Origin of the sequence: Pseudomonas sp. MWU347 (assembly GCF_017947305.1) — a bacterium.
In the GTDB taxonomy this organism is placed as follows: domain Bacteria; phylum Pseudomonadota; class Gammaproteobacteria; order Pseudomonadales; family Pseudomonadaceae; genus Aquipseudomonas; species Aquipseudomonas putida_A.
This window is the reverse complement of record NZ_JAFGZB010000009.1, coordinates 112,181-167,553: the sequence shown is the minus strand read 5'-3', so window position 1 is coordinate 167,553 and position 55,373 is coordinate 112,181. Positions and strand designations below refer to the sequence as shown.

At 58.7% G+C, this 55,373-nt stretch carries 58 protein-coding genes and 1 pseudogene (2 of these 59 running past the window's edge); 26 read left to right on the top strand and 33 right to left on the bottom strand.

What is annotated here, in order from left to right:
- A protein-coding gene (locus KCG87_RS20030) for a transporter substrate-binding domain-containing protein (RefSeq protein ID WP_210558738.1) crosses the window boundary here: on the top strand, positions 1-535 show its 3' portion. The gene continues 200 nt to the left of window position 1, outside the view; the window shows 535 of its 735 coding nt (coding positions 201-735); the start codon falls outside the window, past its left edge; the stop codon is at positions 533-535.
- Positions 536-668: 133 nt separating this feature from the next.
- Here KCG87_RS20030 and KCG87_RS20025 read toward each other — a convergent pair whose 3' ends face one another.
- Both KCG87_RS20025 and KCG87_RS20020 read right to left on the bottom strand, forming a co-directional pair.
- Positions 669-2,063 carry an FAD/NAD(P)-binding protein gene (locus tag KCG87_RS20025; protein WP_210558737.1) on the bottom strand — a complete coding sequence of 465 codons (1,395 nt, stop codon included), beginning with the start codon at positions 2,061-2,063 and terminating at the stop codon, positions 669-671.
- A complete protein-coding gene (locus tag KCG87_RS20020) occupies positions 2,064-2,627 on the bottom strand; it encodes an XRE family transcriptional regulator (RefSeq protein ID WP_103368869.1) in 564 nt (187 codons plus the stop codon).
- A gap of 85 nt (positions 2,628-2,712) precedes the next feature.
- On the opposite strand from KCG87_RS20020, the gene KCG87_RS20015 reads away from it, so the two are divergent.
- From KCG87_RS20015 to KCG87_RS19985, 7 genes are all read left to right on the top strand, one after another.
- Positions 2,713-3,648, top strand: a complete 936-nt coding sequence (locus KCG87_RS20015) for a DMT family transporter (RefSeq protein ID WP_210558736.1) — start codon at positions 2,713-2,715, stop codon at positions 3,646-3,648.
- Between the two features lie 246 nt (positions 3,649-3,894).
- On the top strand, positions 3,895-6,813 hold the full coding sequence (locus KCG87_RS20010; protein ID WP_210558735.1) for a monovalent cation/H+ antiporter subunit A: 2,919 nt from the start codon (positions 3,895-3,897) through the stop codon (positions 6,811-6,813).
- Positions 6,813-7,157, top strand: a complete 345-nt coding sequence (locus KCG87_RS20005; protein WP_003225953.1) for a Na+/H+ antiporter subunit C — start codon at positions 6,813-6,815, stop codon at positions 7,155-7,157. The genes KCG87_RS20010 and KCG87_RS20005 overlap by 1 nt, the downstream gene beginning before the upstream one ends.
- Entirely contained in the window at positions 7,154-8,833 is a 1,680-nt protein-coding gene (locus tag KCG87_RS20000; protein WP_210558734.1) for a monovalent cation/H+ antiporter subunit D, read from the top strand. Before KCG87_RS20005 ends, KCG87_RS20000 begins: the two co-directional genes overlap by 4 nt.
- On the top strand, positions 8,830-9,318 hold the full coding sequence (locus KCG87_RS19995; protein ID WP_098964384.1) for a Na+/H+ antiporter subunit E: 489 nt from the start codon (positions 8,830-8,832) through the stop codon (positions 9,316-9,318). Before KCG87_RS20000 ends, KCG87_RS19995 begins: the two co-directional genes overlap by 4 nt.
- The gene (locus KCG87_RS19990) at positions 9,315-9,593 is read left to right on the top strand and encodes a K+/H+ antiporter subunit F (RefSeq protein WP_003225959.1); all 279 of its coding nucleotides are present in this window, start codon (positions 9,315-9,317) and stop codon (positions 9,591-9,593) included. The genes KCG87_RS19995 and KCG87_RS19990 overlap by 4 nt, the downstream gene beginning before the upstream one ends.
- A complete protein-coding gene (locus KCG87_RS19985) occupies positions 9,590-9,952 on the top strand; it encodes a Na+/H+ antiporter subunit G (RefSeq protein ID WP_027612967.1) in 363 nt (120 codons plus the stop codon). The genes KCG87_RS19990 and KCG87_RS19985 overlap by 4 nt, the downstream gene beginning before the upstream one ends.
- 127 nt (positions 9,953-10,079) lie before the next feature.
- On the opposite strand, the gene KCG87_RS19980 is transcribed toward KCG87_RS19985, so the two are convergent.
- Entirely contained in the window at positions 10,080-10,520 is a 441-nt protein-coding gene (locus tag KCG87_RS19980; protein WP_210558733.1) for a DUF3995 domain-containing protein, read from the bottom strand.
- A 94-nt stretch (positions 10,521-10,614) separates the two neighbouring features.
- Here KCG87_RS19980 and KCG87_RS19975 point away from each other — a divergent pair, with 94 nt between their 5' ends.
- Both KCG87_RS19975 and KCG87_RS19970 read left to right on the top strand, forming a co-directional pair.
- Positions 10,615-11,004, top strand: coding sequence for a DUF2946 domain-containing protein (locus KCG87_RS19975; RefSeq protein WP_139054731.1), 390 nt, complete (start codon positions 10,615-10,617; stop codon positions 11,002-11,004).
- A gap of 92 nt (positions 11,005-11,096) precedes the next feature.
- Positions 11,097-13,229, top strand: a complete 2,133-nt coding sequence (locus KCG87_RS19970; RefSeq protein WP_210558732.1) for a TonB-dependent receptor — start codon at positions 11,097-11,099, stop codon at positions 13,227-13,229.
- A gap of 157 nt (positions 13,230-13,386) precedes the next feature.
- Here KCG87_RS19970 and KCG87_RS19965 read toward each other — a convergent pair whose 3' ends face one another.
- The 3 genes from KCG87_RS19965 to KCG87_RS19955 all read right to left on the bottom strand — a co-directional run bounded on the left by KCG87_RS19965 (position 13,387) and on the right by KCG87_RS19955 (position 15,207).
- A complete protein-coding gene (locus KCG87_RS19965; RefSeq protein WP_210558731.1) occupies positions 13,387-14,403 on the bottom strand; it encodes an ABC transporter substrate-binding protein in 1,017 nt (338 codons plus the stop codon).
- Between the two features lie 127 nt (positions 14,404-14,530).
- A complete protein-coding gene (locus KCG87_RS19960) occupies positions 14,531-14,728 on the bottom strand; it encodes a hypothetical protein (protein WP_098968428.1) in 198 nt (65 codons plus the stop codon).
- Positions 14,729-14,736: 8 nt separating this feature from the next.
- Positions 14,737-15,207, bottom strand: a complete 471-nt coding sequence (locus KCG87_RS19955; RefSeq protein WP_007966910.1) for a hypothetical protein — start codon at positions 15,205-15,207, stop codon at positions 14,737-14,739.
- A gap of 402 nt (positions 15,208-15,609) precedes the next feature.
- Here KCG87_RS19955 and KCG87_RS19950 point away from each other — a divergent pair, with 402 nt between their 5' ends.
- Entirely contained in the window at positions 15,610-15,885 is a 276-nt protein-coding gene (locus KCG87_RS19950; RefSeq protein WP_027612961.1) for a hypothetical protein, read from the top strand.
- A 46-nt stretch (positions 15,886-15,931) separates the two neighbouring features.
- Positions 15,932-16,168: a DUF2789 family protein gene (locus KCG87_RS19945; RefSeq protein ID WP_210558730.1), complete on the top strand. Its 237-nt coding sequence runs from the start codon at positions 15,932-15,934 to the stop codon at positions 16,166-16,168.
- A 6-nt stretch (positions 16,169-16,174) separates the two neighbouring features.
- On the opposite strand, the gene KCG87_RS19940 is transcribed toward KCG87_RS19945, so the two are convergent.
- The 3 genes from KCG87_RS19940 to KCG87_RS19930 form a co-directional block, all read right to left on the bottom strand.
- Positions 16,175-16,375 (bottom strand): hypothetical protein, encoded by a 201-nt coding sequence (locus tag KCG87_RS19940; protein ID WP_007966907.1) that lies wholly within the window; start codon positions 16,373-16,375, stop codon positions 16,175-16,177.
- 112 nt (positions 16,376-16,487) lie between these two features.
- Complete coding sequence (locus KCG87_RS19935; RefSeq protein WP_134786680.1) at positions 16,488-18,092, bottom strand: methyl-accepting chemotaxis protein; 1,605 nt, start codon at positions 18,090-18,092, stop codon at positions 16,488-16,490.
- 225 nt (positions 18,093-18,317) lie between these two features.
- Positions 18,318-18,722 (bottom strand): TraR/DksA family transcriptional regulator, encoded by a 405-nt coding sequence (locus KCG87_RS19930; protein WP_003225981.1) that lies wholly within the window; start codon positions 18,720-18,722, stop codon positions 18,318-18,320.
- 402 nt (positions 18,723-19,124) lie between these two features.
- On the opposite strand from KCG87_RS19930, the gene KCG87_RS19925 reads away from it, so the two are divergent.
- From KCG87_RS19925 to KCG87_RS19910, 4 genes are all read left to right on the top strand, one after another.
- On the top strand, positions 19,125-20,033 hold the full coding sequence (locus KCG87_RS19925; RefSeq protein WP_007966905.1) for a MurR/RpiR family transcriptional regulator: 909 nt from the start codon (positions 19,125-19,127) through the stop codon (positions 20,031-20,033).
- Positions 20,034-20,094: 61 nt separating this feature from the next.
- Positions 20,095-20,700, top strand: a complete 606-nt coding sequence (locus KCG87_RS19920) for a glutathione S-transferase (protein ID WP_098964391.1) — start codon at positions 20,095-20,097, stop codon at positions 20,698-20,700.
- A gap of 2 nt (positions 20,701-20,702) precedes the next feature.
- A complete protein-coding gene (locus KCG87_RS19915) occupies positions 20,703-21,809 on the top strand; it encodes a DNA alkylation repair protein (protein WP_210558729.1) in 1,107 nt (368 codons plus the stop codon).
- A 356-nt stretch (positions 21,810-22,165) separates the two neighbouring features.
- On the top strand, positions 22,166-23,734 hold the full coding sequence (locus KCG87_RS19910; protein WP_210558728.1) for a DUF262 domain-containing protein: 1,569 nt from the start codon (positions 22,166-22,168) through the stop codon (positions 23,732-23,734).
- A gap of 467 nt (positions 23,735-24,201) precedes the next feature.
- Here KCG87_RS19910 and KCG87_RS19905 read toward each other — a convergent pair whose 3' ends face one another.
- From KCG87_RS19905 to KCG87_RS19860, 10 genes are all read right to left on the bottom strand, one after another.
- Positions 24,202-24,903, bottom strand: coding sequence for an HNH endonuclease (locus KCG87_RS19905; RefSeq protein ID WP_210558727.1), 702 nt, complete (start codon positions 24,901-24,903; stop codon positions 24,202-24,204).
- Positions 24,896-26,005: an AAA family ATPase gene (locus KCG87_RS19900; protein WP_210558726.1), complete on the bottom strand. Its 1,110-nt coding sequence runs from the start codon at positions 26,003-26,005 to the stop codon at positions 24,896-24,898. Before KCG87_RS19900 ends, KCG87_RS19905 begins: the two co-directional genes overlap by 8 nt.
- 1,303 nt (positions 26,006-27,308) lie before the next feature.
- A complete protein-coding gene (locus KCG87_RS19895) occupies positions 27,309-28,004 on the bottom strand; it encodes a hypothetical protein (protein ID WP_210558725.1) in 696 nt (231 codons plus the stop codon).
- A gap of 320 nt (positions 28,005-28,324) precedes the next feature.
- Positions 28,325-29,092 carry a hypothetical protein gene (locus KCG87_RS19890; RefSeq protein ID WP_210558724.1) on the bottom strand — a complete coding sequence of 256 codons (768 nt, stop codon included), beginning with the start codon at positions 29,090-29,092 and terminating at the stop codon, positions 28,325-28,327.
- Positions 29,093-29,376: 284 nt separating this feature from the next.
- Entirely contained in the window at positions 29,377-30,033 is a 657-nt protein-coding gene (locus tag KCG87_RS19885; protein ID WP_210558723.1) for a DUF2931 family protein, read from the bottom strand.
- A 31-nt stretch (positions 30,034-30,064) separates the two neighbouring features.
- Entirely contained in the window at positions 30,065-30,724 is a 660-nt protein-coding gene (locus tag KCG87_RS19880; RefSeq protein WP_202369869.1) for a DUF2931 family protein, read from the bottom strand.
- An 11-nt stretch (positions 30,725-30,735) separates the two neighbouring features.
- Positions 30,736-31,392, bottom strand: coding sequence for a DUF2931 family protein (locus KCG87_RS19875; protein ID WP_210558722.1), 657 nt, complete (start codon positions 31,390-31,392; stop codon positions 30,736-30,738).
- An 11-nt stretch (positions 31,393-31,403) separates the two neighbouring features.
- Positions 31,404-32,057 (bottom strand): DUF2931 family protein, encoded by a 654-nt coding sequence (locus tag KCG87_RS19870; protein ID WP_139054719.1) that lies wholly within the window; start codon positions 32,055-32,057, stop codon positions 31,404-31,406.
- The gene (locus KCG87_RS19865) at positions 32,057-33,598 is read right to left on the bottom strand and encodes a DUF2235 domain-containing protein (RefSeq protein ID WP_202369867.1); all 1,542 of its coding nucleotides are present in this window, start codon (positions 33,596-33,598) and stop codon (positions 32,057-32,059) included. Before KCG87_RS19865 ends, KCG87_RS19870 begins: the two co-directional genes overlap by 1 nt.
- A gap of 139 nt (positions 33,599-33,737) precedes the next feature.
- Positions 33,738-34,100, bottom strand: coding sequence for a DUF6124 family protein (locus KCG87_RS19860; protein ID WP_210558721.1), 363 nt, complete (start codon positions 34,098-34,100; stop codon positions 33,738-33,740).
- A 506-nt stretch (positions 34,101-34,606) separates the two neighbouring features.
- Between KCG87_RS19860 and KCG87_RS19855 the strand changes: the two genes are divergently transcribed.
- Positions 34,607-35,146: a thioesterase family protein gene (locus KCG87_RS19855; protein WP_095136509.1), complete on the top strand. Its 540-nt coding sequence runs from the start codon at positions 34,607-34,609 to the stop codon at positions 35,144-35,146.
- 239 nt (positions 35,147-35,385) lie between these two features.
- Here the strand turns inward: KCG87_RS19855 and KCG87_RS19850 are convergent, their stop codons facing one another.
- The 5 genes from KCG87_RS19850 to KCG87_RS19830 form a co-directional block, all read right to left on the bottom strand.
- Entirely contained in the window at positions 35,386-35,865 is a 480-nt protein-coding gene (locus KCG87_RS19850; protein WP_210558720.1) for a GNAT family protein, read from the bottom strand.
- Positions 35,866-35,878: 13 nt separating this feature from the next.
- A complete protein-coding gene (locus tag KCG87_RS19845) occupies positions 35,879-36,091 on the bottom strand; it encodes a DUF4287 domain-containing protein (RefSeq protein WP_064587993.1) in 213 nt (70 codons plus the stop codon).
- 107 nt (positions 36,092-36,198) lie between these two features.
- A complete protein-coding gene (locus KCG87_RS19840; RefSeq protein WP_210558719.1) occupies positions 36,199-37,077 on the bottom strand; it encodes a tetratricopeptide repeat protein in 879 nt (292 codons plus the stop codon).
- Positions 37,078-37,141: 64 nt separating this feature from the next.
- Complete coding sequence (locus KCG87_RS19835; RefSeq protein ID WP_210558718.1) at positions 37,142-38,053, bottom strand: SEL1-like repeat protein; 912 nt, start codon at positions 38,051-38,053, stop codon at positions 37,142-37,144.
- 189 nt (positions 38,054-38,242) lie between these two features.
- Positions 38,243-38,791 carry a cytochrome b gene (locus KCG87_RS19830; RefSeq protein WP_098964407.1) on the bottom strand — a complete coding sequence of 183 codons (549 nt, stop codon included), beginning with the start codon at positions 38,789-38,791 and terminating at the stop codon, positions 38,243-38,245.
- Between the two features lie 207 nt (positions 38,792-38,998).
- Here KCG87_RS19830 and KCG87_RS19825 point away from each other — a divergent pair, with 207 nt between their 5' ends.
- The 7 genes from KCG87_RS19825 to KCG87_RS19795 are packed head-to-tail and all read left to right on the top strand — an operon-like array spanning position 38,999 to position 45,320.
- Complete coding sequence (locus tag KCG87_RS19825) at positions 38,999-39,676, top strand: thermostable hemolysin (RefSeq protein ID WP_098964408.1); 678 nt, start codon at positions 38,999-39,001, stop codon at positions 39,674-39,676.
- Positions 39,666-41,147, top strand: coding sequence for an AMP-binding protein (locus KCG87_RS19820; protein ID WP_210558717.1), 1,482 nt, complete (start codon positions 39,666-39,668; stop codon positions 41,145-41,147). The genes KCG87_RS19825 and KCG87_RS19820 overlap by 11 nt, the downstream gene beginning before the upstream one ends.
- Positions 41,144-41,818 (top strand): iron-containing redox enzyme family protein, encoded by a 675-nt coding sequence (locus KCG87_RS19815; protein WP_210558716.1) that lies wholly within the window; start codon positions 41,144-41,146, stop codon positions 41,816-41,818. Before KCG87_RS19820 ends, KCG87_RS19815 begins: the two co-directional genes overlap by 4 nt.
- A complete protein-coding gene (locus KCG87_RS19810; RefSeq protein ID WP_098964411.1) occupies positions 41,805-42,614 on the top strand; it encodes an SDR family oxidoreductase in 810 nt (269 codons plus the stop codon). The genes KCG87_RS19815 and KCG87_RS19810 overlap by 14 nt, the downstream gene beginning before the upstream one ends.
- The gene (locus KCG87_RS19805; protein WP_098964412.1) at positions 42,611-43,255 is read left to right on the top strand and encodes a tetratricopeptide repeat protein; all 645 of its coding nucleotides are present in this window, start codon (positions 42,611-42,613) and stop codon (positions 43,253-43,255) included. The genes KCG87_RS19810 and KCG87_RS19805 overlap by 4 nt, the downstream gene beginning before the upstream one ends.
- A gap of 11 nt (positions 43,256-43,266) precedes the next feature.
- Positions 43,267-43,929 (top strand): response regulator, encoded by a 663-nt coding sequence (locus KCG87_RS19800; protein ID WP_210558715.1) that lies wholly within the window; start codon positions 43,267-43,269, stop codon positions 43,927-43,929.
- Complete coding sequence (locus tag KCG87_RS19795) at positions 43,926-45,320, top strand: ATP-binding protein (RefSeq protein ID WP_139054710.1); 1,395 nt, start codon at positions 43,926-43,928, stop codon at positions 45,318-45,320. Before KCG87_RS19800 ends, KCG87_RS19795 begins: the two co-directional genes overlap by 4 nt.
- Here KCG87_RS19795 and KCG87_RS19790 read toward each other — a convergent pair.
- The 7 genes and pseudogenes from KCG87_RS19790 to KCG87_RS19765 form a co-directional block, all read right to left on the bottom strand.
- Positions 45,291-45,869 carry a LysE family translocator gene (locus KCG87_RS19790; protein ID WP_210558714.1) on the bottom strand — a complete coding sequence of 193 codons (579 nt, stop codon included), beginning with the start codon at positions 45,867-45,869 and terminating at the stop codon, positions 45,291-45,293. The two genes, KCG87_RS19795 and KCG87_RS19790, sit on opposite strands and share 30 nt — an antisense overlap.
- Positions 45,870-45,937: 68 nt before the next feature.
- Positions 45,938-46,777 (bottom strand): AraC family transcriptional regulator, encoded by an 840-nt coding sequence (locus tag KCG87_RS19785; RefSeq protein ID WP_210558713.1) that lies wholly within the window; start codon positions 46,775-46,777, stop codon positions 45,938-45,940.
- 72 nt (positions 46,778-46,849) lie between these two features.
- Complete coding sequence (gene arsH, locus KCG87_RS19780; protein ID WP_210558712.1) at positions 46,850-47,548, bottom strand: arsenical resistance protein ArsH; 699 nt, start codon at positions 47,546-47,548, stop codon at positions 46,850-46,852.
- A gap of 12 nt (positions 47,549-47,560) precedes the next feature.
- Positions 47,561-48,031, bottom strand: coding sequence for an arsenate reductase ArsC (locus KCG87_RS19775; protein WP_210558711.1), 471 nt, complete (start codon positions 48,029-48,031; stop codon positions 47,561-47,563).
- Positions 48,032-48,056: 25 nt separating this feature from the next.
- Positions 48,057-48,404, bottom strand: coding sequence for a metalloregulator ArsR/SmtB family transcription factor (locus KCG87_RS19770; RefSeq protein ID WP_210558710.1), 348 nt, complete (start codon positions 48,402-48,404; stop codon positions 48,057-48,059).
- Positions 48,405-48,588: 184 nt separating this feature from the next.
- Positions 48,589-48,735 (bottom strand): annotated as a pseudogene (locus tag KCG87_RS27500) (LysR family transcriptional regulator); the annotation flags it as partial.
- A gap of 113 nt (positions 48,736-48,848) precedes the next feature.
- Positions 48,849-49,733, bottom strand: coding sequence for a LysR family transcriptional regulator (locus tag KCG87_RS19765; protein WP_098964419.1), 885 nt, complete (start codon positions 49,731-49,733; stop codon positions 48,849-48,851).
- Positions 49,734-49,866: 133 nt separating this feature from the next.
- Here KCG87_RS19765 and KCG87_RS19760 point away from each other — a divergent pair, with 133 nt between their 5' ends.
- On the top strand, positions 49,867-51,534 hold the full coding sequence (locus KCG87_RS19760; protein WP_210558709.1) for a GMC family oxidoreductase N-terminal domain-containing protein: 1,668 nt from the start codon (positions 49,867-49,869) through the stop codon (positions 51,532-51,534).
- A gap of 127 nt (positions 51,535-51,661) precedes the next feature.
- Positions 51,662-53,284, top strand: coding sequence for an MFS transporter (locus tag KCG87_RS19755; protein ID WP_027611735.1), 1,623 nt, complete (start codon positions 51,662-51,664; stop codon positions 53,282-53,284).
- 148 nt (positions 53,285-53,432) lie between these two features.
- Here KCG87_RS19755 and KCG87_RS19750 read toward each other — a convergent pair whose 3' ends face one another.
- Positions 53,433-53,801: a DUF427 domain-containing protein gene (locus KCG87_RS19750; RefSeq protein ID WP_098964421.1), complete on the bottom strand. Its 369-nt coding sequence runs from the start codon at positions 53,799-53,801 to the stop codon at positions 53,433-53,435.
- A 187-nt stretch (positions 53,802-53,988) separates the two neighbouring features.
- Positions 53,989-55,373, bottom strand: partial view of a serralysin family metalloprotease gene (locus KCG87_RS19745; RefSeq protein WP_098964423.1) — the 3' portion only. 22 nt of this gene lie beyond the right edge of the window; 1,385 of the gene's 1,407 nt are visible here — the last part of the coding sequence; the start codon falls outside the window, past its right edge; it ends in the stop codon at positions 53,989-53,991.

The window sequence follows — 55,373 nt, the reverse complement described above, 5'->3', positions numbered from 1 at the left end:
AGCCTTGCGCACGGCCAGCGAAACAGCCAACACCGGCGTATTTACCGTCCTGCGTACTGATGAGCGCGATGACCGCTATCAATGGGTCGGGCCGCTGATCGAAGTCGAAACCGCGCTCTACGCCCATGCCAACAACCAGCCGCCGGTAAAAACCCTGCAGCAGGCGGATCAGGCCGGTCGTATCAGCGTGCCGCGCAAATGGCTGATCTACAGCTACCTTCAGCAGCAAAATCTGAAGAACCTCGACGGTGTCGAAACCCCGGAACAGATGATGCGTCTGTTCAGCCTAGGCCGGACCGATTTCGTGGTCTCCGACACCCTGTCCACCGCCGCGCTCGCCCGCACCCAGGGCATGGAACCGGGACGCTTGCAATATCAGATGTCGCTGATGAAACAGGACACCTACATCGCCTTTTCGCTGCAGACCGATCCGGGTCAGGTCAAACGCTGGCAACAGGCGCTGGAAACCTTGCGCGCCGACGGGCGCCTGGAGCAGATTCGCCAACGCTGGCTGATGAATGCACTTCCGAGATGACTGAGCTGCCCCGTTCAACTGTAGGAGTGAGCCTGCTCGCGATAGCGTCAGCCCCTTCAGCAATGAGGTGAAAGACCCACCGCTATCGCGAGCAGGCTCACTCCTACAGGGATCTGTGCAAGCCGGTCTGCTTTCATTCCACCAGCCGCGCCGCCAGCGCCTTCGCCTGCAATGCCACATCCGTCACCGCAGTGCTCTCCCACCACATCCCGCGCAATGGTGGCCCCATCGCGAACAGTCGGCCACCGGCCTGCCCTTCAGCATCCAGCACCGCACCGTCCACCGCCGCTGCAATCCCCAACGCCAACGGCCCCGGACGCACCAGCCCATGCGCCAGCAACTGCTGCGGCAGCGGGCGCGCGACGCGGCGCCAGTCGTACTCGATGCCACTGGAATTGATCAGCGCTGCACCTTGCACCACACAAGTTTGCGCCTCGCCGCGACGCCGAATTCGAATGCTCACACCCTCGCCCGTCATCGGCTCAAGCCCTTTGAACGACGCCGCCTGAATCCGCAACCGTCCTTCGTTGTGCAAGCGCTCAACCAATGCTGCACTCAGCGGCGGCGACCGGTGATGATGACTCTCCCACCACGGCCGCACATGGCGTACGAATTGTCGACGCTGCACGTCAGTCGCCTGACTCCACAGCCGTCCGATATGGGCCCGCACCGTGTCCAGCGGCGCCTGCCAATCGATGCCCTGAGCGATCGCCTCGCGGCAATGCCTGCGCAGCTCGCGCAACAACTGTCGAGGTGTGCGAATGCTCTGATCTTCGGCAAGAAAATCCACCCACGCCGGCGGTTGCCGACGCACATGGGGCAACAGTCCGTGACGGGAAAACACTTCGATCGGCCCGCGATGACCGGCCTGCTCCAGTGAAACCACGGCATCGACCATGGTCAGGCCGGAGCCGATGATCAGCACAGTCGACTGCGGATCGAGCTGACGCATGGCGGCGACATCCCACGGATCAAGCGCTGCGGCGTTCAGGCCGCTGGACTCTTTCTGCGGCGTGCGCGCGGCGGGGAACATGCCCGTAGCGAGCACGGCATAGGCGCCGCGCAGAGTCTGCCCATTGCTCAAGCTCATTTGCACCGAATCCGCATCAGTTTGCAGATCGACGACTTCAGCGCGAACGTGCTCGACGGTCGAACCATGCTGCGCACCAACGACGCGCGCCTCGGCCAGACGCTGCTGCACATACACGCCAAACAGCCCGCGTGGAGGGAACAGCTCACTGATTGGCACATTCTGCTCGGCAGATTCCGGCCAGCCACCGGCAGCGATGTGCGCGGTCAGCCATTGAGTCAGATCATCGGGGTTATCGGGGTCGACACTCATGCGCGCCGCATTGCCGTTGAGCGTGTGGCCCAGTTCAACGGCGCTGTAAGCTTCACCGCGACCGAGTTCGGCGCGCGGTTCGATGATCAGGATCCGACGCTGGCCGGGCAGTCGCAGCAATTGCACGGCCAGCATCGTGCCGCTGAGGCCACCGCCGATGATCAGGATGTCTGCGTTCTGACTCATTCAAATCACCACATTGCGCACAAAGCGCACCGCCACCGGCCCGTCATTGCGATAGCCATGGGGCTGGTTGCTGGCAAACATGAAAAACTCGCCGCTCGCAATGGTATTGGTCACATCACCCACCGTTAGCGTCAGGCAACCTTCGAACACATAAATCTGCTCGCTCCAGCCATCGGCGTCGGGTTGCGACGGATAGACCTCCCCCGGTTGCAGACACCATTCCCACTGTTCGACTTCACGGGTGGCGGTGGCCTTGGATAGCAGTACCGCTTTGCTCCCGGGAATCACCCCGGCCCACGCCACCTCGTTGATGCGGCTGGTATCGCGTGCGTCGGGGGCCTGGATCAGGTCGCTGAAGGCCACGTCGAGCGCTTCGGCAACGCGATCAAGGGTGGTCAGGCTGACATTCTTTTCCCCGGCCTCGATCGCCACCAGCATGCGCCGACTGACGCCGGACTTTTCCGCCAGCGCGGTCTGGCTCATGTCGGCAGCGTGGCGCAGGCGCCGGACGTTGTGACTGACGTGTTGCAGGACGGACGCCCGTTGGCTGGAATCTTTGTGCACTATATTGCTCACTCGGTGGGGTTGGGCAGTATACTGCGCAACGTTGGGCGCATTGTGCGTCCTGCCTTTTATAGTGCGCAAGGACATGACGTCAGTGAACAGCTCCCCCACGCCGCTTCGCTTCTCCCGTTTCAGCAAGGCCGAGTGCGTGCTGGTGCTGATCACCATGGTCTGGGGCGGCACGTTCCTGCTGGTGCAACACGCCATGACCGTCAGTGGGCCGATGTTCTTTGTCGGCCTGCGCTTTGCCGCTGCGGCCGCCATTGTTGCGCTGTTCTCCTGGCGCCACTTGCGTGAACTGACCCTGTTCGAGCTCAAGGCCGGATCGTTCATCGGCGTGGCGATCATGCTCGGTTACGGCTTGCAGACGGTTGGTCTGCAAACGATCCCGAGCAGTCAGTCGGCATTCATCACCGCGCTGTACGTGCCCTTCGTGCCGTTGTTGCAATGGCTGGTGCTGGGCCGTCGTCCGGGGTTGATGCCAAGCATTGGCATCATGCTGGCGTTTACCGGTCTGATGCTGTTGTCCGGGCCGTCCGGGGCGTCGTTGAATTTCAGCCCCGGCGAAATTGCCACCCTGATCAGTGCCATCGCGATTGCCGCCGAGATCATTCTGATCAGCACCTATGCCGGTCAAGTCGATGTACGCCGGGTGACCGTGGTGCAACTGGCGGCGACCTCGGTGCTGTCGTTTCTGTTGGTGGTGCCAACCGGTGAAGCGCTTCCGGATTTTTCCTGGACCTTGCTGGTGACCGCGCTGGGACTCGGCGCGGCGAGTGCGGCGATTCAGGTGGCGATGAACTGGGCGCAGAAAAGCGTTTCGCCGACCCGGGCGACGTTGATCTACGCCGGTGAACCGGTCTGGGCCGGGATCGTCGGGCGAATCGCCGGGGAGCGCTTGCCGGCGATTGCGCTGGTGGGTGCGGGGTTGATTGTGGCGGCGGTGATTGTCAGCGAGTTGAAGACCAAGGGTAAGGTTGACGAAGTAGACGCTGAGCTGGAGCGGGAGACCCAAGGTTAATCCGCAATATCTTTAGTGCCTGATCCATCGCCTTCGCGAGCAAGCCCGCTCCCACATTGGAATGTGTTTCAAATGTGGGAGCGGGCTTGCTCGCGAAAGGGCCATCCGTCACAACATCCCTCCCCCTGAAACAATGCCAAACCAAATTTTTCAGACTACTTTGTAGGATTCTGAGACATCCTGGCGTTTGGTAATCAGGGAGCTGGCACGTATGATGCTTCACAAACTTCCGCAGATTAGAAGCCTATGTCCCTGATAGTTCTACTGCTTCTGCCATTCATTGGCAGCTGTCTGGCAGCGGTGCTGCCACACAACGCGCGTAATACCGAATCCCTGTTGGCAGGTCTGGTCGCTCTGATCGGCACCGTGCAGGTCGCGCTGTTGTACCCGCAAATCGCCCACGGCGGGGTGATCCGCGAAGAATTCATGTGGCTGCCCAGCCTCGGTTTGAATTTCGTCCTGCGCATGGACGGCTTCGCCTGGCTGTTCTCGCTGCTGGTGCTGGGCATCGGCGCACTCGTCTCCTTATATGCGCGTTATTACATGTCGCCGGACGACCCGGTGCCGCGCTTCTTCGCCTTTTTCCTGGCGTTCATGGGCGCCATGCTCGGGCTGGTGATCTCCGGCAACCTGATCCAGATCGTGTTCTTCTGGGAGCTGACCAGCCTCTTCTCGTTCCTGTTGATCGGCTACTGGCACCACCGCTCCGATGCCCGGCGGGGCGCTTACATGGCGCTGATGGTCACCGGTGCCGGGGGACTATGCCTGCTGGCGGGGGTCATGATCCTCGGCCATGTCGTCGGCAGCTATGACCTGGACAAGGTCCTGGCCGCCGGCGATCAGATTCGCGCACATGCCCTCTACCCTATCCTGCTTCCCCTCATCCTTATCGGCGCCCTCAGCAAAAGCGCTCAGTTCCCTTTCCACTTCTGGCTGCCGCACGCCATGGCGGCGCCCACCCCGGTTTCGGCTTATCTGCACTCGGCGACCATGGTCAAGGCCGGGGTATTTCTGCTCGCACGCCTGTGGCCGTCGCTGTCCGGCAGTGAAGAATGGTTCTACATCGTCAGCGGCGCCGGCGCGTGTACGCTGTTGCTCGGCGCCTACTGCGCGATGTTCCAGAACGATCTCAAGGGCCTGCTGGCCTACTCGACCATCAGCCATCTGGGCCTGATCACCCTGCTGCTCGGCCTGAACAGCCCGCTGGCAGCGGTCGCTGCGGTGTTCCACATTCTCAACCACGCGACCTTCAAGGCTTCGCTGTTCATGGCCGCCGGGATCATCGACCACGAAAGCGGCACCCGTGACATCCGCAAACTCAGCGGCCTGATCAAACTGATTCCGTTCACCGCGACATTGGCCATGGTTGCCAGCGCGTCGATGGCCGGCGTACCGCTGCTCAACGGCTTCCTGTCGAAAGAAATGTTCTTCGCCGAAACCGTGTTCATCAACGCCACCGCGTGGGTCGAAGCAGCGTTGCCGATTGTCGCGACCATTGCCGGTACCTTCAGCGTCGCCTACTCGCTGCGCTTTACCGTCGACGTGTTTTTCGGCCCTACCGCTACCGATCTGCCGCACACCCCGCATGAACCGCCGCGCTGGATGCGCGCGCCAGTCGAGCTGCTGGTGTTCACCTGTCTGGTCGTCGGGATCTTCCCGGCCCAAGTGGTCGGCCCGCTGCTCGCGGCCGCCGCGCTGCCGGTGGTGGGTGGCACGCTGCCGGAGTACAGCCTGGCGATCTGGCACGGTCTGAATGCACCGATGATCATGAGCCTGATCGCCATGTCCGGCGGCATCGTGGTCTATCTGCTGTTGCGCAACCAGCTCAAGCGTGGCCGCTTCAAATACCCGCCGCTGGTGGGCCGTTCCAACGGCAAGCGCCTGTTCGAACGCAGTCTGGTGATCATGATGCGCATGGCCCGTCGGGTAGAACGCCGACTCGGCACCCGCCGCCTGCAAATGCAACTGTTCCTGATGGTCCTGGCGGCGGTGCTCGCCGGCCTGATCCCGATGTTGCACAGCAGCCTGAGCTGGGGCGACCGGCCGAAGATTCCGGGTTCGATCGTGTTCGTCACCCTGTGGCTGCTGGCAATCGCTTGCGCCCTCGGCGCCGCATGGCAGGCCAAGTATCACCGTCTCGCCGCCCTGACCATGGTCAGCGTCTGCGGGTTGATGACCTGCGTGACCTTCGTCTGGTTCTCGGCGCCGGATCTGGCCCTGACGCAATTGGCGGTGGAAGTGGTGACCACGGTGCTGATCCTGCTCGGCCTGCGCTGGCTTCCGCGACGGATTGAAGAAGTCTCGCCACTACCATCGAGCCTGCGCAAGGCCCGGGTGCGGCGCTTGCGCGACTTGCTGCTGTCGATTGCCGTCGGCGCCGGCATGGCGCTGCTGTCCTACGCGATGCTGACCCGGCAGACGCCCAACGACATTTCCTCGTTCTACCTCAGCCGGGCCATGCCCGAGGGCGGTGGCAGCAACGTGGTCAACGTGATGCTGGTGGACTTCCGCGGCTTCGATACCCTCGGTGAAATCACCGTGCTGGTGGCCGTGGCGCTGACCGTGTTCGCCCTGCTGCGCCGCTTCCGCCCGCCGAAAGAAAGCCTGCAGTTGCCGGCCCAGCAACGTCTGCTCGCGCCGGACGTGGTCACCGATCTGGTCAACCCGCGCAGCGCCAGCGACACCGCGCTCGGCTTCATGATGGTGCCGGCGGTGCTGGTGCGCCTGTTGCTGCCGATTGCGCTGGTGGTGTCGTGCTACCTGTTCATGCGCGGTCACAACCAGCCGGGCGGCGGTTTCGTCGCCGGACTGGTGATGTCGGTGGCGTTCATCCTGCAATACATGGTCGCCGGCACGCAGTGGGTCGAAGCGCAAATGAGCCTGCGACCGCTGCGCTGGATGGGCACCGGCCTGCTGTTTGCCACCGCCACCGGTCTCGGGGCGATGGCGGTCGGCTATCCGTTCCTGACCACCCACACCTGGCATTTCGCATTGCCGCTGCTGGGCGAGATCCATATCGCCAGTGCGCTGTTCTTCGATATCGGCGTGTACGCCGTGGTCGTGGGCTCGACGCTGCTGATCCTCACCGCCCTCGCCCACCAATCGGTGCGTGGTCACAAGACCGCGTCGCTGCCCAAGTCCGTCGCCAGCAAAGGAGCCGTCTGATGGAAGAAGTCATCGCAATCGCCATCGGCGTGCTCGCCGCCTCCGGGGTCTGGCTGGTGCTGCGGCCACGGACATTTCAGGTGGTCATGGGCCTGTGCCTGCTGTCCTACGCGGTCAACCTGTTCATCTTCAGCATGGGCAGCCTGTTCATCGGTAAAGAACCGGTGATCAAGGACGGCGTGACACAGGATTTGCTGCACTACACCGATCCGCTGCCGCAGGCACTGGTGCTGACCGCGATCGTCATCAGCTTCGCCATGACCGCGCTGTTCCTGGTGGTGCTGCTGGCGTCGCGGGGCCTGACCGGCACCGACCACGTCGACGGCCGGGAGCCCAAGGAATGATGGCGATGACTCACCTGATCGCCGCACCGATCCTGCTGCCGCTGCTGACCGCCGCCATCATGTTGATGCTCGGCGAGAAGCATCGGCCGCTGAAGGCGAAAATCAATCTGTTCTCCAGCCTCGTCGGCTTGTTCATTTCGGTGATGCTGCTGCAGTGGACGCAAACCACCGGCGTGCCCGGTTCCATCGGCGTGTACCTGCCGGGCAACTGGCAGGCGCCGTTCGGCATCGTGCTGGTGGTTGATCGCCTCTCGGCCTTGATGCTGGTGTTGACCGGGATCATCGGCGTCAGCGCCCTGTTGTTCGCCATGGCGCGTTGGGACGGCGCGGGATCGAGCTTCCACGCTTTGTTCCAGATTCAGCTGATGGGCCTGTATGGGGCCTTCCTCACCGCCGACCTGTTCAACCTGTTCGTGTTCTTCGAGGTGCTGCTCGCCGCCTCGTATGGCCTGTTGCTGCACGGCTCGGGTCGGGCGCGGGTGTCGTCGGGCCTACATTACATCTCGATCAACCTGCTGGCCTCGTCGCTGTTCCTGATTGGCGCGGCGCTGATCTATGGCGTCACCGGCACCCTGAACATGGCCGATCTGGCGCTGAAGATTCCGCTGGTGCCGGAAGCCGACCGCGGCTTGCTGCACGCCGGCGCGGGGATTCTTGCGGTGGCATTCCTGGCCAAGGCCGGCATGTGGCCACTGAACTTCTGGCTGGTGCCGGCCTACTCCTCGGCCAGTGCGCCGGTGGCGGCGATGTTCGCGATCATGACCAAGGTCGGCGTCTACACCCTGCTGCGCCTGTGGACGCTGCTGTTTTCCAGTCAGGCCGGGGCCTCGGCGTTCTTCGGTGGCGACTGGCTGATCTACGGCGGCATGGCGACCATCGCCTGCGCGGCGCTGGCGATTCTCGCCGCGCAACGCCTGGAGCGCATGGCCAGCCTGAGCATTCTGGTGTCGGCGGGGATTCTGTTGTCGGCGGTGGGTTTCGCCCAGCCAAACCTGATCGGCGCAGCGCTGTTCTATCTGGTCAGCTCGACCCTGGCACTGAGTGCGCTGTTCCTGCTGGCCGAGCTGATCGAGCGTTCGCGGTCGGCCAACGAAATCCCGCTGGAGGACGAAAGCGAGTTGCTGCCGCGTCCGCAGGAATCGCTGCAACCGCCCAAGGGCATCAACCTCGACGACGAGCAGAAAGCCGTGGTCGGTCAGGTCATCCCGTGGACCATGGCGTTTCTCGGCTTGAGTTTCATTGCCTGCGCGCTGCTGATCATCGGCATGCCGCCGCTGTCCGGATTCATCGGCAAGCTCAACCTGATCGGTGCGCTGCTCAATCCGCTGGGGCTGGGCGGCGAGGCACCGATCTCGAACGCTGCATGGGCGTTGCTGGCGCTGCTGATCCTCTCCGGACTGGCCTCGTTGATGGCATTCGCGCGCATGGGCATCCAGCGTTTCTGGACGCCCGAGGAGCGCCCGTCGCCGCTGCTGCGCAAGCTTGAATGCGCACCGATCTTCCTGTTGCTGGGGCTGAGCATCGCGCTGACCTTCAAGGCCGAACCGCTGCTGCGTTACACCCAGGCCACCGCCGCCGCGCTGAACAACCCGCAGCAATACGTGATGGCAGTGCTCGGCACCCGCGCCGTTCCCAGCCCTGAAGCCAAAGCGGCGATGCTGGAGGTGCAGCCATGAAGCGCGTATTTCCGGCACCGTTGCTGTCACTGGCGTTGTGGGTTTTGTGGCTGACGCTGAACCTCTCCGTCAGCCCGGGCAACCTGCTGCTCGGTGCAATCCTCGGGTTCGCCGCACCATTGATGATGCGCAAGCTGCGCCCGAAACAGGTGCGCATCCGCCGTCCGCTGACGATTTTGCGCCTGTTCGTGATGGTCGGTCGTGACGTGATCCTCTCCAATCTGATCGTCGCCTGGGGCGTGCTCAATGCCGGTCGCCGACCGCCGCGTTCGCGCTTCGTCAAAGTCCCGCTGGACCTGCGCGACGCCCACGGTCTGGCCGCTCTGGCGATGATTTGCACCGTGGTGCCCGGCACCGTGTGGTCGGAGCTGGCGCTGGATCGCAGCATTCTGCTGCTGCATGTTTGGGATCTGGATGACGAGGCGCACTTCATCCACCACTTCAAGACTGCCTACGAGCAGCCGTTGATGGAGATTTTCGAATGAGTCCGCTGCTGTCGAATGCGATTCTGCTGACGCTGTTCCTGTTCTCGCTGGCAATGGTCCTGACCTTGATTCGCCTGTTCAAGGGGCCGTCGGCACAGGATCGGGTACTCGCTCTGGATTACCTGTACATCGTCGCCATGCTGATGATGCTGACCCTGGGCATTCGTTATTCCAGTGACACTTACTTCGAGGCGGCGCTGCTGATCGCGCTGTTCGGCTTCGTCGGCTCGTTTGCCCTGGCGAAATTCCTGCTGCGTGGCGAGGTGATCGAATGAATGCTGAATTGTCGCTGTGGGTGGAGATTCCGGTGGCGATCCTGCTGGTGCTCAGCGGGGTGTTTGCGCTGATTGGCGCGACCGGATTGCTGCGCATGAAGGATTATTTTCAGCGCATGCACCCGCCGGCGCTGGCCTCGACACTGGGCGCGTGGTGTGTCGCACTGGCTTCGATCATCTGTTTTTCTGCACTCAAGTCCGGGCCGGTGATGCATGCCTGGCTGATTCCGATTCTGCTGGCGATTACCGTACCGGTGACTACGTTGCTGCTGGCGCGGGCGGCTTTGTTCCGCAAGCGCATGGCGGGGGATGATGTGCCGGCTGAGGTGAGTAGTCGCCGCACCGAGAGTGGTAGTTAGTTTCTACATCTAGGGTGTCTGAACTGGCCTCTTCGCGAGCAAGCCCGCTCCCACATTTGGAATGCATTTCCCCTGTGGGAGCGGGCTTGCTCGCGAAGAGGCCGGTATTGCCAACACATGAACCGGGTCAGACCCAAGCCACCGCCAACAACCCCGCCCCCAACCCCAGACACAGCGGCGAATACACCCAGGTATCCAGCCGCGCAAACCGCGACCCCTTCACTTCCTTGAAAAACCCCACCAGATTCGAATCGCCGATCGCCCGGGCAAACATCAATAACGCAATCGCACTGATCACCCATTGCAACGCTTTGTGATGCACCGCCGGCATGCCCCAGCCGACGCGCATGCACACCAGCGCGGCAATCACCAACAATGCTGCCGCTACCAGCAAGGTAATCCAGCCTGACGGTTTGAACGCCGGTCGCACCGTCGCCACCAGTCCTCGCACCGGCACTTGCGGTACCGCCGCCACCGCCGCCCACTGCCCACCCAGCGCCCAATACACGTGTACCAGGGCGATTGCCGCAAATATCGTCACCAGCCATTGAGCCAACACAAAGGTCATGGTCGAGAATCCTTTCAAGGGATTTGAACAAAACATCCTAGTCGGCATTTTTTGAAGTGCACGACCGATCAGCGGTACGGTAAAGTGCCGCCCCATGAAATTCACCCGTTCCGATCGCTCACTGCTGGCCTGGATGCTTTATTGCTGCGTCCTGTTCAACGTGTTCGCCTGCAGCATCGGTCACGGGCAAATGGTCGGGATGCAGCTCAACGGCATCGGCGGCCAGTTCTGTACGGTCGACCCGACCACTCAAGCGCCGCAGAGCAGCAACCCCGGCGAAGAACAATTGCCGACCCTGTCGAAGGCGTTCGGCTGTCCGCTGTGCTCGGTCGGCGGCGGCATGGGCCCGGCGTTCAACTCCAGCCTGACCCTCGCGGTTCTGCCCGAACAGCACAGCCCGCCGCTGGCGCCCATCGTCAGTGCGGACCTCCCTGCCCGCTTCACCTGGCCTTCGGCCAATCCTCGCGCCCCACCGCTCGCCTGAGTGTCTTTGCCTTTTTGATTTTTCAGCCCACTGCGCCAACGCGCGGCGTTCGCCTGTGCGCTGATTCCTAGACAAGCATTCAGGATTCAACGATGAAACATATTCCTCTGCTGGCGAGCCTGTGCGGCTGCCTGTCCCTTAACGCCTGGGCGCAATCCACCGTAGACCTGGCGCCGATCACCATCGACGGCGAATCCACCAGCGAACCAGGCCTGAGCCTCGATCAATCCAGCGGCATGGCCTCGCGCCTCGGCTTGAGCGTGCGCGACACGCCGGCCTCGGTGGCCGTCGCCAACCGCAACGACATCGAACGTCACGGCGCGCAAAACTTCCAGGACGCCGCCAACACCCTGCCCGGGGTCAATGCCAGCGCACCGCCAGGCTTTGGCGGATTCGTCTCCTATCGCGGTTTCACCAGCAGCCAGATCACCCAGATGTTCAACGGCGTCACCGTCTCCGGCGGCCTCGCCCGGCCGGTGGATGCGTGGATCTATGATCGAGTCGAACTGGTCGGCGGCCCGTCGTCGCTGATCAACGGCGCAGGCTCGGTGGGAGGTTCGCTGAACTACGTGACCAAACTGGCAACTCGCGACGAACAAGCCGCTGAAGGTCGCGTCAGCTACGGTAGTTACGACACCACCGAAACCGCGTTCGGCCTCAACCATGCCCTGACCGACCCGAGCGCCGACGTGCAGCACTACGCGCGGCTCGATGTCAGCCACAACACCAGCAACGGCTACATCGACCGCCAGCAACGCGATGCCTGGAGCGTGGCGTTCTCGTTGCTCAGCGACCTCACGCCGGATCTGTCGCACACCCTGGCCCTGGAATATCAGGACGAACACGAAGACAGCCCGTACTGGGGCACGCCGGTGCTCAACCCCAAGGCCGGCGAGTTGAAGATCGACAAACACAACCGCTTCAACAACTACAACGTCGAGGACGGGCGCTACGAGCAGCGCACGATCTGGGTGCGCTCGATCATCGACTATCGGATCAACGACAGCACAACCCTGCGCAACACGCTGTATCACCTCGACAGCCAGCGCGACTACCGCAACCTCGAGACCTATCAGTACAACGCCGACAACACAGCGGTGAATCGCTCCACCGCCTATCAAGTGCGGCATCAGGGCGAGCAGAACGGCAACCAGTTCGAACTGCGCCACGACAACACCCTGTTCGGCCTCGACACCACTTGGTCCGGTGGTTTCGAGTACAAGGTCAACCAGACCACCAACTCGCCGCTGAATATCAAAGGCCCAAGCACGGTCGATCCGAACAACTACCGTCCGGGGCATTTCTACGATATTCCCGGCACCAACCCGGCACTGATCAGCGACAAGACCAACGAGGTCACCACCAAGGCGCTGTTCGTGGAAAACCGCCTGGCACTGACCGACAAACTGGCGTTGCTCACCGGCCTGCGTTACGACGACATCGACCTCGACGTGACCAACCATCGCACCGTAACGGCCGCCAATCCGAAGCATCTCAAGCGCAGCTGGGAGCCGGTCACCGGGCGTGTCGGCCTTACCTACCAGTTCATTCCATCCGCCAACGTCTACGTGCAATACAGCACCGCCGCCGAGCAACCGAACGGCACGCAGGACTTCGATGTTTCCACCGGCAAGCAGTGGGAAATCGGCAGCAAGTTCGACTACCTCAGCGGCCGTGGCTCGGCGACGGTTGCCGCCTACACCATCGAGCGCAAAGACTTTGCTGTGACTGACCCGCTGGACCCTACCAGCAGCATCCCGGTAGGACAGCAAACTTCGACAGGCATCGAGATTGCCAGCTCCCTGCGGATTACCGACAAGCTGTTGGCCGAAGGCAACTTCGCCTGGGTCGATGCGCAATACGACGACTTCACCGAAAAGAATGCCGCCGGCGTAGTGGTGTCGCGCAAGGGCAACACACCGACCAACGTCCCGGATCGGGTCGGCAATCTATGGCTGACTTATGATTTTTCGCCGCAATGGCAAGGTGGGGTCGATGCGCGGTATGTGGCGTCGGTGTATGCGGACACAGCGAACACCATGACCGTGCCGTCGTACACGCTGTTCGGCAGCTTCCTCAGCTACAAGGTCGACTCGCACACCACCGTTACCGGGCGAGTGCGTAACCTGACCAACGAGGTGTATGCCGAGTTTGCGCATGTGTCGCCGGCTTACTATCTGGGTACACCGCGCACCTTTGAATTGGCGGTGCAGACTCGATTCTGAGTCGACACATAACCTGTGGCGAGGGAGCTTGCTCCCGCTGGGTTGCGAAGCAGCCCTGAAATCGGCTGACGCGGTTAATCATTAAAACCGCATTTTCCGAGATAGCGACTGCTCCGCAGCCGAGCGGGAGCAAGCTCCCTCGCCACAGAAGCCCATCTCATTTCATATCAGCCGCCACCTTCTCCGCCACATCCTTCGGCACCCAAGCCTGCCACACCTCCGGATGCGCCTTCATGAAGGCCTCAGCCGCCTGCCGTGGTGCGGTGTGTTTCTCGCTCATCTCGGCCAACGCCTTGTTCAGCGGATCGATCGGGAAATCCACCTTGCTGAAGAATTCGGCAATCTGCGGATACTGCTTCTGGAACGGCGTAGACACGCCAATCGACAGCTTCGATGCCAGCGAACGGGTCGGTTTCGGATTGGGGTTATCGGCATCGGTCAGGGTCTTCCACGCCTCGGCATCGAACGGTGGCTCTTCCAGCTGCACCAGTTTGAATTTGCCCAGCAATGGCGTCGGCGACCAGTAATAGAACAGCACCGGTTTGCCCCGACGGATCGAAGAGCTGATCTCGGCATCCAGCGCCGCGCCCGAGCCACTGCGGAAATTGGTGTAATCGTCCTGCAGGCCGTAAGCGGTCAGCTTCTGTTTGTTCACCACTTCCGAGGTCCAGCCGATCGGGCTGTTGAGGAACCGACCCTTGCTCGGATTTTCCGGGTCCTTGAACACGTCCTTGTATTTCTTCAGATCACTGACACTGCGCAGGTCCGGCGCCAGCGGCTTGATGCCCTTGGCCGGGTCACCCTTGATCACGTATTCCGGCACCCACCAGCCTTCAGTCGCACCCTTGACCGTATCGCCGAGACTGACGACCTTGCCCTCCGCTTCAGCCTTGACCCACACCGGACTGCGCCCGGCCCACTCTTCGCCAATGACCTGAATGTCATTGTTGGCCAGCGCGGTTTCCAGGGTGATGGTGGTGCCGGGCAACGTATCGGTCGGCAGGCCATAGCCCTTCTCGACGATGATCCGCAGGACATCGGTGATCAGGCTGCCGCTTTCCCAGTTCAGGTCGGCAAAATGAATCGGTGCCTGCGCCGCCGCTGCCGGCTGCGCGGCCGTCAGTACACCGAACGAAACCACGCTGGCGGCCAATAGCCGTCGAATTCCTTTCATGCTTTGCACCTCGTGCTGTTCACAGCAATAGCAGGATGGCCTGGCAGAAGACCGCAAGCCTCTGAATACTCAGTCAACTGACTGTAGCCGAGGTTCCTGCTTTTTCCGGGGGCCAATCCCGGCGAGGTTATGTTTCAGACTTTTCCTGCAAGCTTTGCAGCTCGCGTCTGACCATGCTGGCGTATTCCGCAGGCCGCAAGGTGTAGATCTGCGCTGCCACCCAGCTCAGCCACGCGCCCTGCAATTCGGCTTTGGCGTTGAACAGGCGCAATGCCTCTTCACGTGCGCGGTCGAGGTTCTGCGAATGGAAGTCGGCGCGACTCACACCACCGATCACTCGCTGGCCTTGAACGTGATCAGTTCGCCCTTGCGCCACTTCGCCGCTTTACCGGTAACGGCTTTCAGGGTCTTGGTCAGGCCTTCCTGCAGTTGCTGGTGTGCGGCAAACACCGTCACCACGCTGTGGCCTTCCTTGAACAGGATCGCGTGGCCGTCCGCTGTATCGACAAAGGCGTAATCGCCCAGGCCGTACACCGTGAGTTTGATTTCGCGAAAGCGAATGTCCATCTTGCCGCCTTCACGGCTGGGCAGCACGGCCGCGCTGAAATGATCGCCGACCTTGAGCTTGAGCCCCGGTTTGTCATCGACCACCAACGCACTTTCGGTGTCGATCTCGGCCACGTAAATGCCTTCGGCGTTCTGTTCGGTGATGTAAACAAAACGCGACTGGAACAGCTTGACCAGCTTTGCACGCAAATCACCCAACACGAACAAAGCATGCATATCGAGGTTACTGACTGCCAAAGAAACATCCCCACATCTGAAAAAGTACCCGGCGCCAAAACGCGCACGGCAAAAAAACGGCCAGGCCGATGCTGTTACCGAATGACTTCAGTACACCTGAAACAAGCGGAGCGCCCATACATCACAAGTTCGCAAGACTACTGGAAAGTCAGGCGAGAAACTTGCCTCGATGTTCGCCAGGCCTTGAAGGAAAAATCTTCATTGAAGCGCAACGAAGACGGACTACAAACTTTAGGGAAAAAACTGACGAAAAAAAGCCCTTTTCCGACATATCGCCGGTAAAAAATTGCTTTAGATAGGCACCTGTCGCCAGCAGACACTGGCGATTCTAGAGCAGCGATGCTGCTTCCGACTACCCGAACCGACCTGTAACCGTCGGCTATCTCATGAAAAGGACTTCATATGTGCACTCTGACTCACTTTGCCCAGCCCTCCAAACCAGTCATGGATACGCCTTTCGTGCTGCACGGCACTGATTTGCCGGAACTTGCGCAATACGCACAAAGCGTCCAGACCCCGCGATTTCAGGTGGTCCCGGCAGGTAATGCGTTCTTTCATATCAAGGAATCTTCCACCGGCCGTGTAAGAGGTTTCCGCGAAGACCATAACGAAGCGTGCGCCCTCGCCCGCTTGCTTGAATCACGAATCGAACTCTTGTCCAACGGCTGCCTCAGATAAAGAGCGAGCGACAGCGCCATTTCGGCACACGCAAAAGGAGTACACGATGGAACTGCCTGCATATGATCTGAAAACCCTGTTCGACCAACTGGGCCTGCCATCGGAAAACGGGGCCATCGACGATTTCATCGAAGCGCATCCGCTGGATGCCAAAACCAAGTTGATCGATGCCAAGTTCTGGACAGCGCAACAGGCGCAACTGCTGAAGGAGTGGCTGCGCGCCGACGGCGAAGAAGCGGTGATGGTCGATGAATTGAACGTACGCCTGCACGACGGACGTTAATAAATGTCAGTGCAGGCTGTCGCCAGGCTCGGCCATCAGTTGCGCGAGCCAGGCAGCCTTGCACTCCTCCGCCTCGTCGCGACTGGCGAACGCGGTGCCACGCCGCTCACCATTGAGCAACACCACCCAGCAGACGCTCTGGCCCATCGCGCGCAATCCGGCGGGCACACCACTGCCAATCATCACCGCGACATCGACTCTGCACATACTGACCTCTCGATTTCATTAGCTACCTAACTAACGGCCATGTTAATGACTTCATCGCAGAGGAAACAGCAACGCCCGTGCACAGATTCATTGCGCGAGCGGTAACAATCGATTAGCGCGGATTCTCCGGCTTGTAACCCAGGCGCAGACCGCCCCAATGCCGGCCCTTGACCATGATCGGCACCGACAAGTCGTGCATCAGCTCCCCGGTGTCACGGGTGTAGGTCTGCAGCAACACCGCCTGTTGATGGCTGCCGCAGCGGATCCCGGTGCGGTCGGCGAACTTGCGTTTGGTACGATTACCCACCGCGTCGATCTGCTGGTCACCGGTCAACGGCTGACTGAATGCCAGATTGTGCGTCGGCACATAACCCTGCGGCGTGCAGGCGATGGCGAACACCAACCCCTCATGGCGCGGCAGCAACGGCTCCTGGATCGCCGGCAGCACCTGATCGGTGTAGCGGTCGAAACGGGTCTGAAACTTCGCCGGCTGCGTCCCGGGAATCGGTTGATATTGACGGTCGAACAAATCCTCAAGGCTGATCCGCCCCTGCTCGACATCCGCCTCGAACCGCGCCGCAATCTGACTCGCGCCCTCACGCGCCAGGTCATAGACGCGCTGGTGATAGTCATCCAGACCGACTTCGGCCAGACGCTCGCTGATGGTTTCCGCCTGCCCTTCCATCTGCACAGCGGCCTCGGCCAGACGCCGGGTTTGTTGATCGCTGATCGCCAGATCGCTGCGCATCTGCTCGATGGCCTTGAACAAACTGTCGAGCTGCTCGCGATTGGTTTCCGCGCCACGGGCGATTTCGCCGACCTGGGTTTCCACCCCGGCCGCCAGCCGTGCGATGTTTTCCAGATGCTGGCCGGTGTTCTCGACCTGCTCGACACCGGTCTGCAGATCGCTGGACAGCTCGCGGATCTGCTCCACCACTTGCGCCGTACGCTGCTGAATGTCGGCAACCATTTCGCCGACTTCGCCGGTCGCCGAGGCCGTCCGCGCTGCCAGACCGCGCACCTCATCCGCCACCACCGCAAAACCACGGCCATGCTCGCCAGCCCGCGCCGCTTCAATCGCCGCGTTGAGGGCCAGCAGATTGGTCTGGCTGGCGATGGACTGAATCACCAAGGTCACCCGTTGAATGTCATCGCTGCGCAGGCTCAGGGCTTCGATCAGCTCACGACTGGCGTTGGCGCGTTGACTGAGTTGATGCATGCGCGCAATCGAATCCACCAGTTCGGTGCGCCCCGCCGCGCTGCTGTGATGCGCTTCGCTGGCGGCGTCCAGCGCTTCACGACTGAGCTGCGAAGTGGCGTGTTCGGTGGCGATCATCACTTCGGCGTTGCTGACAATCTGCGCCGCCGCGTCGAGTTGCGATTCGAGTTTGCCCGCCAGTTGCTTGACGGAAAACGCCACACCGGCGGCTGACAGTGCGTTATGACTGGTGGTGTAGGAAAGATCGCGGGTGAGTTCAGAAATCGCGCTACCGGCATCGACAGGCGCAGCATCAGGGGTGGCCCGCGAGCGCAGGCGCGGCAACCAGACAATCAGCACCGCCAGCGGCAGGCCGATGTACAGCGACCATCCACCCAGCGTCATGCCGGCGAGCAACAGCATCAGGGCGATGCTTTGCAGGGTCGGAGCGATCCAGCGGTTTTTCGGCAACAGCACTGGTGCGGGCAAAGCCCCAACCAGAGATCCATCTCTCGTCATTTCAACACCCCACGCTTGTTCTCATTGTTGTGACTGCATTAAACGCCACTAGAACGCCATTATCCATGGTCCGTTAGTCGTGGAGTCTGCAGCAGGTCAATGGAACGGCGCGCAAAATATCGCAGACGAGCAAAAGCAAAGATCGCAGCCCCGTCAGCTCGTGTAGGAGCTGCCGAAGGCTGCGATCTTTTGCAGGCGCCCCCGATTCAGGGGGCAGCCATGGAATCAGGCCTGACGCTGGTGCTTGTCGATCTGCTCGTGACGCTCTTGAGCTTCGATGCAGTACTTGGTGGTCGGGCTGATCAGCAGGCGTTTCAGGCCGATGGCCTCGCCGCTGTCGTCGCACCAGCCAAAACTGTCTTCCTTGATGCGCTCAAGGGCTTGTTCCAGTTGCGGCAGCATGCGCTGGTCGCGATCGATCGCGTTCACCAGCCAGGTGCGCTCTTCTTCAACCGAAGCCGCGTCCGCCGGGTCGGCCGGAGTGTCCAGGCTTTCGATGGCGATACGGTTTTGCTCAATGCGCTCGTGGGTTTCGACTTTCATGTTCTGCAACAGCTCAGTGAAGAAAGCGTGTTGCTCGGCATTCATGTAGTCATCTGCCGGCATGGCCAGCAACTTGTCCTTTGTCATTGATATCTCTATAAAAAAACGTGCATTAAGGCGAAATAGGGAGCGTTCCGGCGAACCGTGTCCGGTCGACGAAAAGGCATCGTTTATTGCAAACGCCACCCGGCACTCAATTTACGAAGGGGCGGCAGTCTAAGGCCCGTTTGAGGCCTCAGCAACTGTAAATACCGGGAATTTGTCCGACAACAGCCGTAAACAGCTCTGACACAGGCTTCATGGCGGTCATCGGAGTGCGTTTATAGCAAGAAATTCAGTCGAGCGGCTGTATATAGAAGACAAACGGCTAACCGCTGGTGCCTCATCGCGAATTTTTCTTCTCCCGGTGCATCGTTTCAGCCAAGCAGAACCCCAAAAGCCCTCCTAACATCAGCCTCAGTGTGATTTGATCAGCCTAAAGGAAGACTTATGCCCCGCCCCGATCTGCCGGCCAACGACGAGCGCCCCCTCGCCAGCCCTCCGATCAATGCCGAGCGTCTGCTGCAACTGATCACCGACGAATACGACACCCTGCCGCGCCAACTCAAGCGCATCGCCAGCTACATGAGCCAGCAAAGCGACCGGATCATGGTCGATCGCATCAGCGACATCGCCCGGGAATGCGAGGTGCATCCGTCCGCCATCGTGCGCTTCTCGCAGCGCTTCGGCTTCAGCGGCTTCAGCGAAATGCAGGCGCTGTTCCGCGCCGCCTACACCCACAAAGCCTCGCCGGTGCACAACTACCAGCAACGCATCCGCAGCATGATCGCCAACCAGTCGCAGCAGGCCAGCGATGGCGACCTCGCCCGCGAATGCATCGACGCCACCCGCTCCGGCATCGAACGCTTGGGCCGCGAACTAGACGACGTCGCGTTCGAAAAAGCCGTCGACCTGATCGTCAACGCCGACAACATCTATGTGGTCGGCGTACGTCGCTCCTTCGCCGTCGCCGACTACCTCGTTTACAACTTGCAACACACTCACAAGCGCATTCACCTGGTTTCCGGGCTGGGGGGCAGTTATCGCGAGCAGATGCGCAGCGTGCGTAGCGGTGATTTGGTCATCGCCATCAGCTTCACCCCCTACGCCAAGGAAACCCAGCACTGCCTGCGCTACGCCCGCCAGCAACAGGCCAACACCCTGATCCTCACCGACAGCCACCTCTCGCCATTGGCCAAAAACGCCAACAGCCTGCTGCTGGTGAATGAGGGCAGCGCATTGGCGTTCCGTTCGCTGAGTGCGACCTTGTGTTTGTGTCAGGCGTTATTTGTGGCGGTGGCGTATCGGCTGGAATTGAATGTGGATGAGATTCACGAACAAGCCGGTTTTGACGACTGACATTTGCCTCAGGCTCGGCTAGGTTATGCCTTCCCACCGGTTCGACTTGAAGGAACGCGTCATGAAACTGATCGGCATGCTGGACTCCCCCTACGTGCGCCGCGTGGCGATCTCCGCCAAACGCCTCGGCATCGACCTCGAACATGAATCGGTCTCGGTGTTCCGCCACTTCGAGCAATTCCAGCAGATCAACCCGGTGGTCAAGGCGCCCACGCTGATCCTCGATGACGGCGTGGTCCTGATGGACTCCACCCTGATCCTCGACTACCTGGAAGCCGCCAGCGGCAAAAGCCTGCTGCCGAGCGACCTCCAACAACGCGCCCACGCCCTGCGCCTGATCGGCCTCAGCCTCGCCGCCTGCGAAAAAGCCGTGCAGCTCTACTACGAACGCAACCTGCGCCCGGCCGACATTCAATATCAACCGTGGGTCGAACGCGTCGAAGGCCAACTCGCCGCCGCCTTCACCGCCCTCGAACAGGAACTGGAAAAAACCGGCCTGCCCACCGACGGCACCCTCACCCAGGCCGGCATCAGTCTCGCCGTCGCCTGGAGCTTCACCGACCTCGTCGTTCCCGACCAGATCGACACCCGCCGCTACCCGCACATCGCCCAATACACCGCGTACGCCGAAACTCTCGAAGCGTTCGTCAGCACCCCGATGACCTGACCATGAGCACCACCGACACCGCCACCCCGGCGTTAAAGGAAATCTTCAACGCCGAGCGCCTGCAACACATCGCCAGCGAAATGAGCGCCGTGTACCCGGCGTTCAAGGCCAAGGCGTTTCTCAAGCACGCCAACCAAGGGCTGGCGGAATTGTCAGTGATGCAACGCATGGCCCGCGTCAGCGAAAGCCTGCACGCCGTGCTGCCACTGGACTACGAAGATTCCCTCGAAGTCCTCCGCCAACTCGCCCCCCGCCTCAACAGCGGGTTCGTCAGCATGTGCCTGCCGCACTACGTCGCCAGCTACGGCGGCCACGCCTTCGATACCTCCATGCAAGCGCTGAAATACTTCACCACCTTCGGCTCCTCCGAATTCGCCATCCGCCACTTCCTGCGCAGCGATCTCGAACGCTCACTGGAACTCATGCACGACTGGACCCAAGACCAAAACCACCACGTCCGCCGCCTCGCCAGCGAAGGCACCCGCCCTCGCCTGCCTTGGTCATTCCGCCTGGAAGCCGTGCAAGCCAACCCGCAACTGACCGCCGGAATCCTCGATCGGTTGAAAGCCGACGAGAGTCTGTACGTACGCAAGTCCGTGGCGAACCATTTGAATGACGTGACCAAAGAGCATCCAGAGTGGGTGCTGGATACGATTGAAGGCTGGCCACTGGAGAACGAACACACGGCATGGATTGCCAAGCACGCGTTGCGTAGTTTGATCAAACAGGGAGATCTGCGCGCGCTGACGGTGATTGGTGCGGGGGCCAAGGCTGAGGTTGAGTTACTGGATGTGCGGGTTGAACCGGCGGTGGTGAGGTTGGGTGAGGCGATTACGTTGTCGTTTACGGTGAAGTCAACGGTGGCGCATGAACAGCGGTTGGTGATTGATTATGCGATTGACTATGTGAAGGCGAATGGCGGGGTTTCGGGGAAGGTGTTCAAGTTGAAGACGTTGGAGTTGGCGGGGTTTGGGGAGTTGGTTGTGGGGAGGCGGCAGGTGATTAAGGATTTTACGACGCGGAGGCATTTTGTGGGGCGGCATGGGGTGCGGGTTATGGTTAATGGGGAGGTTTTGGGGAGTGCTGCGTTTGAGATTGTTGCTGATTGATACTGCTGATGGATTCCGTTGAGCTGGCGGGACTCGGGCTGATAGGGAATTACGGATGGGGCTGCTTTCGGCCAAAACCAGCCATTCGTGAGAATACGAGCGCGCAGTTAAGAAGCAGCTGATCAGACACACCCTTTTATCCGTCTTTCGCGCAAGCAGAATCTATCCTGCAATAGTGACTTACCAGAGTGCCAGACAGTCGAGCAGCTGGCGTTCACCCCAGTGCTGGAGATCGTCTTCATCGCTCGAATCCAAAATCGGAAAAAGAGTTTCTGGAGCTCCTTTAGCGGATGTTTATGCAACCGGATTTGATTTACTATCCTTCAATCTTTGGAACGTAGGTTGACGAGGATCGTATGGCGTTGAAATCAAATTTAGTTAACCTTGATGCGATGATTACGAGAGCAGATTTCGCCATTACGGACGAAGACGCAGCTCTTTTTGAGAACGTTCCAACCATTTCGCTACGAGAGTTCTCTCAAGGCGGAATGATGGGGCCAAATCTAAGAAAGCCCGACTTCCAAAGAGAAACCAATCATTGGACACCCGACCAGATAGTTTCCCTTCTCGAGTGCTTTGTGGATGGTGATTTGATCCCGTCAGTAATTTTGTGGCAATCACCAACTTATTTGTTTGTTATTGATGGCTGCCATCGCCTGAGCGTGCTTCGGGCTTGGGTGGAGGACGACTACGGAGATGGTCCAATATCTCAAAGTTACTTCGGCTATGATATGCCACAGTCTCAGAAAGATATTGCAAGAAAAACTAGAGATCTCGTTGCCAAGAAAGTAGGTACGTGGAAACATTATCAAACTAGGAGTGCTGACCTACCGTCCGGCGGACCAGATCGGAAACGGTTAAATACGGTGATTTCTCGCGGCCTTCCCATACAGTGGGTTAAGGGCGATGCGGATAAGGCGGAAAGCTCGTTTTTTAAAATCAATATGAAAGGCACGCCTCTTGACGATATTGAGGAGCTACTTTTACGAAGCAGAAAAAAGCCAGTACCTATTGCAGCGCGAGCAATAATCAGGTCAGGCAAAGGTCATAAATATTGGTCTAGCTTCCAAGAAGATGCCGTTTCCAAAATTGAAATTGCTGCTAAGAATTTACACTCCACCCTATTTGACCCCGAACTAAGAAGGCCAATTAAAACGCTCGATCTACCGCTCGGCGGGCCAAAGGTCATCAGAGCCGCACTACAAACACTGATTGATTTTATATTAGTGTCCGTCAGAAACCAGCAAGGTGACCCCAAAGCTATCTCTGATATGAAAGATGATCTAGATGGGGTAGATACGGTACGCGCGCTAGAGAAAGCTCTAGTTTTGGCGCGGCGAATTACGGGTAACGACAATGGCAGTTTAGGGCTTCATCCAGCAGTTTATTTTTATGGACCTACTGGTCGCCACTCAGGCGCTATGTTCATGGGGACTGTTATTCTTCTAGGGAAAAAAATATCCAATAATGATCAGACTTTTTTTGAAAAATTCACTCAAGTCAGGGGAAAGCTCGAAAGAATTTTGATCGAAGAAAAAGAATTAATAGCAACTATATTGCAGAAGAGTTCAAGTCGAAGTCGATCAACCACTTATGCAGCATTGTTTGACACCATTATCAAGGCACTTTATGCCGGAAAGGACATAAGTGAAGAGGATATAGTCCAGTTTTCTGGAATGGAAGGAAAAGTTTTTGTTGGTGCTCAGTCGGCCTCGCCTAAATCATTTAGCGATGACACAAAAAGTCAAGCTTTCATAAGTTTGGCGCTATCATCCGCCCCCAAATGTCCTCTATGTGATGGATATTTAGATTCTGAAAAATCAATTTCATATGATCACATAGTCAGAGCTCGAGAGGGAGGGCTTGGAGTTATTGATAATCTCCAGCTTACGCACCCTTATTGCAATCAAACTTTAAAGAACTGATTCTTGAATATCGCCTATTTCGCTATCCCATTCTAAACATAGACGTACCATTTATATTCAATACCCCCCACACCCTGACCCGGTATGGGGGCTATTGAATATCGGAGGTAATTACATGCTATCGATCTAAACTTATAACGGAGCTTAGTTTTTAAGCCCCGACCATCGTCAGATCTGCCATACCTAAACAGTACCGCGATGCAAGTCCTTCCCATGAAAGCATAGATAACTGTCCGCATATGGCCGGTAGCGGTGCGTGCGAACGTCCGCTATCGGCCGGTTGCAGCCCTTCGAGACAGGCAGCAATCGGCCGTAAGTGGCCGTTCGCAAGTGACGACGAACGGCCAAAAGCAGCCGTTCACCAATGGCCGCTACCGACCCATAACGGTCCTTCGCGGTGGACTGCAATCGGCCGAAGCGAGCGCTAAAAAATGTTCACTAAGGGCGATTCACAGCCCTATGTTGATCTAAATTTTCGAGTAAAGCATTTTTGTTATCTGCTCAAGCGCGAGGCTGGCCGCACCCGGATTGTTGCTGATATAGTTTTCCAATGATGTAATTGCCTTCGATATTTCTGGGCAAGTCTTTTCTTTTAAGAAGAAATTGGACACCTTGCCAAGAAGGTTTTTACAAACAATCTTGCCTTCCTTCGTTTTCCCAAAAAATACTCTAACGTCGACTTTGTTAGTTCCTATCCTAATCATTTCTATATGTTCATGGTAGCTATGATAGCGTGGATGGAAACAATCGAATTTGTTCCTCCTGTATGACTGCTTCACGCTCGCTAGCTTGAACCAGTCGTCTGCGCTTTTCAACGCATTACAGGTCGCACAGGATAAGGCTAAATTATCGAAGGAAAATGCAAAATAGGGGTAGTGCTTGATGGGTAATATGTGCTCAATATTAGAGTTTATGTGATGATAAATTTTGTCTTGGCAATAACAGCACAACTGATTTTGTCGGGTCGCGAGGTACTCGCGGAGCTTTTTGTGAAGATAGGCTCCTTTACCAGTATTATAGAAATTCGCCCAGATATTCTTATCCGGCGGAAAATTCCTCCTTACACCTCTGTAGAACAGCGAGATTTGCTGGTAGGCAGCGGCGCGGTCGGGTGCATGAGCAGCTTTCGGGTAAACCTGCTTCAAGAAACAGGTGATATCACTATCCATGGGAAGTCACCCTTTGCAGGATGGTATCAATAGCGATTTTGAAATCTTCAACAGACTTACGCAGTTCCGCTCTTTCACCGGCCATGGCAGCAGCTGATAAGGTGTGCTCCTCCAGGAGAGTTAATGCGTCTTTTACTTCCTGCATGCTGTGAATCTCGGTGTTGGCATGCTCCAATGCCATGTTGAGAACCGTCGCATATTTTTCGTAGATCGCTTTGTTATTCGGGGTGACAGTATGAAATTCCTCGAAGATAAGGTTTTCTACATTGCTGGAAATTTCGACGATTCTTTGCATCTTAGACTCACCGGTCATGTTATAGCAGGCAGAGCCCAGCTTCAGGGCGCTCGCAATGATTACCGGCGAGTGCGTGGCAACGGTGAATTTGCAATCGAGTACGTTGGCGACGATCTGTTGCATAGTCTTAGGCCATGCCAATTGCCACTCAAGATGTAGACTTATCTCTGGTTCATCAATATAGAAGTGAGTATTCGGCGCACAATGAGACAAGATTTTCAACCCCGTCGACACCATGTTCTGCTCTCCAGAGCTGAACAAAGAAAACGGTAGGATTTCGTCGTCCTTTCTGAGCATGAGTTCGAATGGCTTGAGCGGGTGATCCAGAATTGCGCGGTTTCTTTTGACGAAGCCAAGGTCCAGTGGTGCTTTTGCGAAGGTCCTGGCCAATTGCGAGTTATTATCGCTTTTTCGCTTCTTTACCTCGCGTGGGCCTATCCATACCTCGCTTTTAAAACCTATGTCTTGAAGTAGCCCCTTCAATACAGAATCTCTTTGTTTTTCTAGGCAAATGACGTAGTTCAGTACTGCATTCGCAGCCAGTGTATTCATGTGGACGCCGTTGCCTACGGTGCGATTGCCAAGGTAGGTATAGCTGCCGCCTCTTTTTCTATCTTTCTTCTTGCTGCCCCATCTGAATCTGTCGCTTAAACCAGAGGAAATGACCACGACATTAGTATGTTCACTTGTGTTTTGTGCGTTTTTCTCCAGCGCGATGCTCTTGCCGATGCCGTTGTTGCCGATAATGTATGTGAATTGTTCTGACGAGGGCAGGGCCCTTTCGGTGCTGGTGGTCTTGACGTTCAACTTGTGGCTCTGCGGTTGATTAAGTTGCGGTTTGGGGAGGTATCACAGCCATACACTTGGGGGAAAAAGCATTTGCGGGCCAGATCGACGACGGCGGTCAGGATCAGGGACAGACGCCGCGATTGACGGATCGTCGGGCCAGTATCAGCAGCAAATGTCACAAGTGATTGTCGTGCGGAAATACCCATTGGTCCCAGGGCCGGGTAAAGGCGTCGAGTTTGCTGCACAGTGCAGCCATCCAGTCGCCGGGGCCTTGGCGTGAGAGGATGTAGCCATTTCTGTGAAACTGGTCGCGATGTGTCATGGGGTCGGAATCCTTGCCGTTGTTGCAGCAGGTGAGCCTAACTTTGGTCAAAGCAGGATGTCAATTTGGCATCGCTTAGCGGACGTACCGTCGTTGAACCCCTTGTCGCAGATCGACCAAGAGCGCTTGGATACCTTGATGTCCTGTCATGCCCTTGGCGTTGTAGCACACGACCATCTGCCGCCGTAGTTGTGACCAACACTGCTGACGAGTCGACACGGTTTCTCGCCCGACGCTGGGAGGTGGGGTCAAACGTTAACAAGTTCCAATCATGAAAAAACTGTTCGCTGTCATTAGCTCCGCGTGATGCTGGTTACCGATTACGGCCGATATCAGTCGACGGAGCCGATTGCGGCTGTTCCATTTTTTCTAATCCGCATTGCGCCCCGACACGTGGCCGTTCCACTCCATATCTGTAAACCCACTGGTTTTGAGTTAGCAGCGACGTTTAGGACGACTGTATCCGGCTTGTTCTAGAAGTTTACTAGCCTCGTGAATGTCGAGTGAGTACCTATCTGGATCCATTAGATCGGTGTAGAACTCTGCGCAACCGCCGACTACATGACCGCTCCAGATTGAGACCTCTCTACTTTCTCTGCGAAATAATTGAAGAAAGAAACGTTTAAAGTCAGATGTAAGAGAAAACTTAGCTCTGTAAGGGTTACCCTTGCGCAGATAGTCATCCCAATTTAGCCTAATCGGAAGGCGAAAACCTTCCATTCTAGTGGATAGGTCTAAAATGATATTAAATGTCAAAAACTCTACTCTAACTCCTAAAAGATCCTGCACCAAAATCCTATTCAATACGTTATTTCTTCCTTCGTCGGTATTGTATAAGCTGGTCCATATACCTTTTTGTGACGACTGCACCACAACAATGTGGGCTCGTTGAATCGAGCCAGAACTATCAACGACTATTGCATATTCTGCTGCGCACGGTTGACGATCATTGCCAGCATAAAAAATTTGCTTCACAAGATAATCTCACTCTCTAAGCAGTCAACTCAAAAAGGCCACGAGCTTGCTTCCGAACTTTGTGTTCTGTTTTGACAGGCAACTATCCGCACTTAGAATCATTTCAAGCTGCTTTACCTCAACCAACCCCTTTTGGTAAAGGTCACTCCATATGCTGTCAAGAATTTCATGATTTGCAATTATTTCGGGCATAGCGCTTGCAATAATTTGAGATAGAGATACTGAGGTTTGGTATGGTTTAACACGATTATTCTCTGTAAACCACCGCTCAGGATCCTCGAAAAGCTTTAGGAGCCTAATGTGTGAAACTGTGCACACGTCTACAAAATTAAGGAAAATCTGTCGATAATCATCACTTGGGCATGTAGGTAGCGCAGAGTTTATTACGGCATTTCGTAATGCTTCAAGCTTTTCTGCCTGATGGTTCCTTAGTGAGATGTTGCAAACTTCTGCAACCGTACTTATAAATGCTTCATTTTCCTTTAGTCCTGTTTCCGTTACAACTCCTTGATCTATGAGGTCGTTTAAAGCTGCTCCAATCGCAAGCATTGTTTCTGTGCGACGCTTATTTAAAGGGGCTTCAAGTAAAGAATTAAAAATCTCCAACAACGGACTTCCAACAACGGGTACTGCTCCTATGGCAACTCTTCCAATGCGGTGTAGCTTCTCATCAATTGGTTCGACTTTTGGATCAATCGCTTCAAGATTAATTTTTTCCATGATTAGAGACTCCTTGATGCCATACGGTCGATGCTAAATATTGATATGCTTTCCGTTGTCAAGCATATCAATTTTACCTAACTCAAAGTAGTCCATCGCGGTGAGGCCCTAGTGCTAATCAAAATTAGAAAAGAGGACGCATTTATTTTTAGGATCAACCGGCTGCTTTGGGTCGGTAACGGTCGTTTGTGAGCGTCCGCTATTGGCCGATTGCTGACCCTTACGAAGGGCCGCAGTCGACTCGTTGCAGTCGTTGAGATTCGACAGATATCGGCTAAGAGGGGTATTTCTGTTCAGGCATTTTGCTGCAAGACACTCTATTAGAACATTGACTTGAGCTCATCATCACTAGGCCCGCGCATAGCAATTTCGAATGAGTTGAGGTCTTCGTCGGAGTGGACAGTCATTGCTGGTATTGCTCGAATCCCATCCGCAATGTCTCTGCGGCTCAGATTGCAGATGATGACCTGGCCGCTGTTGATCTGGTACTCCAAGGAGCCACACCAGCGATTCATGTACCCCACAGTAGGTGTCAGGACGGCTGCGCTGGGTCGCTTTCTCATCTGGTGTTTTGCGAGCGACATCCGCAAGAGCTCCATCTGAGTGAACAGCATTTGAGTTCGTTTTAGGTCATCCCTCATCGTCTCAACCAGATCTGGACTCTCGATGAGCAGGTTGATTTCCTCGATGCGTTTTTGGATCGTGTAGTTCTCGTAGCCTATGGGCTTCTGCAGTTCTTTCAGCTTGAGCGGCAGCCCGCCATTGTCTGCTGCTTTGAGGTACTTACTGATTTTCTCGCGCCATGTGCGCATCAGCTCGTAAGCAGAGAAAATCCACATCTGTGACTGCGCAGACAGGAATATCGACTGGTAAGGCGTGTTTGTCTCGTCGAATTTACTACGAAGGTATCCGTATTCAAGATCCATGATGAACTCATCCACAATCGTGAGATTCATCGCTTGGTTGCTAAAGTCGAGATTGTTTGCGAAGAACACCAGGCTGTTTAGAACCGAGTAAATCGCCATCTGATCAATTTCTTCAGGGTTCTGGTAAGGAATTTTTTCGTCGTACTCTTCGTAGTCGTCCATGTTTCACTCCCCGAACACAGGTGTTAACAGCAAGGTGACTTGGATAAGCATTTGATGAAACGCATTGAGATTTCCCACCCTACGCGAACCTTGGAGCCGTGTGAATGGAGCAATGCCTCCTGTCCACCAGCCTGTGACTGGCCGCTTCAGGCCGACAGCGGTCGCAGAACGTCCGCTTTTGGCCGAAAGCGGACCTTCATTGAGCTCAGCATTGACGCGGTAGCTGTCAAAAAGGTGACTCACCCAAAACAACGCCACTGAACGACATGCAAGAGAAGTGTCGCCTACCAACTTCCATAAGGAATACCGTACTTTTCGACGTATCGTTTAGCCTTCTCACTTACCGGATAGGCATAACGACCACCGTGCTTCCCTTGTTCCGGCCCCAGAGGCTCTATCTCTCCTTGACCGCGAGAAATCTCAACCGGTTTTCGACATGAATCTCTAACCCATGTTTTGAGTACCCCGCCGGGAGCGAGCCCCACGTAAAGTGACGCCATAAAGCGAGTAGTTTTCTCCGGTGTTTCCGGGCAACGCTGGTGTGTTGACTTCACCATCAGTTGCCTGCCCTCTTCCGGAATTTCGATGAAGCCTTTGTAGGTTTTTTGTTCTGTTATGGATTGCCAGCGGACAAAGATCAGTTTTGGAAGATCGGCGCCTGTCACAGGCATCCCGCTCCCCGACACCGTCCCCCAACCACGGGCAGACTCTGTGCTGATATCGGGTTCTCCGCTGGCTGCAGTGCTCTTGCCAGCTCTAAAGAAGACTCTGTTATTGATGTCTTGAACGGAGCTGTCCTCTACCCAGACCTTCATGTAGTTCGGCTGAACGAATACTAATTCCCACCATGGATATTTAGGGTCATTTTCGCCTGTTTCTGGGCCACTGCTTTGGCAGCCGGACAACAATAAAGCGCCCAGCAGTGCAATCGTTGCTTTCATTACAAATGATCCATTCAAGTACTTGTCACGACTACCAACTTCCATATGGAATGCCGTACTTGTCGATATACCGCTTAGCCTTTTCACTCACAGGATATGCGTACCGTCCTTCGTTCTTACCTTGGCTCGGCCCCAGTGGTTCAATTTCCGCCTGTGCTCGCGCGACCTTGACTGGGTGATGACATGAGTCTCTTACCCAAACCTGCACGACGCCACCGGGAGCCAGGCCGAGATAAATCGATGCCATGAATCTTGCTTGCCGATCGGGAGTTCGCGGGCAGCGCTGATTGACGGACGTCACCATCAACTGCCTGGCCTCTTCCGGAATATCTACCCATGCTTGCCAGGTTTTCTGTTCGACGATTGATTGCCAACGGACCCAGATTCGAACGGGCAGGTCTGCTCCTATCACCCTCCTCCCGCTGCCGCCAACTCCACCAGCCCACCCCCGGGCTGACTCTGTTCCATCTTCAGGCTCTCCCCCGGCAGCGGTGCCGCCGCCGGTTTTGTAGAAAATCCGGTTGTTAACGTCTTGAACAGAACTGTTTTCAACCCAGACCTTCATGTAGTCCGGCTCAATAAACGCCAGCTCCCACCATTCGGACTTCGGGTCATTTTTGGCTGAGAGTGGATCAGTTTCTTGGCACCCTGAGATCAGCAAAACGCAAAGTATCGTTATGAGTTGTTTCATTGGCTTAAGGATTACCAACTCCCGTACGGTATGCCGAATTTATCGATATACCGCCTGGACTTTTCGCTGACGGGATACGCATAGCGCCCTTGGTTCTTTCCTTGGCTAGGCCCCAGCGGCTCAACCTCTGCCTGCGCTCTGGCGACTTTGACAGGGCGATGGCACTCGTCCCGAACAAAAACCTGTACAACGCCCCCGGGCGCCAATCCCAGATAAATAGATGCGCTGTAGCTGGCCTGTTCCTCCGATGTTTCCGGGCACCGCTGACTGACCGATTGCACCATCAGTCGCCTCGCCTCTTCAGGCACATCCACCCATACCTTATAGGTCTGCGGCTCGACAATGGATTGCCAGCGCACGTAAATGCGTTTGGGCAAGCCAGCGCCAGTCACTGGTTTCGCAGCCGCGCCCACCGCATGCCAACCGCGCGCGGACTCTTTGCCATTCTCTGGTTCACCACCAGCGGCTGTGCCTCCTCCCGTGCGCGTGAATAGTTTGCCGTTTATGTCTTCGACGGCACTGTCCTCAACCCAGACCTTCATGTAATAGGGTTCGGTGAACGCAAGCTCCCACGATTCTGATCTCGGATCGTCTTTTACGGATAGCGAAGAGGCAGACTGGCAGCCGCTCAGGAACAACACGCATACCGCCACAATGCATAGCTTCATTGGTTTACCGCTTACCAGCTACCGTAAGGGATACCGAATTTTTCGATATACCGCTTGGACTTTTCGCTGACGGGATACGCGTAGCGCCCTTGGTTCTTACCTTGACTAGGGCCTAGTGGCTCAACCTCTGCTTGTGCTCTGGCGACTTTGACAGGATGGTGGCATGAGTTCCGAACCCAGACTTGCACGACACCACCGGGCGCTAGGCCCAAGTAGAGAGACGCGTTATAGCGCCCCTCTTGTTCAGGTGTTTTGGCGCAGCGCTGATTGACGGACTCGAGCATGAGTTGTCTGGCTTCCTCTGGGATATCTACCCAGGCCTTGTACGTTTGGGGTTCAACAATTGATTGCCAACGGACATAGATCCGTTTGGGAAGATCCGCACCAACAACACTTTTTCCGGTGCTTCCCACGCCGTGCCAACCACGAGCAGAGTCGGTGCCGTCTTCCGGTTGGCCGCCTGATGCGGATCCTCCGCCAGTGTGCAAGAACGTCTCACCCTTGATGTCTTCTACGGCGGTGTCCTCTACCCAAACCTTCATGTAATGAGGCTCAGTGAACGCAAGCTCCCACCATGGAGACTTCGGATCATTTTTTGTTGAAAGCGGATCGGCATGACAACCGGTCATGAGGACTGCACAGAGCAGGCTTGTTAGAAGTCTCATCAAAAAAGCGTCCAGTCGGGTACGTGGGGATGTTGTACGCGTATGCCGTCAGGGGTGGGGGCGTTGATGTACACCGCTCTCACACCGCTTCCATCTCTTCGGCCTAGTGGATGGTTCCAGTTTGCGGACGTGTGAATGTACTTGAGTTTGAGCATTCGCTCTTCTTCTGGCGTAGTTCTGTAGTCACCAGAGACAAATCGATCACACATAGCTTGAAGTTCTGACGGTAGCGCCAGATCAGGCGTATCTGAAATGTCGTTGAACCGAACGCCTTTGTCCTTCGCCATTTTATGCATCACACGCAGATAGACTCGGGACAGCAAGCCACTGACCGGACGCTTGAGCTGTACGGCGGCATACACGTGTTTGACACGTGGGCTCATTCGGTCTTGCGGACTGTTCGGCATCAACAGCGCAGGCGGCGTGACGATTTCCAGCATCTCGGATGGCCAGCCATCCGCTATCCACTGATTTCTTACTGTCACGGCATCGCGGTAAATCGAAGTGGTGAGAACATCGGTTTGGAGAGAGACTTCTAGTACCTGCATAGGGCTGACAAGCACACACTCCTGCGCTTCGTCGAGGTAACTACCTCCGATATCAGAGTGAACACCTGGCAAAGTAATCTCCAGATGAGCAGGCTTTACACGGCTGAGGGCAAAGTTGCCTCGGCACTCATCACGCGCAACCAAATGGACGACGTCGGTGAAAAAACGACGATCTAGGTAAAGCTTGATGCCCGTTGCAATGGGGCTTTTCACGTTGCCGAAATTGGACCAGCCAGCTATTGACGGAACGGTATCGAACAGCCCGATAAAGCCCATTCTTATATCGGCATTGTATTGATCAATAAAGGTCTTGCTGAACGCTTCAGGATTGCTACGTAGCACTTCACCTAAGGGACCTTGCTTGCCACGCACGACTTCATTGCAAAAGTGCCGGGCAGCAGCTGCACCACGGCTAAATCCAAATGTGTCGAAGGTCAGCGAAGTCACTTCGCTACCCGGGTTATCGTTCAAGAGTTCTTTGATACGTAATTTGATCGATGCAAACGAAGACTGAACCCTACTTGCAACTCCGGTCTCACCTCGCCCGGTGCCACCCCCAAAGGTGCTATCTTCCTTACCCGCTTGGGTGCCAATCCCCTCTACATAAATCATGCGGAAAGCTTGCTTTCGGAGCCCCTCACCTTCGGCTCCCTCTGGAGCGTCGTAGAGCTCACTCAGTTTTTTAACATTGGTAGGGCCAGCGCCATAGCTGCTGTCCGGATCCCCCATATAGGGCTGACAGCTAGCAGGAATATCCTGCGGCGCAATCGGATGCTGCGCACCGCACAGCAACCCTGCCGCCGTGTTGTTCGCATTGTTACCAGTACCATCAAAGAAAACCCCAATCCTCAACGCAATCCCGATTTTCTCAGGCTCGCGCGCAGGCTCTTTCCCATGCTTCTCATACTCAGCCCAACGCTGGGCATGAATATCGACGGGTTTGGCTTCTTCGTAGCGGTAGTTTTTCGGGGGGTTGGGAACGTAGCCACTCAATCCTTGATTCCTTGTTCTGATCCTTGAAGAACGGGCCGAAGGGTGACAGCCGAGGCTTGGGGGCGCAAGGCGTGGCTCTGTGCCAGCTCGGTTGAAATTGCTGGGTGCGACGAGGGTTTGGGCTCGTCGCACGGGGTGGTTAGTGGGCGATTTCGACGTTGTCGAGGGCCTGGTTTACGGCGAGTTCGCCGAGCATGACGACTTGGGCGATGCCCAGTGCGGTTTTGCGGTGGGAGGTGTCGAGCATGGCGGCGAAGTTGTTGAGCATTTCGCTGGCGGAGCCGAGGGTTTCGCTGGCGTTGGCGAGCAGGGATTCGGTGTCGCACTTCGGGTTGGCGAGGTACATGGGTTCGGGTTTGTGCGGGCTGGCCATGATTTGGGTGGCAGGGGTGAGGTAGTGATCGAGGGCGCGTTCGGCGGCTTCGTGGAGTTTTTTGGAATCGAGGGATTCGTAGGGCGATGCGAGGTCGGTTTCTGGCGGGTTGGGTGTTGGTTTGATCATGGTGAAGCTCCTACGTCAAAAAAGGGAGCCATCACTCTCGCTACCAAACGAGGGTGGCGGCCATGCGCAGGTTGGTAGACCGGGACGTAGAAAACCGGCGCGCCCGAAGACGCCCTGTACATGACCACCATAAAACCGTGTCGAACAGACACTGCAAATCATGATGCTTATGCAATCTACGAGAACTCAGGGCTACCAAACCCGATCACTGTTTTTCAGTGACCGACAGACGATAGAACCCGCGCTCTAGACGCACAAGCCGGCGGATTCTGGCGTACTCGTAGGCGATGGCGCAAGGCGTTGTAGGGCTTCGGTGGTAACGGCAGGCTTCACATAAACACCCCGATGTTTCCTGTTTATCCGCCGGTTGATCGGGCTACCGATCCAGCATCAACCCGGCAATGATCGGAATGCACTGTTCCGGCCAAAAAAGTCATTTACGCACCTACCTCGCTATCGCCCGGCTCGCTAGAGTGCAGCGCTCTTTTCAACGGGCTGACGTACTGATGAATCTGTGGTTTCGATTGCTCTGCATGCTTTTTCGCCGACCGTGGCGCAAGCCGGTCAATGCGCTGGAATCCACCGTTATCCGCATGCGCGTGTGGCCGCTGGATCTCGATTTGAATCGGCACGTCACCAATGGTCGCTACTTCACCATGGCTGATGTCGGGCGCATGGATTTTGTGTTGCGCAGTGGCGCGTTTCGGGTGGCGTTGCGCGCTAAAGCGTTGCCGATCGTTGGCGATACGTGGGGTAAATTTCGGCGTGAGCTGAAGCTGTTTGAAGCGTTTGAAATTCACAGCCGGATGCTTGGCTGGGACGATAAATGGAGCTTCATGGAGCATCGCTTCGTGAGCAAGGGACGGGTGATCGGCGTGGTGGTGATGCGTGGGCTGTTTCGTTCGGCGAAAGGCACGATTGCGCCGGGTGAGTTTGTCAGGGAGTTGGGGTTGCCTGAGCAATCGCCCGAGATGCCGGAGTGGCTGACGTCGTGGTCGGCGAGTTGCGATCTGATGAGTCGTCAGCTCAGGGGTGAGGAGGTTTGAGTCATCGGGTGCCTGGATGATCGTGTTTATGGATGCAGTACGGTGTCGTTTGGGCTGGCGTCTTCGCGAGCAAGCCCGCTCCCACAGGTTCGCGGTCAGGCTCGGGAACTCGTTTTGACTGGGCTGGCGTCTTCTCTAGCAGGCTAGCTCCCACAGGTTCTGCGCAAGGCTCGGGAGGGCGTTTGGCCGGGCTGGCGCCATCGCGGGCAAGCCCGGCTCCCACAGGGATTGGGGGATGGCTATTGTCGGTGGCGGGTCATGTTGATCAGGGCTGCGCGTCTGCCGCCCGGTGCCGGGCGTTCTTCGATGGAGAACGGGACGAAGCCGAGTTTCGGGTAGAGCAGCAACCCTGCGGTGTTTTCGTTGAAGCAGGACAACTGCACTTCCCTTGCCCCGTACTTTTCAAAGCCGACCGCAGTCATGGTTTCGACGATGTAGCGAGCGACACCCTGGCCACGGGCGTAAGGCGCGACGATGACGTTGCCGATGCAGCAGACGCCGTCGTGCTCGGCACGGTAGAAGTTGGCGAAGCCGACGAACTCGCCGTTGGCCAAGAACGCCGTGGAGTCGAAGCGCTGGCTGATCGCGGTGTGCATCTGCTCTTCCGTCAGCGGGAAGCTCGCTTTCGGGAACATGAAGAACAGCTCTTGTTCGCCTTGCGGAAAGCTGCAGAGGGTGTTGACGTCGTCGGCCGTCACTGGCCGGTGGGAGAAATTCATCGCTGCCCTGCCCTCACTTTTTAACCGTCAGATGATGCGCAACCAAGGCGTTGGCATGACCGTGGCCCATGCCATGTTCCTCCTTGAGCCACGCCACCAGCTCCATGTGCTTCTTGTCGGTGATGCCGGCGAGCAGGTTCAGCCAGTGCTCGATAGGCTGGCCGTATTTCTTTTCGATAGCGGGAAAGTACGACGCCGGGCCTTTTACCTTGTTGTCTTCGCTCATGCTGCCAGCTCCCTTGGGTCACGACGGAGGGTCGGCGGACGCTCCTTGTCGGCAGGTCATAGAGTGGACGCGGGACGCTGTTCCGGCAAGTGGCCCAGCCAGCCCGATCAGTTCACGCCGACCTTCACCGGGAATTCGGATGACCACGATTCCTGCCCTGCTTTGAGGATCGGCAGCGCGGGATAGCGGTATTCGCTGAGGGCCTTGAGTACGGCCTGGTCCACGTCGTGATTGCCAGAACTTTCGACCAAGGTGAGTTGCGGCACCAGCGAACCGGGTTTGCCTTTCGCCTCCAACGTGACCGGTTTACTCGCGGTGCCGGGTTTGATCTGTCTGTTCAACAGCAACTCGGTGTCGTACACCGTACTTGCGAGACTGGTGCTAACAGCGTCGTACCATTTTTCGTTGTAGCGCTGTGTCTGTTCGGCAGTCAGGGTCAACCCCTGGGCGCGGACCCGCTGCACACCGGCCCACGCCTGGTCATCGATTTGCTGGGTGGCGTTGAGGTAATGCGTCAGCGCCCCGGACAGGTCTTGCGGGCCACCTCGGCCCTCTTCCATCAACCGGGCCAGCGCGAACTCACTGTTGAAGCTTTCTCGGTGTGCGAGCGCCAACTGATAAAGCCGTCGCGCCTCGACAGCGTCGGGCGCCTGCCCGCGGCCCTCCTCGGCCATGCGCGCCAGTTGCTCATACCCGGCGCCGTCCACCGTAGCGACAGACTCATACAGGGAGCGCGCCTTGCGCACATCCGCCGCTAAACCGCCACGGCCAAACTCATACAAAGCGCCGAGCGCAAGCTTGCAGTTGAGGTTGCCGTTGTTGCTGGCGTCGCGGATGTAGTCGACGCGATCGGCGGAAAGGTCACTCACCTTGGCGAACAGCAGGCAGCGAGTGCCGGTGAGACTTGCTTCCTGAGGAGTGGGTGGAGTGGTTTTGCAGCCTGCAACGAGGATCGTGAGGGCCAGAATAGCAACTGCCTTGTTCATGAGGGTCATCCGTTCATATCGATTTAAGGTGCCACGGTTGGAGCTGATTCAATCGAGGGAAGACTCAGTTCTTTCTGCTCTCGTCAAATCTCTGCCGCGGACTCTTGCCGTCGGTCCTGACGATCGGGATCGCCTGATAGCTCTTCTGGCCCGGTGGCATGATCGGGTCACCGGGAAAGCGATAATCGCTGAAGCCTTGCATCACTCTTTGATCAAGCGCGGTGTCGCCCGAGCTTTGCCGTATCGAAACCACCGGGGCCGATGCGCCCGGGGTGTACTCCAGCTGTACCTGCACTGGCTTGCTGGCAGACGTCGGATTGACGTTGTTCTCCAGAGACTTCTCTATGGCGGTGATGCGTTTCTTGAGGCCGCTTTGCACGCTGCTGACAAAGAGATTGTTGTAGCGCTGTTGCTGCTCGATCGTCAGAGGCAAGCCTTTGGCGCGCAGGCGTTCGATGCCTTGCCACGCGTCATCACCGAGATACTGCGTGGCGTTGAAGTAATGCGTCAGCGCGCCTTGCAGATCCTGCGGACCACCGCGCCCGTCCTCCATGTATTTGGCCAGTTTGGCTTCACTGCGCTGCTGCTCGGGCTTGCTCACGGCACGCTGATAAAACTGCCGCGCATCGGTGTCATTGACCGGCCCGCCGATGCCTTCTTCAGCCATGCGCCCAAGGTGACCGTAGGCGCTGGCGTCTTTATCGGCTACGGATTGATAGAGGGCCTTGGCTTTGGAAAAGTCCTGCGGTACACCGCGCCCCTTCTCGTACAGGTTGCCCAGCATGATCGTGCACGGCAGGTTACCGCTCTGACTCAGGTCGCGGATGTAGCTGACTTCCAGCGAGGTGATGGCTTTATCGTCCCAGTAGGCGAAGCAACGCAGAGCGGGGAAATCTGCGACCTGGGTATAAGAACTGTTGGATTTGCAGCCTGCGACGAGCGCGGTGAGTGCCAGTAGAGCAACAACCTTGTTCATGAATGGCATCCGTTGAAATCGTGCAGATTTCATCGGCAGGCAGGTGCAAAACCTGAAGCGTCGATCACTTGAACACACCACAAAACTTGTAGGAGTGAGCCTGCTCGCGATGGCGTCTGTTCAGTCGACATCCGTGCTGACGGGTCTACCGCTATCGCGAGCAGGCTCACTCCTACAGGTAGATCAAGGTTATTCCGTGCGGCCCGGCAACATCCGCACCAGCGTGTTATCCCGCACCCAGTAGTGGTGAAACAGCCCCGCCGCCGCGTGCAGGCCGATCAGCCAGTAGCCCGCGCTGCCCAGCGTTTCATGCCAGTACTTGAGCTGTTTGGCGAAGTCCGGGTCGATGGCGACTGGTGCCGGGACGTGGAAGCCGAAGTACGGGAAGGGTTTGTCGGCCGCGGCGAGCATCAGCCAGGCGAGGATCGGCGTGGCGATCATCAGCACGTACAGCGCCAGGTGCATCAGGTGCGAGATGCCGGTCTGCCAGGCTGGCGGCTTCGGAGTGATCGGCGGGCGTGGGCTCAAGCGGCCGAGCAGGCGCACCCACACCAGCACGAAAATGCTCGCGCCGAACAGGCCATGGAAGCCCATCAGCAGGCCGCGCGCTTCGCTGCCCTTGGGCATGAAGCCTTTGATTTCGACACAGGCATAGACGCCGACGAACAGCGCCAGCATCAGCCAGTGCAACGTAATTGACAGTTTTCCATAACGGGTTACGGCGGTGTCGCGGGTCATAAGAAGCGCCTCGTGATTGTCGTGAGTGACGGTCGATTCGTTCGACAGTCTCGATCCGGTTGCAGGGCGAACCGACGGTGCCACCCTGCCCTTGCAGTCTTAAGACAATCTGAAGATTGCCCGTTGATTAACCTTTTTTCACCTTCAGACTTCGTTAAGAAACGCCTCCGATACTGCGCTCAAATCATTGAGGGAGGCGTTCTGCCCATGCCCGATTTCGACTGGAACATTCCCCTTCCCCTGCGCTTCGGTCAAGCCGAAACGCCGCAGATGACGTTGACCGGCGCCTTGCCCGACGACGCGCTGCGAGAGACTTTCGAAGCCTTCATCCAGCAGCGCTTTCGCAAGGCCCACGGCGCCGACATTCGGCACTTTATGCCCGAGCTGTTTGGCATGCACAACGGCGACGGTGAGCTGTGTGCGGTGGCCGGTGTACGTCGTGCACATCAAGAGCCGCTGTTTCTCGAGCGCTATCTGGATGAACCGATCGAACCGTTGATCAGCGCTGCGGCGGATCGTCCGGTGGATCGCACCGGCATCGTCGAAGTCGGCAACCTCGCCGCCAGCGACACCGGCAGCGCACGCATGAGCATCATCGCCATCACCTACCTGCTGGCCATGGGCGGCCTGGAATGGGTGACGTTCACCGGCAACATCGGGCTGGTCAACAGCTTCCATCGGCTCGGTCTGAAGCCAGTGACATTATGCGCCGCCGATCCGGATCGCCTGGGTGACGAGCGTCAACACTGGGGCAGTTATTACGAAAGCAAGCCTTGGGTGCACGTCGGCAACATCCGCGCCGGCTTCATCCATTTGCGCAATATCGGCCTGTTCACTCGATTGGGACTGCCGACTTCGATTGAAGGAGCCTGCCATGTCGCTTGAACTGCAACGCTTCCAGGAAACCCTGCGCGACCATGCCCGGCGCAATGACAACAGCACCGCGCTGTGGGGCGATACGCTGAAACTCGATTACGCCACTGTTTACGCCGAGGTGCTGTATCGCCAGGAGCGTCTGCGCGATGAACAGGCGCAGGCGATCGCCTTGGCACTGGATAACGGCGTCGATGCGATGCTGTGGGATCTGGCCGTGCTGTTCGAGGGCTTGACCTGCGTGACGCTGCCGCCGTTTTTCAGCCGCGCGCAACGTGCTCATTGTCTGGAGCAAAGCCAGGCCGAACGGGTGATTGCCGAACCGGAGCTGGGCGCCGAGCTGCTCGCCGCCGGTTATGAAAAGCGCGGTGAGTTCTGGTGCCGCACGTTCAGCGGCCCGAGTCGCTTGCCGGCCGGCACCGCCAAACTGACCTTCACATCCGGCACCACCGGCACGCCGAAAGGCGTGTGCCTGAGTGCCGACAGTCTGCTGCGTGTGGCGCGGGAGCTGGATCAAGCGAGCAAATCCACCGATCCGCAGCATCATCTGGCGTTGTTGCCGCTGGCGATTCTGCTGGAAAACCTCGGCTGCTACGCCGCGCTGTATGCCGGTGCGACGCTGAGTCTGCCGAGCCAGAAAACCTTGGGCATCCAGGGCGCCAGCGGCGTCGATGTACCGCACCTGCTGGGTTATCTGGCCGGACGTGCGCCGGAGAGTCTGATTCTGGTGCCGCAACTGTTGCTGATGTTGGTCAGCGCTGCCGAACAGAAAGCCTTCGATCCACAAAAACTGCGTTTCGCCGCCGTCGGTGGTGCGCGGGTCTCGGAGGACTTGCTGCATCGCGCACAGCGTGTCGGCCTGCCGGTTTTCGAAGGTTATGGCTTGTCCGAATGCGCCTCGGTGGTGTGCCTCAATCGCCCCGGCGCGCGGCGTCCGGGTAGCGTCGGCCAGCCGCTGCCGCACGTTGAAGTGCGCTTGGCCGAAGACGGCGAAGTACTGATCAAGGGCTCGGCGCTGCTCGGTTATCTGGGGGACGCGCCATACGCTGATGAATGGTGGCCGAGCGGCGATCTGGGCGAGTTCGACCCCGAAGGTTTCCTCTACCTCAAGGGCCGTAAGAAGCACCAGTTCGTCACCAGTTTCGGGCGCAACGTCAACCCGGAATGGGTCGAGTCGGAACTGACCCAGCGCCGCCATATTGCCCAGGCTTTCGTCTACGGCGAGGCCCTGCCGCACAACCACGCCTTGCTCTGGCCGCACCGTGCCGATTGCAGCGACGCGGAGCTGGCGGCAGCGGTCGCCGAAGCCAACGAAGCCTTGCCCGATTACGCCCAGGTGCACCGCTGGACGCGCCTGCCGCAACCGTTCACCGCCACCAATGGTTTGCTCACCGCCAATGGTCGCCCGCGCCGCGAGGCGATTGTCGCGCTGTACCACGCCCAATTGACTGAATCCGCTGTTTCCGAGGAGTCCGCATCATGAGTTTTTTCGACACCCTGCAAGAAGCCACGCAGCAGGAACGCCACGAGCTGTTCAACCTGCCGATCATCCTCGATGCCCTGCAAGGCAAGGTCAGCCTGGAAAGCTATCGGGCATTTCTGGCTCAGGCGTATTACCACGTGCGCCACACCGTGCCGTTGATGATGGCCTGCGGCGCGCGCCTGCCGACACGGCTGGAGTGGCTGCGCAAGGCCGTCTGCGAATACATCGAAGACGAATACGGCCATGAACAGTGGGTGCTCAACGACATCGCCGCGTGTGGCGGTGATCGCAACGCGGTGCGCGACGGGCAGCCATCGCTGCCGATCGAATTGATGGTCAGTTTCCTCTACGACTTGATCGCCCGAGGCAATCCGGTGGGCCTGTTCGGCATGGTCAATGTGCTTGAAGGCACCAGCATCGCCCTGGCCACCCATGCGGCGGGCAGCATTCGCGAGCGTCTGGCACTGCCGGACACCGCGTTCAGCTACCTCAGCTCGCACGGTTCGCTGGACATCGAGCACATGCAAACCTATCGCCGCTTGATGAATCAGCTGGAAGATCCAGACGATCAGGCAGCAGTGATCCACGCCTCGAAAGTCGTCTATCGCCTATACACCGACATGTTCCGTGGCCTGCCGCGTGACGCGGAGGCTCAACATGCAGCTGCGTGATGCGCGGGTGGTGTTGACCGGCGCCAGTGGCGGCATCGGCATGGCCATCACCGAGGCCTTGTGCGCCGCCGGCGCCCAGGTATTGGCGGTGGCGCGGCATGAGCAGGCGCTGGCGCCGTTGCTTGAGCGCTACCCGAATTCGCTGTGCTGGGTCGCCGCCGACCTGACCTTCCTCAGCGACCGGCGCAAAGTGCTGGCCGCCGCCGAAGCCATTGGCGGCATCAACCTGCTGATCAACGCGGCCGGGGTCAATCATTTCGCCATGCTTGAACAGCTGGATGACAGCGACATCAACGCAATGCTCGCGGTGAACATCAGCGCACCGATGTGCCTGACCAAACTGCTGCTGCCACTGCTCAAACAGGCCGACAGCGCGATGGTGGTCAACGTCGGTTCCACTTACGGCTCGATCGGCTACCCCGGTTACGCCAGTTATTGCGCGACCAAGTTCGCCCTGCGCGGATTCTCCGAAGCGCTGCGCCGCGAACTGGCCGACACCCGGGTCAACGTGCTGTATGTCGCGCCCCGGGCCACGCGCACGTCGATGAACAGTGCAGCGGCGCAAGCCTTGAACGATGCGCTCAAGGCCAACGTCGATGACCCGCAAACCGTCGCCTCGGCGGTGATCCACGCGATCGCCGGCGACCGCCGCGACCTGTATCTGGGCTGGCCGGAGCGCTTCTTCGTACGCCTGAACAATCTGCTGCCACATCTGGTGGATCGAGGCCTGCGCAAGCAGTTGCCGCTGATTCGCCGCCTCAGTGAGAAACCTGACAACGAGCCGCCAAAATCATGAAAAGACTTTCCGTATGCCTGTTGCTCGCCGCCCTCAGCCAAAGCGTCTGGGCGCTGGAACCTGCCGATCAGCAACGCCTCAACGGCATCCAGCAGAGCTGGGCGCACATCCAATATGAAGTGGCAGAAAAACAGCGCGCCGCCGCGTTCGAGCAGTTGTCGTCCGAAGCCACTGCCTTTACCACCCAGCGTCCTGCAGTGGCCGAAGCGTGGATCTGGAAAGGCATCGTCACCAGCAGTTGGGCCGGCGCTCAGGGCGGACTCGGTGCATTGGGCAAGGCCAAGGACGCCAAGGCCGATCTGGAAAAAGCCCTGACGCTCGACCCCAAAGCCTTGCAAGGCTCGGCCTACACCAGCCTCGCCGCGCTGTATGATCGCGTCCCGGGCTGGCCGATCGGTTTCGGCGACAGCGACAAAGCCGAGCAACTGCTCAAGCAAGCGCTGCAACTGAATCCGGAGGGCATCGACAGTCTGTACTTCTGGGGCGATCACCTCTACCGTCAGAAGCGCTACGCTGAAGCCAGGGTCGCGCTGCTCAAGGCCCAGCAGGCCGCCCCGCGCCCGGGCCGGGAAACCGCTGACGCCGGGCGCCGCAAAGAGATCGCCGCCCTGCTGGTGGACGTGAACAAGAAACTCGACTGACAGGAGTCCGCGTGCGTTTATTACTGATTGAGGATGACGTAGCCCTCGGTGAAGGCATTCATCAGGCATTGGGACGCGAGGGCTACACCGTCGATTGGTTGAAGGATGGCAGCAGCGCGTTGCATGCGCTGCTCAGTGAAACCTTTGACGTTGCCGTACTCGATCTGGGCCTGCCGCGCATGGACGGCCTCGTAGTGCTGCGCCGTCTGCGCGACAGCGGTTCGAACCTGCCGGTGCTGATCCTCACCGCGCGCGATGCCACCGAAGACCGCATCGCCGGGCTGGACGCCGGCGCCGACGACTATCTGGTCAAACCCTTCGACCTCAATGAGTTCAAGGCACGCCTGCGCGCCTTGTTGCGTCGCAGTGCCGGGCGCGCCCAGGCGCTGATCGAACACGCCGGGATCAGCCTCAACCCCGGCACCCAGCAGGTCAGCTATCAGGGTCAACCTGTCGCGCTGACGCCCAAGGAATATCAGTTGCTGCATGAATTGCTCTCGCCGCCGGGCCGGGTGATGACCCGCGACCAACTGATCCAGTTGCTTTACGGCTGGAACGAAGAAGCCGAGAGCAACACCCTGGAAGTGCACATCCATCACCTGCGCAAAAAATTCTCCACCGACCTGATCCGCACCATTCGCGGTGTGGGTTATCTGGTGGAGGAGCGTCGATGACCTCGATTCGTCGCCGTACGCTGACGCTGATCATCGGGCTGTTGCTCGCCGGTCTTGCGGTGCTCAGCGTGTTCAACCTGCACGACAGCAACCACGAAATCGCCGAAGTCTACGACGCGCAACTGGCGCAAAACGCTCGCCTGCTGCAAGGCGTGATGCGCATGCCGATGGCGAGCAAGGATCACTCGCAGTTGTATCAGGCGTTCAATCAGGCGCTCGGCGAAGCCAAGCCACGCGTCGACGGCCATCCTTACGAAAGCAAGATCGCCTTCCAGGTGTGGAACCCGAAAAACGAGGTGCTGGTGCACACCGCCAGTGCCCCGTCGTTCACCGCCCCGCCGACGAAGCCGGGCTTCAGCGATGTGGTCGACTTGAACAACCGTCACTGGCGCGCCTTCATGCTCGAAGACCCACAGAACGGTCTGCGCATCTGGGTCGGCGAACGCGATGATGTGCGCGCCGATCTGGTTGATCGCATCGTGCGCCACACGCTGTGGCCGAACGTGCTCGGCAGCCTGATACTCGCGGCGATGGTCTGGCTGGCGATCGGCTGGGGACTCAGGCCCTTGGCGAACATGGCGCAAACCTTGCGCGCCCGACACAGCGGCTCGCTGGAGCCACTGCAACTGACGCCGTTGCCCAGCGAACTGGAACCGATGCAGGCGGCGCTCAACCGCATGCTCGCGCAGATTCAAGAAGTGCTTGGCCGCGAACGACGGTTTATCGCCGACGCCGCCCACGAGATGCGCACGCCACTGGCGGTGCTGCGGGTGCATGCGCAAAACCTGCTGGAGGCCGGTACCGAACAGGAGCGCCGCGAGTCGTTGCAGTTTCTGATTTCCGGCGTCGACCGCACCAGCCGTCTGGTCAACCAGTTGCTGACCATGGCCCGCCTCGAACCGAAATCCAACCCGCCGCCGTTGCAGCGCATCGACCTCAACGAAACCGTGCGCAACAGCCTCGTGCAACTGACGCCGTGGCTGTTGAGCAAACACCTGGAACTGGCCTTCGAGGACGGCGAACAACCGTTCCACGTCATGGCCAGCACCGCTGCCATCGACATCGCCTTGGGCAACCTGATCACCAACGCTGCCAACTTCTCGCCGGAGCACGGCGTGATCACGGTCAAACTGAGCCAGGCCGAGGGCTGGTGCCTGCTGAGCGTGGAGGATCAGGGCCCGGGAATAGACGAAGCGGATCGGGCGCGTCTGTTCGAACGCTTTTACAGCCGCGGCAACACACAAGGTGCGGGCTTGGGGCTGACCATCGTCAACACCATCGCATTGCGCCTGGGCGGGCGGATTACCTTGGTCAACCGGCCTGAGGGCGGCTTGCGCGCCACCTTGTCGATGCCTCTTGGCTCAGTTGTGCAGCAACGCAGCGGCGGATGACACCACCAGCAACACCGCCAGAATCCGGTTCAGCCACTGCAACTGCGCCGGATTGCTCAACCAGCGCGCCGCACCGCGACCGAGCAACGCCCACAGCGCCAGACACGGCAACGACACCAGAAAGAACGCCAGGCACAACGCGTTCAAGCCCTGCCCTTGCGCGGTAAACACGCTGATCACGGCAATCGCCATCATCCACGACTTGGGGTTGACCCATTGCAACAGCGCGGCGCCGAGCAGGCTCAGTTCGGGTTTTTCCTCGCCAGCGGCGGGATCGATGGCGGTGGCCGGCGCCGTGAAAATCTGCCACGCCAGCCACAGCATCCAGCCCATCCCCAGCGCACTGATCACCGGGCGCACACCGGGCAGCATCAGCGTACTGGCGCCAGCGCCGGCCACCCAGACCAACGACGCGGCGCCCGCCCCCGCACCAAGAATGATCGGCAGGCACGGTCGCCAGCCGCGTCGGGCGCTGGTGCTGAGGACAATGAGATTGGTCGGCCCCGGGGTGATCGAGGCAACGAAGGCAAAGAGGATGAACGCAAGCATGGCACGGCCCTGTAGAAAGTCAGGGCCTACTGTGATGGCTGAGCAGCGTGGTGGTCTTGAACGTTTGTTCAGCGGCGCAATGTGCCGATGGCGCGTTGCTGATAGGCGCCCGGCGTGATGCCGTAGGCACGCACGAACCAGCGGCCCAGATGGCTTTGGTCGGCGAAGCCGAGGCGGCTGGCGACTTCCACTGGCTGCATGCCGGCGGCGAGCATTTGCCGGCCACGACTGAGGCGCAGCTGGATCAGCCACGCGTGCGGCGCGAGTCCATAAGCCGCCTTGAACGCGCGGGTCAGGCGGAAACGGTCGGTGCCGCAGACGTCGGCCAGGGTTTGCAGGCTGATGTCTTGCTCGTGGTAGGCCACCAGGTAATCGCGCGCCTGACGGGCGATCAATGGCGCGCGGTTGGCAGCGGTCGGTTGCGGTCGCCGGTACAGATGAATCGCCAGTCGCTCGAGCAACGCATCCAGCGCCACATCGCGCACCATGCGCACGTCCTGCTTATGCAGCGCATTGAAGGCAAACAAGGTGGCGCGAGCCAGTTCGGGATCATCGTTGAGCACACTGCCGATCCCCGGCAAGCCGCTGCCGTAACTGCCCAGATGCAAACCGTCCAGCGCTTGCTCCAGCCATGCCGGTTGCAGATAGAGCATGCGATAGGTGAAACCGTCCGGGCTCGGCGCATCGCCGTCATGGATGTCGCCGGGCTCAAGCATGAACACCTTGCCCGGCGTGCTGTCATGCCGCGCCCGACGGCTGTTGAAACGCTGCACACCTTGCTCGGTGAAGCCGATCAGGTAGGTTTCGTGCCAGTGCGGATCGTAGGCGTGCGCATGCCCGGCGAAATGCGCGTGCAGGGTTTCGATGCCGGTCTCCCGGTCGCGGGCAAGGTCGATCCAGTTGCTCATGGCGTGCGTACAGTGGTGGGCTGGGGCCAGTAATCCACAATTGGCGGGTTGAGGCTAGAAGGTTTGTGCATTTCAGATCGAGCGCTGATTGACCCGCGCCATCAGTTGCTCGGCACTTTCCTTGCGCTCGGAATAGCGATCCACCAGAAAATCCTGGCGCTCGCGCAGCAGCACGGTGAACTTCACCAGCTCTTCCATTACATCGACCACGCGATCATAGAACGGCGAAGGTTTCATGCGCCCCGCCTCATCGAATTCCGTGAACGCCTTGGGCACCGAAGACTGATTGGGGATGGTGAACATGCGCATCCAGCGCCCCAGCACGCGCAGTTGATTGACCACGTTGAACGACTGCGAACCGCCGCAGACCTGCATCACCGCGAGGGTTTTGCCCTGGGTCGGACGCACCGCGCCGAGCTCAAGGGGAATCCAGTCGATCTGTGCCTTGAACACCGCCGACATCGCGCCGTGGCGTTCCGGCGAACACCAGACCTGACCTTCCGACCACAGCACCAGCTCGCGCAGTTCCTGGACTTTGGGATGGTCGACCGGGGCGTCGTCAGGCAACGGCAGACCGGACGGATTGAAGATGCGCGTCTCGGCACCGAAGTGCTCCAGCAAGCGTGCGGCCTCCTCCACCAGCAGACGACTGAAGGAGCGTTCGCGGGTCGAGCCGTAGAGCAGCAGGATGCGCGGTTTGTGTTCGTGCGAAGGTGATGTGATCCGGCCTTCGAACAGGCTGTGATCAAGATTGGGCAGGTGCTCTGACATACGTCCTCCGGCTCAGAGGGAGCCGATGCGATCCAGTTCGCGCTGAAGCTCAACGCGGCTGAGTGATTTGAAAGGAAGACCGAGGAAGGTTGCGCAGCGGCGCTCGATGATCGCCAGCGTGGCACGGAACGCGGCATCCACTGCGGCCTCGTCACCGCTCACATCAGAGGGATCTTCCAGCCCCCAATGACATTTGATCGCCGGGCCGAAGTACACCGGGCAGGTTTCGCCCGCTGCCTTGTCGCAGACGGTGATGACGATGTCCGGCGGGTTGCCTTCAAAGACGTCGTTGCCTTTGCTGTACAAACCGTCGATAGCGATACCGGCCTGTTGCAGCGTCGTCAGGCTGCGCGGCAACACCTGGCCTTTTGGGAAACTGCCGGCGCTCACCGCCTCGAAGCCCTCGCGTGCCAGATGATTGAACATGGCTTCGGAAAGGATGCTGCGGCAACTGTTGGCCGTGCACATGAACAGGACACGCATGGATAGCTCCGGGGATATTAGAAGTTCAGCAGCACGCGGTTTCGCGGGCAGGACGGCCATCCATGTTGTGCAGGCGACAGGCATTGTCCTTGAGCCAATCGGTGTTGGCCGTGGCCGTGACCTTGAGGATCTGGTGAACCCAATCCGGCAGATCCGGGTTGAGCCGGTAATAGACCCACTGACCCTGACGGCGATCGAGCAACAACCCATTGCTGCGCAGTTGCGCGAGGTGGCGGCTGATTTTCGGCTGGCTGTCATCGAGGGCGCACATCAGCTCGCAGACACACAGCTCACCCTGCTCGGCAATCAGCAAGGTGGCGCGGGCACGGGTTTCATCGGCCAGGCTTTTGAACAGTTCGGTGGGGGTGAGCATGGGGGGTGGGCTCGAACATATGGAAAACCGAATATATGGATATCCATATATTATTCAACCCCAGATGCGATCCCTTGTAGGAGTGAGCCTGCTCGCGATAGCGGCATGACTGTGAAGCAGAAGTCGCCTGATACACCGCTATCGCGAGCAGGCTCACTCCTACAAGGGAATTGTGTGGGCAGGATCAGCCGCGCAACAGGCCTTGCTCCGCCTCGCAAAGACCGACGACATAATCCCAGACCACCCGCAACCTTACTGACTTGTGCAGCTCGCGCCGGGTACTGATCCAGTAACTGCGCTCGATGCTGTCATCCGGCAACAACCGCAGAACCCTGTGGGAGCGGGCTTGCTCGCGAAGGCGTAGTGTCAGTCGATATCTACGTCACAGACATACCGCTTTCGCGAGCAAGCCCGCTCCCACAAGGGGATTTGTGCGGGGCGGGACTATCCGCGCAACAGCTCCTGCTCCGCCTCGCAAAGGCCGACGACATAATCCCAGACCACCCGCAGCCGCACCGACTTGTGCAGCTCGCGCCGGGTACTGATCCAGTAACTGCGCTCGATGCTGTCATCCGGCAACAACGCCACCAGATCCGGGTCCGACGCGGCCATGTAGCAAGGCAGCACGGCAATGCCCAATCCCGAGCGTGCCGCTTCCTGCTGGGCGATCACGCTGGTGCTATGGAACACCACGCGCGGGCTGCGGCAGAAGCTGTTGAGGAACATCAGTTCCTGACTGAACAGCAGATCATCGACATAACCGATCCACGCATGCCGCGCGAGGTCTTCGCGGCTGCGCAACGGCGGTGCGTTGTCGAGGTAGCGTTGGCTGGCGTAGAGCGCCAACCGATAGTCGGTGAGCTTGCGCGTGACCAGCATGTCCGCTGCCGGGCGCTCCAGATGAATGCTGATTTCCGCCTCGCGGTTGAGGATGCTGACGAAGCGCGGCACGGCGACCAGTTCCACTTCCAGCCCCGGATAACGTTCGAACAGGCCGATCATCCGGCTGGCGAGAAACTTGATGCCCAGCCCTTCGGTGACGCCGACACGGATCTTGCCCAGCGGTGCGGTTGACTGGGTGATTTCTTCCTGGGCCAGCAGCGCGACGTTCTCCATGGCTTCGGCGTGCTTGAGCAGCGCCTCGCCTGCCGGGGTCATTTCATAGCCTTGGGCGTGCTGGACGAACAGCGCGGTGCCGAGGCTTTTTTCGATGGCCTCGATGTGCCGGGCCACCGTGGCGTGGGTGGTGTTCAAGCGCCGGGCGGCGGTGAGCAAGCGGCCGCTGCGTTGCAACTCCAGAAAGAAGCGCAAGTCGTTCCAGTCGAACATGGGGTGTCCTTGTCAGCTATGGTCAATCCAGGCTGTTTGAAAACGCACAGCGGCTGCGCAAAAACTAACATTCTTTTAACGAAAGCTAACAACTAGAGTGTCCGACAATAAAAACAAAGAGCGAGGTCAGGGAATGCAGACTTCCCTTGAAGAATACGACTACATCGTGGTCGGCGCCGGCCCCGCCGGGTGCCTGCTGGCCAATCGACTGTCGGCAGACAAACAGCAGCGGGTGTTGCTGCTCGAAGCCGGCGGACGCGACAACTATGCGTGGATTCACATCCCCGTGGGTTACCTGTTCTGCATCGGCAACCCGCGCACCGACTGGTGCTTCAAGACCGAAGCGCAACCCGGCCTGCAAGGTCGCAGCCTGAGCTACCCACGCGGCAAAGTGCTCGGTGGCTGCTCCTCGATCAACGGCATGATCTACATGCGCGGCCAGGCTGGCGACTATGACGGCTGGGCCGCCGAGGGCAATCCGGGCTGGGCCTGGAACGACGTGCTGCCGCTGTTCAAACAGAGCGAAAACCACTTTGCCGGCGCCGCTGAATTTCACGGTGCCAAGGGTGAATGGCGGGTCGAGCAACAGCGGCTGTCATGGCCGATTCTCGACGCGTTTCGCAGCGCAGCCGAGCAGACCGGCATCGCCAGCATCGACGACTTCAATCAGGGCGACAACGAGGGTTGCGGCTACTTTCAGGTCAACCAGAAGGCCGGGGTGCGCTGGAACGCGGCCAAGGCCTTTCTCAAACCGGTTCGCGAGCGGGCCAATCTGACGGTGCTGACCGGGGTTGAAGTGGATCGGGTGCTGCTGGAAAACGGCCGTGCTTCAAAAGTCAGCGCGCGTCACGAAGGTCAGGTGAAAAGCTTCAAGGCGCGCAAGGAAATCGTCCTCTGCGCTGGCGCCGTGGGTTCGCCGAGCATTCTGCAACGCTCCGGGATCGGCCCGCGTCCGCTGCTCGAGCGCCTCGGCATCGGGGTGATTCATGAGCTGCCGGGGGTCGGCGGCAACCTGCAGGATCACCTGCAACTGCGCCTGATCTACAAACTGCAGAACGCCCGCACCCTGAATCAGATCGCCGGCAGCGTCTGGGGCAAGATGGGCATGGGCCTGCGTTATCTGTATGACCGCAGCGGGCCGCTGTCGATGGCGCCGAGTCAGTTGGGCGCGTTTGCCCGCTCAGGGCCAGAGCAGACTTCTGCCAACCTTGAATACCACGTGCAGCCGCTGTCGCTGGAGCGTTTTGGCGAGCCGCTGCACAGCTTTCCGGCGTTCACCGCGTCGGTGTGTGATCTGCGTCCGCAGAGCCGTGGCCGCATCGACATCCGTTCGGCAGCCCCGCAGGAAGCACCGCTGATTCAACCGAACTACCTCAGCCATCCTGAAGACTTGCGCGTGGCCGCCGACGCGATCCGCCTGACCCGGCGCATCGTCAGCGCCCCGCCCCTGCAAGCGTTCAAACCGGTGGAATATCTGCCCGGCGACAGTCTGCAAAGCGAGGAGCAGCTGCACGAAGCAGCGGCGCGCATCGGCACGACGATTTTCCATCCGGTCGGCACCTGTCGCATGGGCAATGACGCGGAAGCGGTGGTCGATGCGCAATTGCGCGTGCATGGCGTGCCCGGCCTGCGCATCGCCGACGCCTCAATCATGCCGCGCATCACCTCGGGCAACACCTGTTCGCCTACGCTGATGATTGCCGAGAAGGCGGCGCAGTTGATCCTTTCAGGACCTGTTCACAGCCCCAGTGTGGGAGCGGGCTTGCTCGCGAAAGCGGAGTGTCATTCACCCATGATTTGACTGACACGGCCCCTTCGGGAGCAAGCCCCCTCCCACAGGAATCAACAGCAGATTCAAGGCATCACGCAGTACCCGGACACGCAACACCAGTGGAACAACAAAAACAATCACTGTGAGGGATACCGACATGTCAGAACACGCTCAGCCGCTGGACGCCGCGAGCGGCGCCAGCACCAGCAATGCCACGCAGAAAGTCATCTTCGCCTCGTCTCTGGGGACGGTGTTCGAGTGGTATGACTTCTTCCTCTACGGCGCCCTCGCGGCGGTGATCAGCAAGCAGTTTTTCGCCGGGGTCAACGACACCACGGCGTTCATCTTCGCGCTGATGGCCTTTGCCGCCGGGTTTATCGTGCGGCCGTTCGGGGCGCTGGTGTTCGGTCGGTTGGGGGACATGATCGGGCGCAAATACACCTTCCTCGCGACCATCATTCTGATGGGGATCGCCACGTTCTGCGTCGGCCTGCTGCCGACCTACGCCAGCATCGGCATTGCCGCGCCGATCATTCTGGTGGTGCTGCGCATGCTTCAGGGTCTGGCCCTGGGCGGTGAATACGGCGGTGCTGCGACCTATGTGGCGGAACACGCGCCGATCGGCAAACGCGGCTTCCACACCAGCTGGATTCAATCCACTGCAACCCTCGGCCTGCTGCTGTCGCTGCTGGTGGTGCTCGGGTGCCGCTACTTCACTGGCGATCAGTTTGAAGTCTGGGGCTGGCGTATTCCGTTCCTGCTGTCGATCGTGCTGCTGGGCATTTCCACCTGGATCCGCCTGAGCCTGCACGAGTCGCCGGCGTACCTGAAAATGAAAGAGGAAGGCAAAGCCTCGAAAGCGCCGATCCGCGAATCCTTCGGCAAATGGGAGAACCTCAAGGTCGTGCTGATCGCGCTGTTCAGCATCAACGCCGGGCAAGCGGTGACCTTTTACGCTGCGCAGTTCTACGTGCTGTTCTTCCTCACCCAGTTCCTGAAAATGGACCCGGCGGTGGCCAACAGCCTGCTGATCATCAGTGTGGTGATCGGTGCGCCGTTCTTCATCATTTTCGGCTGGCTGTCGGACAAGGTTGGACGCAAACCAGTGCTGATGCTCGGGCTGCTGCTGGCCACTGCGCTGTACTTCCCGATCTTCAAATCCCTGGCGCATTACGCCAACCCGGCTATCGATCAGGCCAGCCGTCAGGCGCCGATCACCGTGCTGGCCGATCCGGCCACCTGCACCTTCCAGTTCGACCCGGTGGGCAAGGCCAAATTCGACAGCCCGTGCGACAAGGTCAAGACCTTCCTGGTCAAGCAGGGCCTGCCCTACTCCAGCGTCGCCGCCCCGGCGGGCAGCGGCGTGCAGGTGAGCGTCGGCGACGTGAAAATCGACGGCTACGACGAATCGGCCCTGCGCGGCGCGGTGACCCTCGCCGGCTACCCGCAACAGGCCGACCTGCAACAGATCAACAAACCGATGATCGTGGCGCTGATCGTCGCACTGATCATCATCTCGGCCATGTGCTACGGCCCGCTCGCGGCGCTGATGGTCGAACTGTTCCCGACCCGCATCCGCTACACCTCGATGTCGCTGCCGTATCACATCGGCAATGGCTGGTTTGGTGGATTCCTGCCAACGGTGTCGTTCGCGCTGGTGGTGTACACCGGGGATATTTTCTATGGGCTGTGGTACCCGGTGCTGATTACCGGGGTGAGCCTGGTGGTGGGGATGATTTGTCTGCGGGAGACGAAGAATATCGATCTCGATAAGAACTGAATCTGAAACATGATCCTTTGGTAAAAAAACCTGTGGCGAGGGGATTTATCCCCGATGGGGTGCGTAGCGCCCCCGTGAAAAAGGGGACTACTGCGTAGTCCATCGGGGATGAATCCCCTCGCCACAATTAAATCTCTTCATCCAGGAACTAAGCGTCAGCCTTGATCACCTCAAACTTCACCTGATCCGGATAAAACGCCACATAGTTCTTGATCGCATCGACCGAGATCTTCGGTTTCTCGTACGTCCACACCGCATTCGCCCCCTCATGCCCCGGCACTTGCAGGCTGAAGTAATTGGCATCGCCCTTGTACGGGCAGTAACTGGTGTGGTCGGTGCGGGCGAAGTATTTCTCGTCGATGTCTTCGCGGGGCACGTAGTACACCGGCGGGTAGTTGGCCTCATGGAGCACCAGCACATGCGAGGACGCCGCGACCTGGATGCCGTGGAATTTCACCAGCAGGCAACCGGGGAGTTCTTCGAGGGTGATGACGGGATTGAGGCCGGTGGTGCTCATTGGGGTTTCTCCAGGGACAAATGAACTGTGGCGAGGGAGCTTGCTCCCGCTGGGCTGCATAGCAGACCCAAATCCGGAAATCGCGCTGCATCAGGTATAACGCGATTTCAGGTTTTGCGACGGCTTCGCCGCCGAGCGGGAGCAAGCTCCCTCGCCACAAGCGTCAGGTTGGCCCTGTCATTTCACATCAAACCACGATATCAGTCGCCACCGCCTGCCCCACCACACCCACGGCAAAGTCAACCTGCCCCTGCCCGGTCAGATCGACCAGCAGCCCGGTCTGACCGTTCTGCGCGTAGTAAGTCAGGATCGCATCGCCCGCGTGGCCGGTGAAACTGCTAACGAAGTTCAGTGACGCCGCCCCCGTGGCAAACGCGGCGATGCCCGAGAGGTCGATCTTGTCCACGCCGCTCTTGAAATCCATGATCCAGTCCGGCTGGTTGTTGGTCGAGTCGCTGGCCGCGCCGAAGACGAAGGTGTCTGCGCCCTCGCCGCCCCACAGCACATCCGCGCCGCCACCGCCGTAAAGGATGTCGTTGCCGGCTCCGCCGAACAGATGGTTGACGGCCGAGTTGCCGATCAGCAGGTCATTGCCCGAACCGCCAACCGCATTCTCCACGGTCACGCCATAGGCAATCGATACGTTGCCGACCAGCCCGCCAACGTCAGAGAACGAACCCTCATTGAGGTTGATCTTCTGGTTCTGGGTGAAGCCGGAGAAATCCAGCCAGTCGTCACCGCCACCGTCCCATACCGAAAACACCACTTTCGAAGAGGCCGAAGTCGCGGTGTAGTAATCGCGTCCGGTATTAGAGTTGAAGCCATACCAGGTGTTATCGGCACGAGTTTCATAGTTGGCACCGTAGAGTTTCTGCACCGCCACGATATCGTCGAGCAACGGTGCCGAGGCGTAAGCGCCGCTGCCGTCCTTGCTGAAGTTCTGGTCGGTGTTGGCTTCACTCCAGTAGCTCATCAGGCTATAGCCACGGGTGTCTTCGGCGTACTTGGCGTCGTTGTAGGTCGGGTTGCCGTTGCCGGCGTTGTAGGCGCCCGGGTGCGACAGGCCGAGGGTGTGGCCGATTTCGTGGGTCAGGGTCTGACGCCCGTAGTTGTTGGTGTCCGGGGTCTTGTTGACCTGATATTGATTGTTGATCAGGTACCACGACTGACCGTCATAGCTGCCGCCGCTCGGCAGGTAGGCGAACGCTGCGCCGCCGGTGCTGACGTCGTAGTTGCCGAAGGTCATGTGGCCGTCGCCGCCCTTGCCTTCAGTGAACGTGACCTTGGCCACGTCGGCCCAGGATTGCATGGCCAGTATGGCTTGAGCCTTTTGCTGAGCGCTGAACTGGCTGAAGTTGCCGAGGTTCGGGTTGTAGTTTGCCGGTTTCTCGGTAAGGAAGGTGTAGGTCAGCGAGATTTTGCCGTCGCCGTTCTTGTCGTGCCACGACAGGTTTTTGCGCAGGATTTCGTCGGCTGCCTGATCGGCGGTGAACGACGGTTTGCCGTTCACCAGGCCGACGCCGCGGTCGTACAGGTGGCTGAAGGCGTTCACTTCGTCATAGGCGCTGCTGG

What these genes read in the sequence shown, in the direction of transcription:
- KCG87_RS20025 (WP_210558737.1), bottom strand. Translation starts at nt 2,063, where the DNA reads ATGAGTCAGAACGCAGACATCCTGATCATCGGCGGTGGCCTCAGCGGC.
- KCG87_RS20015 (WP_210558736.1), top strand. Translation starts at nt 2,713, where the DNA reads ATGACGTCAGTGAACAGCTCCCCCACGCCGCTTCGCTTCTCCCGTTTC.
- KCG87_RS20010 (WP_210558735.1), top strand. Translation starts at nt 3,895, where the DNA reads ATGTCCCTGATAGTTCTACTGCTTCTGCCATTCATTGGCAGCTGTCTG.
- KCG87_RS20005 (WP_003225953.1), top strand. Translation starts at nt 6,813, where the DNA reads ATGGAAGAAGTCATCGCAATCGCCATCGGCGTGCTCGCCGCCTCCGGG.
- KCG87_RS20000 (WP_210558734.1), top strand. Translation starts at nt 7,154, where the DNA reads ATGATGGCGATGACTCACCTGATCGCCGCACCGATCCTGCTGCCGCTG.
- KCG87_RS19995 (WP_098964384.1), top strand. Translation starts at nt 8,830, where the DNA reads ATGAAGCGCGTATTTCCGGCACCGTTGCTGTCACTGGCGTTGTGGGTT.
- KCG87_RS19990 (WP_003225959.1), top strand. Translation starts at nt 9,315, where the DNA reads ATGAGTCCGCTGCTGTCGAATGCGATTCTGCTGACGCTGTTCCTGTTC.
- KCG87_RS19985 (WP_027612967.1), top strand. Translation starts at nt 9,590, where the DNA reads ATGAATGCTGAATTGTCGCTGTGGGTGGAGATTCCGGTGGCGATCCTG.
- KCG87_RS19980 (WP_210558733.1), bottom strand. Translation starts at nt 10,520, where the DNA reads ATGACCTTTGTGTTGGCTCAATGGCTGGTGACGATATTTGCGGCAATC.
- KCG87_RS19975 (WP_139054731.1), top strand. Translation starts at nt 10,615, where the DNA reads ATGAAATTCACCCGTTCCGATCGCTCACTGCTGGCCTGGATGCTTTAT.
- KCG87_RS19970 (WP_210558732.1), top strand. Translation starts at nt 11,097, where the DNA reads ATGAAACATATTCCTCTGCTGGCGAGCCTGTGCGGCTGCCTGTCCCTT.
- KCG87_RS19965 (WP_210558731.1), bottom strand. Translation starts at nt 14,403, where the DNA reads ATGAAAGGAATTCGACGGCTATTGGCCGCCAGCGTGGTTTCGTTCGGT.
- KCG87_RS19950 (WP_027612961.1), top strand. Translation starts at nt 15,610, where the DNA reads ATGTGCACTCTGACTCACTTTGCCCAGCCCTCCAAACCAGTCATGGAT.
- KCG87_RS19945 (WP_210558730.1), top strand. Translation starts at nt 15,932, where the DNA reads ATGGAACTGCCTGCATATGATCTGAAAACCCTGTTCGACCAACTGGGC.
- KCG87_RS19940 (WP_007966907.1), bottom strand. Translation starts at nt 16,375, where the DNA reads ATGTGCAGAGTCGATGTCGCGGTGATGATTGGCAGTGGTGTGCCCGCC.
- KCG87_RS19935 (WP_134786680.1), bottom strand. Translation starts at nt 18,092, where the DNA reads ATGACGAGAGATGGATCTCTGGTTGGGGCTTTGCCCGCACCAGTGCTG.
- KCG87_RS19930 (WP_003225981.1), bottom strand. Translation starts at nt 18,722, where the DNA reads ATGACAAAGGACAAGTTGCTGGCCATGCCGGCAGATGACTACATGAAT.
- KCG87_RS19925 (WP_007966905.1), top strand. Translation starts at nt 19,125, where the DNA reads ATGCCCCGCCCCGATCTGCCGGCCAACGACGAGCGCCCCCTCGCCAGC.
- KCG87_RS19920 (WP_098964391.1), top strand. Translation starts at nt 20,095, where the DNA reads ATGAAACTGATCGGCATGCTGGACTCCCCCTACGTGCGCCGCGTGGCG.
- KCG87_RS19915 (WP_210558729.1), top strand. Translation starts at nt 20,703, where the DNA reads ATGAGCACCACCGACACCGCCACCCCGGCGTTAAAGGAAATCTTCAAC.
- KCG87_RS19910 (WP_210558728.1), top strand. Translation starts at nt 22,166, where the DNA reads ATGGCGTTGAAATCAAATTTAGTTAACCTTGATGCGATGATTACGAGA.
- KCG87_RS19905 (WP_210558727.1), bottom strand. Translation starts at nt 24,903, where the DNA reads ATGGATAGTGATATCACCTGTTTCTTGAAGCAGGTTTACCCGAAAGCT.
- KCG87_RS19895 (WP_210558725.1), bottom strand. Translation starts at nt 28,004, where the DNA reads ATGGAAAAAATTAATCTTGAAGCGATTGATCCAAAAGTCGAACCAATT.
- KCG87_RS19890 (WP_210558724.1), bottom strand. Translation starts at nt 29,092, where the DNA reads ATGGACGACTACGAAGAGTACGACGAAAAAATTCCTTACCAGAACCCT.
- KCG87_RS19885 (WP_210558723.1), bottom strand. Translation starts at nt 30,033, where the DNA reads ATGAAAGCAACGATTGCACTGCTGGGCGCTTTATTGTTGTCCGGCTGC.
- KCG87_RS19880 (WP_202369869.1), bottom strand. Translation starts at nt 30,724, where the DNA reads ATGAAACAACTCATAACGATACTTTGCGTTTTGCTGATCTCAGGGTGC.
- KCG87_RS19875 (WP_210558722.1), bottom strand. Translation starts at nt 31,392, where the DNA reads ATGAAGCTATGCATTGTGGCGGTATGCGTGTTGTTCCTGAGCGGCTGC.
- KCG87_RS19870 (WP_139054719.1), bottom strand. Translation starts at nt 32,057, where the DNA reads ATGAGACTTCTAACAAGCCTGCTCTGTGCAGTCCTCATGACCGGTTGT.
- KCG87_RS19860 (WP_210558721.1), bottom strand. Translation starts at nt 34,100, where the DNA reads ATGATCAAACCAACACCCAACCCGCCAGAAACCGACCTCGCATCGCCC.
- KCG87_RS19855 (WP_095136509.1), top strand. Translation starts at nt 34,607, where the DNA reads ATGAATCTGTGGTTTCGATTGCTCTGCATGCTTTTTCGCCGACCGTGG.
- KCG87_RS19850 (WP_210558720.1), bottom strand. Translation starts at nt 35,865, where the DNA reads ATGAATTTCTCCCACCGGCCAGTGACGGCCGACGACGTCAACACCCTC.
- KCG87_RS19845 (WP_064587993.1), bottom strand. Translation starts at nt 36,091, where the DNA reads ATGAGCGAAGACAACAAGGTAAAAGGCCCGGCGTCGTACTTTCCCGCT.
- KCG87_RS19840 (WP_210558719.1), bottom strand. Translation starts at nt 37,077, where the DNA reads ATGAACAAGGCAGTTGCTATTCTGGCCCTCACGATCCTCGTTGCAGGC.
- KCG87_RS19835 (WP_210558718.1), bottom strand. Translation starts at nt 38,053, where the DNA reads ATGAACAAGGTTGTTGCTCTACTGGCACTCACCGCGCTCGTCGCAGGC.
- KCG87_RS19830 (WP_098964407.1), bottom strand. Translation starts at nt 38,791, where the DNA reads ATGACCCGCGACACCGCCGTAACCCGTTATGGAAAACTGTCAATTACG.
- KCG87_RS19825 (WP_098964408.1), top strand. Translation starts at nt 38,999, where the DNA reads ATGCCCGATTTCGACTGGAACATTCCCCTTCCCCTGCGCTTCGGTCAA.
- KCG87_RS19820 (WP_210558717.1), top strand. Translation starts at nt 39,666, where the DNA reads ATGTCGCTTGAACTGCAACGCTTCCAGGAAACCCTGCGCGACCATGCC.
- KCG87_RS19815 (WP_210558716.1), top strand. Translation starts at nt 41,144, where the DNA reads ATGAGTTTTTTCGACACCCTGCAAGAAGCCACGCAGCAGGAACGCCAC.
- KCG87_RS19810 (WP_098964411.1), top strand. Translation starts at nt 41,805, where the DNA reads ATGCAGCTGCGTGATGCGCGGGTGGTGTTGACCGGCGCCAGTGGCGGC.
- KCG87_RS19805 (WP_098964412.1), top strand. Translation starts at nt 42,611, where the DNA reads ATGAAAAGACTTTCCGTATGCCTGTTGCTCGCCGCCCTCAGCCAAAGC.
- KCG87_RS19795 (WP_139054710.1), top strand. Translation starts at nt 43,926, where the DNA reads ATGACCTCGATTCGTCGCCGTACGCTGACGCTGATCATCGGGCTGTTG.
- KCG87_RS19790 (WP_210558714.1), bottom strand. Translation starts at nt 45,869, where the DNA reads ATGCTTGCGTTCATCCTCTTTGCCTTCGTTGCCTCGATCACCCCGGGG.
- KCG87_RS19785 (WP_210558713.1), bottom strand. Translation starts at nt 46,777, where the DNA reads ATGAGCAACTGGATCGACCTTGCCCGCGACCGGGAGACCGGCATCGAA.
- arsH (WP_210558712.1), bottom strand. Translation starts at nt 47,548, where the DNA reads ATGTCAGAGCACCTGCCCAATCTTGATCACAGCCTGTTCGAAGGCCGG.
- KCG87_RS19775 (WP_210558711.1), bottom strand. Translation starts at nt 48,031, where the DNA reads ATGCGTGTCCTGTTCATGTGCACGGCCAACAGTTGCCGCAGCATCCTT.
- KCG87_RS19770 (WP_210558710.1), bottom strand. Translation starts at nt 48,404, where the DNA reads ATGCTCACCCCCACCGAACTGTTCAAAAGCCTGGCCGATGAAACCCGT.
- KCG87_RS19765 (WP_098964419.1), bottom strand. Translation starts at nt 49,733, where the DNA reads ATGTTCGACTGGAACGACTTGCGCTTCTTTCTGGAGTTGCAACGCAGC.
- KCG87_RS19760 (WP_210558709.1), top strand. Translation starts at nt 49,867, where the DNA reads ATGCAGACTTCCCTTGAAGAATACGACTACATCGTGGTCGGCGCCGGC.
- KCG87_RS19755 (WP_027611735.1), top strand. Translation starts at nt 51,662, where the DNA reads ATGTCAGAACACGCTCAGCCGCTGGACGCCGCGAGCGGCGCCAGCACC.
- KCG87_RS19750 (WP_098964421.1), bottom strand. Translation starts at nt 53,801, where the DNA reads ATGAGCACCACCGGCCTCAATCCCGTCATCACCCTCGAAGAACTCCCC.